This is a genomic window from Allosphingosinicella sp., assembly GCF_036387615.1.
GTDB lineage: Bacteria > Pseudomonadota > Alphaproteobacteria > Sphingomonadales > Sphingomonadaceae > Allosphingosinicella.
This window is the reverse complement of record NZ_DASVTH010000005.1, coordinates 1-54,754: the sequence shown is the minus strand read 5'-3', so window position 1 is coordinate 54,754 and position 54,754 is coordinate 1. Positions and strand designations below refer to the sequence as shown.

General features: G+C 66.5%; 58 protein-coding genes, 1 tRNA gene, 1 pseudogene and 1 riboswitch (1 of these 61 cut by a window edge). Of the genes and pseudogenes, 22 read left to right on the top strand and 38 right to left on the bottom strand.

Annotation, left to right across the window (positions count from 1 at the left end; genetic code table 11):
• The 6 genes from yidC to VF631_RS00795 form a co-directional block, all read right to left on the bottom strand.
• Nucleotides 1–435: the 5' end (the start) of a membrane protein insertase YidC gene (yidC, locus tag VF631_RS00820; RefSeq protein ID WP_431848361.1), read on the bottom strand. The gene continues 1,269 nt to the left of window position 1, outside the view; the window shows 435 of its 1,704 coding nt (coding positions 1–435); its start codon is at nt 433–435; its stop codon lies beyond the left edge, outside the window.
• Nucleotides 436–450: 15 nt separating this feature from the next.
• Nucleotides 451–663, bottom strand: a complete 213-nt coding sequence (gene yidD, locus VF631_RS00815) for a membrane protein insertion efficiency factor YidD (protein ID WP_431848360.1) — start codon at nt 661–663, stop codon at nt 451–453.
• Nucleotides 660–1,085, bottom strand: a complete 426-nt coding sequence (gene rnpA / locus VF631_RS00810) for a ribonuclease P protein component (protein ID WP_431848359.1) — start codon at nt 1,083–1,085, stop codon at nt 660–662. Before rnpA ends, yidD begins: the two co-directional genes overlap by 4 nt.
• 56 nt (nt 1,086–1,141) lie before the next feature.
• The gene (gene rpmH / locus VF631_RS00805) at nt 1,142–1,276 is read right to left on the bottom strand and encodes a 50S ribosomal protein L34 (protein ID WP_431848358.1); all 135 of its coding nucleotides are present in this window, start codon (nt 1,274–1,276) and stop codon (nt 1,142–1,144) included.
• A 124-nt stretch (nt 1,277–1,400) separates the two neighbouring features.
• Nucleotides 1,401–1,715, bottom strand: a complete 315-nt coding sequence (locus VF631_RS00800) for a hypothetical protein (RefSeq protein WP_431848357.1) — start codon at nt 1,713–1,715, stop codon at nt 1,401–1,403.
• A 48-nt stretch (nt 1,716–1,763) separates the two neighbouring features.
• Nucleotides 1,764–2,603 carry a class I SAM-dependent methyltransferase gene (locus tag VF631_RS00795; protein WP_431848356.1) on the bottom strand — a complete coding sequence of 280 codons (840 nt, stop codon included), beginning with the start codon at nt 2,601–2,603 and terminating at the stop codon, nt 1,764–1,766.
• A gap of 77 nt (nt 2,604–2,680) precedes the next feature.
• Between VF631_RS00795 and VF631_RS00790 the strand changes: the two genes are divergently transcribed.
• Entirely contained in the window at nt 2,681–2,872 is a 192-nt protein-coding gene (locus VF631_RS00790; protein ID WP_431848355.1) for a hypothetical protein, read from the top strand.
• Nucleotides 2,873–2,968: 96 nt separating this feature from the next.
• Here VF631_RS00790 and VF631_RS00785 read toward each other — a convergent pair whose 3' ends face one another.
• Nucleotides 2,969–3,220 (bottom strand): DUF2283 domain-containing protein, encoded by a 252-nt coding sequence (locus tag VF631_RS00785; protein ID WP_431848354.1) that lies wholly within the window; start codon nt 3,218–3,220, stop codon nt 2,969–2,971.
• 301 nt (nt 3,221–3,521) lie between these two features.
• On the bottom strand, nt 3,522–5,030 hold the full coding sequence (locus tag VF631_RS00780; protein ID WP_431848353.1) for a CpaF family protein: 1,509 nt from the start codon (nt 5,028–5,030) through the stop codon (nt 3,522–3,524).
• Nucleotides 5,031–5,178: 148 nt separating this feature from the next.
• On the opposite strand from VF631_RS00780, the gene VF631_RS00775 reads away from it, so the two are divergent.
• Genes VF631_RS00775 through VF631_RS00765 form a run of 3 tightly spaced genes read left to right on the top strand, consistent with a single transcriptional unit; the run spans nt 5,179 to nt 8,148 of the window.
• On the top strand, nt 5,179–6,084 hold the full coding sequence (locus tag VF631_RS00775; protein WP_431848352.1) for a DMT family transporter: 906 nt from the start codon (nt 5,179–5,181) through the stop codon (nt 6,082–6,084).
• A 42-nt stretch (nt 6,085–6,126) separates the two neighbouring features.
• Nucleotides 6,127–7,659 (top strand): ArnT family glycosyltransferase, encoded by a 1,533-nt coding sequence (locus tag VF631_RS00770; RefSeq protein ID WP_431848351.1) that lies wholly within the window; start codon nt 6,127–6,129, stop codon nt 7,657–7,659.
• A 57-nt stretch (nt 7,660–7,716) separates the two neighbouring features.
• On the top strand, nt 7,717–8,148 hold the full coding sequence (locus VF631_RS00765) for a DUF6265 family protein (protein WP_431848350.1): 432 nt from the start codon (nt 7,717–7,719) through the stop codon (nt 8,146–8,148).
• Here VF631_RS00765 and VF631_RS00760 read toward each other — a convergent pair.
• From VF631_RS00760 to VF631_RS00735, 6 genes are all read right to left on the bottom strand, one after another.
• Nucleotides 8,145–8,411 carry an ATP synthase F1 subunit epsilon gene (locus VF631_RS00760; protein ID WP_431848349.1) on the bottom strand — a complete coding sequence of 89 codons (267 nt, stop codon included), beginning with the start codon at nt 8,409–8,411 and terminating at the stop codon, nt 8,145–8,147. The two genes, VF631_RS00765 and VF631_RS00760, sit on opposite strands and share 4 nt — an antisense overlap.
• Before the next feature lie 28 nt (nt 8,412–8,439).
• The gene (locus VF631_RS00755; RefSeq protein ID WP_431848348.1) at nt 8,440–9,027 is read right to left on the bottom strand and encodes a hypothetical protein; all 588 of its coding nucleotides are present in this window, start codon (nt 9,025–9,027) and stop codon (nt 8,440–8,442) included.
• 33 nt (nt 9,028–9,060) lie between these two features.
• The gene (gene atpD, locus VF631_RS00750) at nt 9,061–10,539 is read right to left on the bottom strand and encodes a F0F1 ATP synthase subunit beta (protein WP_431848347.1); all 1,479 of its coding nucleotides are present in this window, start codon (nt 10,537–10,539) and stop codon (nt 9,061–9,063) included.
• Between the two features lie 25 nt (nt 10,540–10,564).
• A complete protein-coding gene (locus VF631_RS00745) occupies nt 10,565–11,452 on the bottom strand; it encodes a F0F1 ATP synthase subunit gamma (RefSeq protein WP_431848346.1) in 888 nt (295 codons plus the stop codon).
• 137 nt (nt 11,453–11,589) lie between these two features.
• Nucleotides 11,590–13,119, bottom strand: a complete 1,530-nt coding sequence (gene atpA, locus VF631_RS00740) for a F0F1 ATP synthase subunit alpha (protein WP_431848345.1) — start codon at nt 13,117–13,119, stop codon at nt 11,590–11,592.
• Nucleotides 13,120–13,121: 2 nt separating this feature from the next.
• Nucleotides 13,122–13,676 carry a F0F1 ATP synthase subunit delta gene (locus tag VF631_RS00735; protein WP_431848380.1) on the bottom strand — a complete coding sequence of 185 codons (555 nt, stop codon included), beginning with the start codon at nt 13,674–13,676 and terminating at the stop codon, nt 13,122–13,124.
• A 611-nt stretch (nt 13,677–14,287) separates the two neighbouring features.
• Here VF631_RS00735 and VF631_RS00730 point away from each other — a divergent pair.
• The 3 genes from VF631_RS00730 to VF631_RS00720 are packed head-to-tail and all read left to right on the top strand — an operon-like array spanning nt 14,288 to nt 16,093.
• Nucleotides 14,288–14,749 (top strand): DUF1203 domain-containing protein, encoded by a 462-nt coding sequence (locus tag VF631_RS00730; RefSeq protein ID WP_431848344.1) that lies wholly within the window; start codon nt 14,288–14,290, stop codon nt 14,747–14,749.
• A gap of 56 nt (nt 14,750–14,805) precedes the next feature.
• Complete coding sequence (ada, locus tag VF631_RS00725; RefSeq protein ID WP_431848343.1) at nt 14,806–15,882, top strand: bifunctional DNA-binding transcriptional regulator/O6-methylguanine-DNA methyltransferase Ada; 1,077 nt, start codon at nt 14,806–14,808, stop codon at nt 15,880–15,882.
• A gap of 46 nt (nt 15,883–15,928) precedes the next feature.
• Nucleotides 15,929–16,093, top strand: a complete 165-nt coding sequence (locus VF631_RS00720) for a hypothetical protein (RefSeq protein ID WP_431848342.1) — start codon at nt 15,929–15,931, stop codon at nt 16,091–16,093.
• A gap of 2 nt (nt 16,094–16,095) precedes the next feature.
• On the opposite strand, the gene VF631_RS00715 is transcribed toward VF631_RS00720, so the two are convergent.
• From VF631_RS00715 to VF631_RS00690, 6 genes are all read right to left on the bottom strand, one after another.
• Nucleotides 16,096–17,628: a tetratricopeptide repeat protein gene (locus VF631_RS00715; RefSeq protein ID WP_431848341.1), complete on the bottom strand. Its 1,533-nt coding sequence runs from the start codon at nt 17,626–17,628 to the stop codon at nt 16,096–16,098.
• 10 nt (nt 17,629–17,638) lie between these two features.
• Complete coding sequence (locus VF631_RS00710) at nt 17,639–19,201, bottom strand: hypothetical protein (RefSeq protein WP_431848340.1); 1,563 nt, start codon at nt 19,199–19,201, stop codon at nt 17,639–17,641.
• Between the two features lie 144 nt (nt 19,202–19,345).
• Entirely contained in the window at nt 19,346–20,242 is an 897-nt protein-coding gene (locus VF631_RS00705) for a TraB/GumN family protein (RefSeq protein ID WP_431848339.1), read from the bottom strand.
• A gap of 14 nt (nt 20,243–20,256) precedes the next feature.
• Complete coding sequence (locus VF631_RS00700) at nt 20,257–20,679, bottom strand: hypothetical protein (protein WP_431848338.1); 423 nt, start codon at nt 20,677–20,679, stop codon at nt 20,257–20,259.
• Nucleotides 20,672–20,878, bottom strand: a complete 207-nt coding sequence (locus VF631_RS00695; RefSeq protein ID WP_431848379.1) for a helix-turn-helix transcriptional regulator — start codon at nt 20,876–20,878, stop codon at nt 20,672–20,674. The genes VF631_RS00700 and VF631_RS00695 overlap by 8 nt, the downstream gene beginning before the upstream one ends.
• A gap of 135 nt (nt 20,879–21,013) precedes the next feature.
• Nucleotides 21,014–21,913, bottom strand: a complete 900-nt coding sequence (locus VF631_RS00690) for a TraB/GumN family protein (protein ID WP_431848337.1) — start codon at nt 21,911–21,913, stop codon at nt 21,014–21,016.
• A gap of 95 nt (nt 21,914–22,008) precedes the next feature.
• Here VF631_RS00690 and VF631_RS00685 point away from each other — a divergent pair, with 95 nt between their 5' ends.
• The 4 genes from VF631_RS00685 to ppdK are packed head-to-tail and all read left to right on the top strand — an operon-like array spanning nt 22,009 to nt 28,758.
• On the top strand, nt 22,009–22,878 hold the full coding sequence (locus tag VF631_RS00685) for a glycine--tRNA ligase subunit alpha (RefSeq protein WP_431848336.1): 870 nt from the start codon (nt 22,009–22,011) through the stop codon (nt 22,876–22,878).
• Nucleotides 22,875–23,417, top strand: coding sequence for an endonuclease domain-containing protein (locus VF631_RS00680; protein WP_431848335.1), 543 nt, complete (start codon nt 22,875–22,877; stop codon nt 23,415–23,417). Before VF631_RS00685 ends, VF631_RS00680 begins: the two co-directional genes overlap by 4 nt.
• Nucleotides 23,410–26,028, top strand: a complete 2,619-nt coding sequence (glyS, locus tag VF631_RS00675; RefSeq protein WP_431848334.1) for a glycine--tRNA ligase subunit beta — start codon at nt 23,410–23,412, stop codon at nt 26,026–26,028. The genes VF631_RS00680 and glyS overlap by 8 nt, the downstream gene beginning before the upstream one ends.
• A gap of 39 nt (nt 26,029–26,067) precedes the next feature.
• Entirely contained in the window at nt 26,068–28,758 is a 2,691-nt protein-coding gene (gene ppdK / locus VF631_RS00670; RefSeq protein WP_431848333.1) for a pyruvate, phosphate dikinase, read from the top strand.
• Here the strand turns inward: ppdK and VF631_RS00665 are convergent.
• The 8 genes from VF631_RS00665 to VF631_RS00630 form a co-directional block, all read right to left on the bottom strand.
• A complete protein-coding gene (locus VF631_RS00665) occupies nt 28,688–28,984 on the bottom strand; it encodes a hypothetical protein (RefSeq protein ID WP_431848332.1) in 297 nt (98 codons plus the stop codon). The two genes, ppdK and VF631_RS00665, sit on opposite strands and share 71 nt — an antisense overlap.
• 79 nt (nt 28,985–29,063) lie before the next feature.
• Nucleotides 29,064–30,056 (bottom strand): type II secretion system F family protein, encoded by a 993-nt coding sequence (locus tag VF631_RS00660; protein ID WP_431848331.1) that lies wholly within the window; start codon nt 30,054–30,056, stop codon nt 29,064–29,066.
• 16 nt (nt 30,057–30,072) lie between these two features.
• Nucleotides 30,073–31,047, bottom strand: a complete 975-nt coding sequence (locus VF631_RS00655; protein WP_431848330.1) for a type II secretion system F family protein — start codon at nt 31,045–31,047, stop codon at nt 30,073–30,075.
• Nucleotides 31,048–31,086: 39 nt separating this feature from the next.
• Nucleotides 31,087–32,379 (bottom strand): pilus assembly protein CpaE, encoded by a 1,293-nt coding sequence (locus VF631_RS00650; protein WP_431848329.1) that lies wholly within the window; start codon nt 32,377–32,379, stop codon nt 31,087–31,089.
• A 16-nt stretch (nt 32,380–32,395) separates the two neighbouring features.
• Nucleotides 32,396–33,013 (bottom strand): CpaD family pilus assembly protein, encoded by a 618-nt coding sequence (locus tag VF631_RS00645; protein WP_431848328.1) that lies wholly within the window; start codon nt 33,011–33,013, stop codon nt 32,396–32,398.
• 29 nt (nt 33,014–33,042) lie between these two features.
• Complete coding sequence (locus tag VF631_RS00640; RefSeq protein WP_431848327.1) at nt 33,043–34,635, bottom strand: type II and III secretion system protein family protein; 1,593 nt, start codon at nt 34,633–34,635, stop codon at nt 33,043–33,045.
• 1 nt (nt 34,636) lies between these two features.
• Nucleotides 34,637–35,704, bottom strand: a complete 1,068-nt coding sequence (gene cpaB / locus VF631_RS00635; RefSeq protein ID WP_431848326.1) for a Flp pilus assembly protein CpaB — start codon at nt 35,702–35,704, stop codon at nt 34,637–34,639.
• Between the two features lie 48 nt (nt 35,705–35,752).
• Complete coding sequence (locus tag VF631_RS00630) at nt 35,753–36,223, bottom strand: A24 family peptidase (protein WP_431848325.1); 471 nt, start codon at nt 36,221–36,223, stop codon at nt 35,753–35,755.
• Nucleotides 36,224–36,271: 48 nt separating this feature from the next.
• Between VF631_RS00630 and VF631_RS00625 the strand changes: the two genes are divergently transcribed.
• Together VF631_RS00625 and VF631_RS00620 are read left to right on the top strand one after the other, a co-directional pair.
• Nucleotides 36,272–37,207 (top strand): alpha/beta hydrolase, encoded by a 936-nt coding sequence (locus VF631_RS00625; protein WP_431848324.1) that lies wholly within the window; start codon nt 36,272–36,274, stop codon nt 37,205–37,207.
• Nucleotides 37,204–38,298: an NAD(P)/FAD-dependent oxidoreductase gene (locus VF631_RS00620; protein WP_431848323.1), complete on the top strand. Its 1,095-nt coding sequence runs from the start codon at nt 37,204–37,206 to the stop codon at nt 38,296–38,298. The genes VF631_RS00625 and VF631_RS00620 overlap by 4 nt, the downstream gene beginning before the upstream one ends.
• On the opposite strand, the gene rnhA is transcribed toward VF631_RS00620, so the two are convergent.
• Together rnhA and ispH are read right to left on the bottom strand one after the other, a co-directional pair.
• Nucleotides 38,271–38,720 (bottom strand): ribonuclease HI, encoded by a 450-nt coding sequence (gene rnhA / locus VF631_RS00615; protein WP_431848322.1) that lies wholly within the window; start codon nt 38,718–38,720, stop codon nt 38,271–38,273. The genes VF631_RS00620 and rnhA overlap by 28 nt on opposite strands.
• A gap of 12 nt (nt 38,721–38,732) precedes the next feature.
• Nucleotides 38,733–39,683 (bottom strand): 4-hydroxy-3-methylbut-2-enyl diphosphate reductase, encoded by a 951-nt coding sequence (ispH, locus tag VF631_RS00610; protein ID WP_431848321.1) that lies wholly within the window; start codon nt 39,681–39,683, stop codon nt 38,733–38,735.
• Nucleotides 39,684–39,824: 141 nt separating this feature from the next.
• On the opposite strand from ispH, the gene VF631_RS00605 reads away from it, so the two are divergent.
• The 7 genes from VF631_RS00605 (at nt 39,825) to VF631_RS00575 (ending at nt 46,471) form a co-directional block, all read left to right on the top strand.
• Nucleotides 39,825–40,463 (top strand): hypothetical protein, encoded by a 639-nt coding sequence (locus tag VF631_RS00605; protein WP_431848320.1) that lies wholly within the window; start codon nt 39,825–39,827, stop codon nt 40,461–40,463.
• A gap of 55 nt (nt 40,464–40,518) precedes the next feature.
• Nucleotides 40,519–40,619: riboswitch (glycine riboswitch) on the top strand.
• Nucleotides 40,620–40,775: 156 nt separating this feature from the next.
• A complete protein-coding gene (gcvT, locus tag VF631_RS00600) occupies nt 40,776–41,888 on the top strand; it encodes a glycine cleavage system aminomethyltransferase GcvT (protein WP_431848319.1) in 1,113 nt (370 codons plus the stop codon).
• Complete coding sequence (gene gcvH / locus VF631_RS00595; RefSeq protein ID WP_431848318.1) at nt 41,885–42,256, top strand: glycine cleavage system protein GcvH; 372 nt, start codon at nt 41,885–41,887, stop codon at nt 42,254–42,256. The genes gcvT and gcvH overlap by 4 nt, the downstream gene beginning before the upstream one ends.
• Nucleotides 42,257–42,294: 38 nt before the next feature.
• Nucleotides 42,295–43,662: an aminomethyl-transferring glycine dehydrogenase subunit GcvPA gene (gene gcvPA, locus VF631_RS00590; protein ID WP_431848317.1), complete on the top strand. Its 1,368-nt coding sequence runs from the start codon at nt 42,295–42,297 to the stop codon at nt 43,660–43,662.
• Nucleotides 43,659–45,230 carry an aminomethyl-transferring glycine dehydrogenase subunit GcvPB gene (gene gcvPB / locus VF631_RS00585; RefSeq protein WP_431848316.1) on the top strand — a complete coding sequence of 524 codons (1,572 nt, stop codon included), beginning with the start codon at nt 43,659–43,661 and terminating at the stop codon, nt 45,228–45,230. The genes gcvPA and gcvPB overlap by 4 nt, the downstream gene beginning before the upstream one ends.
• A gap of 15 nt (nt 45,231–45,245) precedes the next feature.
• Nucleotides 45,246–45,884 carry a TMEM175 family protein gene (locus VF631_RS00580; RefSeq protein WP_431848315.1) on the top strand — a complete coding sequence of 213 codons (639 nt, stop codon included), beginning with the start codon at nt 45,246–45,248 and terminating at the stop codon, nt 45,882–45,884.
• On the top strand, nt 45,881–46,471 hold the full coding sequence (locus VF631_RS00575; protein WP_431848314.1) for a DUF938 domain-containing protein: 591 nt from the start codon (nt 45,881–45,883) through the stop codon (nt 46,469–46,471). Before VF631_RS00580 ends, VF631_RS00575 begins: the two co-directional genes overlap by 4 nt.
• A gap of 19 nt (nt 46,472–46,490) precedes the next feature.
• On the opposite strand, the gene VF631_RS00570 is transcribed toward VF631_RS00575, so the two are convergent.
• The 4 genes from VF631_RS00570 to folK form a co-directional block, all read right to left on the bottom strand.
• Complete coding sequence (locus VF631_RS00570; RefSeq protein ID WP_431848313.1) at nt 46,491–46,742, bottom strand: hypothetical protein; 252 nt, start codon at nt 46,740–46,742, stop codon at nt 46,491–46,493.
• 52 nt (nt 46,743–46,794) lie between these two features.
• Entirely contained in the window at nt 46,795–47,424 is a 630-nt protein-coding gene (locus VF631_RS00565) for a phosphatase PAP2 family protein (protein ID WP_431848312.1), read from the bottom strand.
• Between the two features lie 21 nt (nt 47,425–47,445).
• Nucleotides 47,446–47,521 (bottom strand) — tRNA-Lys (locus tag VF631_RS00560).
• A 13-nt stretch (nt 47,522–47,534) separates the two neighbouring features.
• Nucleotides 47,535–48,026: a 2-amino-4-hydroxy-6-hydroxymethyldihydropteridine diphosphokinase gene (folK, locus tag VF631_RS00555; protein WP_431848311.1), complete on the bottom strand. Its 492-nt coding sequence runs from the start codon at nt 48,024–48,026 to the stop codon at nt 47,535–47,537.
• 171 nt (nt 48,027–48,197) lie between these two features.
• Between folK and VF631_RS00550 the strand changes: the two genes are divergently transcribed.
• Nucleotides 48,198–48,863: a uracil-DNA glycosylase gene (locus VF631_RS00550; protein WP_431848310.1), complete on the top strand. Its 666-nt coding sequence runs from the start codon at nt 48,198–48,200 to the stop codon at nt 48,861–48,863.
• Here the strand turns inward: VF631_RS00550 and aguB are convergent.
• Both aguB and VF631_RS00540 read right to left on the bottom strand, forming a co-directional pair.
• A complete protein-coding gene (aguB, locus tag VF631_RS00545) occupies nt 48,846–49,694 on the bottom strand; it encodes an N-carbamoylputrescine amidase (RefSeq protein WP_431848309.1) in 849 nt (282 codons plus the stop codon). The two genes, VF631_RS00550 and aguB, sit on opposite strands and share 18 nt — an antisense overlap.
• Before the next feature lie 9 nt (nt 49,695–49,703).
• A complete protein-coding gene (locus VF631_RS00540) occupies nt 49,704–50,684 on the bottom strand; it encodes an agmatine deiminase family protein (RefSeq protein WP_431848308.1) in 981 nt (326 codons plus the stop codon).
• A 96-nt stretch (nt 50,685–50,780) separates the two neighbouring features.
• On the opposite strand from VF631_RS00540, the gene VF631_RS00535 reads away from it, so the two are divergent.
• Entirely contained in the window at nt 50,781–52,742 is a 1,962-nt protein-coding gene (locus VF631_RS00535; RefSeq protein WP_431848307.1) for an alpha/beta hydrolase family protein, read from the top strand.
• 59 nt (nt 52,743–52,801) lie between these two features.
• On the opposite strand, the gene VF631_RS00530 is transcribed toward VF631_RS00535, so the two are convergent.
• Nucleotides 52,802–54,460: a M28 family peptidase gene (locus tag VF631_RS00530; protein ID WP_431848306.1), complete on the bottom strand. Its 1,659-nt coding sequence runs from the start codon at nt 54,458–54,460 to the stop codon at nt 52,802–52,804.
• A 151-nt stretch (nt 54,461–54,611) separates the two neighbouring features.
• A pseudogene (locus tag VF631_RS00525) lies at nt 54,612–54,754 on the bottom strand (30S ribosomal protein S4); the annotation flags it as partial.

The following is a 54,754-nucleotide window of genomic DNA, read 5'->3' as shown; positions in this document are numbered from 1 at the left end:
CGTCCAGACGGTGTTCGGGCCGGGCAAGGCCGCGCCTTCGCCGGTCCAGCCGAACTGCGCGAAAAAGGCCTCTGGCGCGCCCGCGGGCGAAAGCAGACGGACCGGCGGCGATCCGAACCGCATGTCCTGCGTGTGGCGGGTCAAAACCAGATCGTCGATGCGCGCGCCGCGAAGATTGATCGTGCCGCGCAGCGACGGGGTGGCGATCGGCAGTCGCGGCGCTTCGGCGAGAACCACCCGGCGGCTGCGCAGCGCGGCGGGGCTGTCTGCGGTCGGATCGGCCTGCGGCTTGGCCACCGCGACCTGCTTGCCCTCGACGATCTTGGTCGACGGATCGGCGGCGGTCGGGAAGTAGCGTTCGGACAGAAAGCTCCAGCCGATCAGGACGAACGCCGACAGGACGATCGCCAGCAGGAAATTACGGTTGTCGCTCACTTGGAATTCTTCCCCTCACGGAACCGGATCATAGCCATGCCCGCCCCAGGGATGGCATCTCAGGATACGCCGCGCGGCCAGCCAGCCGCCGCGCATCGCCCCATAGCGCCGCAGCGCCTCGATTGCATAGGCCGAGCAGGACGGCCGGTAGCGGCAACTCGGCGGCAGCAGGAGCGAAGGCCCGCGCTGCCAACCCTTCGCAACCAGGATGAGGAGCTTGGCGATCATCGTCTGGCGTCGTCACCGACCGAGTCCGATCTGTCGGGATCAAGCCCTCTCCCCAGGGGGGAGAGGGTTGGGTGAGGGGGCTCTGAGTCGGAGAGAGCGCTCGAATGCCGAGCCCCCTCACCCCGACCCTCTCCCCGCCGGGGAGAGGGAGAATCCGAGCGCATCACCTTTAACAGTGCCTTCTGCAGCTCTCCGCGCAGCAGCCCAAAGTCCCGCTCCACTCCGCCCGCGCGGCCAATCAGGACGTGGTCCGCGCCCGGCAGTCCTCCATCCGGCATAAGCTCCCGCGCGAGCGCGCGGAAGCGGCGCTTCATCCGGTTGCGGACCACGGCCCCGCCGATCTTCTTGGTGACGGTGAAGCCGACGCGGATCGCAGGGTCGCCATCGGCACGATCGCGCACCAGCAGGACGAAGCCGGGCATGGCCGCGCGCCGGCCGCTATTGGCCGCGACGAAATCCGCGCGGCGGGTAAGCGTAGTTAGGCCGACAGGACCTTGCGGCCCCGCGCCCGGCGAGCCGCCAGGATCTTGCGGCCGCCCACCGTCGCCTTGCGGGCGCGGAAACCGTGGCGCCGCTTGCGCACGAGATTGCTCGGCTGGAAGGTGCGCTTCATCGCTCATCCTCGAAATCTGAAATGAAAAGGGCCGCTGATTGGGACCCCACGAAAGTAGTACTTTCGAGGGAACCCGCATGAAGCGGCCTGTTGGGGGCGCGAATACCGACGACGGGCGTCGAAGTCAATCACAAGCGAGCGCCTCGTTTCGGTGACGGCGCAGCTCCTGCCGGCGCTGGTAGCTCGGGCGACGCAGCGCCCAATCCCCCCATTCCCCCGCTTTGGGCCAGCGCCGGCCGAGACGAGCGTAAAGCCGCTTGCCCCAGCGGCTGTAGCGCAGCACCAGCGCCGCGCCGGCCGCGAACGTGACCATCCCGCCCGGCCCCGGCAGCACACCAAGGAACGGCGTGATCAGCAGCAACAGGCAGCCGAGGCCACAAAGCAGCGAGCGCACCGCCGGCACGCGCCCCAGGGCAACCCATTGATCGCGAACCGACATGAAGCGCGATGTGGGCAGACCGTGTTACGCCCGCAAGACGCGCGGCCGCTAGCGGCGCGGCTTGACGAACTTCAGCGTCATCCGGTCGGACTCGCCGATCGCCGCATATTTGGCGCGGTCCTGGTCCTTGAGGCGATAGGTGGGCGGCAGCGTCCAGACCCCCTGCGGCCAATCGGCCGTGTCCTTGGGATTGGCGTTGATCTCGGACGCGGAGACGAAGCGGAACCCCGCGCCCTCGGCGAGGCGCCGCACCGTAGACGTCTTGAGGTACCCGCTGCTCTTCTCGCGCGCGGTGTCGGCGCGCTCCGGCAGGCGGTGATCGACAATGCCAAGCGTGCCGCCCGGCTTCAGCATGGCATAGGCCTGGGAGAAAGCCTGTTCCGCAAAGGGCTGATCGCCCATCATCCAGTTGTGGACGTTGCGGAAGGTGAGCACCACGTCTGCGCTGCCCGGCGGGACCGGCGTGCCGCCCTGCGCGAGCACCGGGAAGGTCGCGACCTTCACCTTGCCATAGATGTCCGGCTTGGCCGCGATGAACTTCTGGAAGTTCTCGATGCCGCGGGCGGGCGGGGCGGCGTAATAGGTGCCGCGACTGGCAAGGTACGGCGCCAGGATCTCCGTGTACCAGCCGCCGCCCGGCCACAGCTCGACCACGGTGTCGGTCGGCCTCACGCCGAAGAAGGCGAGCGTCGGGCCGGGATTGCGATAACGGTCGCGCGCCAGGTTCGCCGGCGTCCGGTTCGGTGCCTTGAGCGCGGCGGCGAGCTGTGCCGGCACGGCGGGCCCGCGCGCGGCCGCCGCCGGCTTGCCGCGCTGGGCGATCAGCGGGGCGGCTCCCGCGGCGAGGAGCCCGAGGCTCAATGCGGTCAACAGGATGGGCTTGCGCATGACTGGCTCCTCTTGCGAATGGCGTGCCGCTTCATGGAGGGGGCCGGGCGGCCCGGCAAGGGCGAGGCGACGAACGGATGACGGCACAAACGGCCTGGTGGACGCTGGCGGCGCTGGGTGCGGCGCTGGGCGTCGTCTCGGCTCTCGCCGACTGGAAACGCACCCGCCGCCGCAACCTCGACCGCCCCGGCTGGGTGCCGTGGACGGGCCTGCAACTGCTTGGCGTTCTGGTGACGGTCGTCGCGGCCGCGCTGGCTCTGAAGGGCTAATTCGTCATGCCGGACTCGATCCGGCATCCACCCGCCTGATTCGGACTCCTCACCCGGAGGAGGTGGACCCCGGATCAAGGCCGGGGTCACGGGAGGCTAGGCGGCTTTCAACTCCATCAGCGGCACGCCGATCGTCTCGAGTGTCGTCAGGTCGAGCTTGCTCGCGCCGTCGATGTCCAGGCCGACGATCCGCCCTTGCGCATCGGAGTCGGCATTCACTCCCGGGGCGATCTCCCGGGTCTCGCTGCCAGGCGCGGCTTTCAGCTCGATATAGAGACTGTCCGTTTCCGCGTAATAATGCAGCTTCATCGTTCCTCCAGGCCGAAGTTGTAGCGCGTTGCGCAGCATCGGGAAGCAATGATCGCGGGCTTCACGAGAAGAGATGGGGTGAAGCGACTTGTCTGGTTCGAGATGCACGGAGACGTGGAGGCGCCGATCCGGCGCGAAAGCAGCTCAAGAATTGGCGACGCGAGTGGAAGCTCGCGCTGGTAGAGCAGGGGGAAGCCGTCGTGGCGAGACCTGGCCGAGGAGCTTGGGTTCGAGCCGCTGGTGCCCAGGAACGTGGACCCCCGATCAAGTCCGGGGTGACGGTCCCCCCAATCAAAGGGTGGCAATGAAATCCCGGAGCAAGTCCGGCGCGACGCTTCCCCTAGAGGCACGCCTCCAGATAGGGCTGGTCGAACCCGAACTGCTTGGCCTTTTCCAGCGTGTAAGGCCGAAGCCCCATGCTGCGATATTCGCCGATGATCTTGCCGTCGGCGCTTTCGTCCAGATATTCGAACTTGAACAGCTCCTGCGTGACGATCACGTCGCCTTCCATGCCGATGACCTCGGTGATGTTGGTGGTGCGGCGCGTGCCGTCGCGCAGGCGCTTGACCTGGACGATGAGGTCCACCGAGTCCGCGATCTGGCGGGAAATCGCCTCCTTCGGGACCTTGATGTCGCTCATCATCACCATGTTCTCCATACGCGCCAGGCATTCGCGCGGGGAGTTGCTGTGGAGCGTACACATCGATCCGTCGTGGCCGGTGTTCATGGCGGCGAGCATGTCGAAACACTCGGCGCCGCGGATTTCGCCCAGGATGATGCGGTCCGGGCGCATACGCAGCGCGTTGACGACGAGATCGCGAATGGTGATCGCGCCCTGGCCTTCGAGGTTGGGCGGGCGGGTCTCGAGCGGGAGCCAGTGCGGCTGCTGAAGCCGAAGCTCGGCCGCGTCCTCGATCGTGATGACGCGCTCGCCGGGGTCGATCAGCTTGGACAGCGCGTTCAGCATCGTCGTCTTGCCCGAGCCGGTGCCGCCCGAGATGACGATGTTGAAGCGCGCTGCGCCCGCGATCTTGAGGCAGGTCGCCATCTTGTCCGACATCGAGCCGAAGCCCTTCATCATGTCGAGCGTGATCGGTTTTTCGGAGAATTTACGAATCGAGATGGCGGTGCCGCGAAGCGAGAGCGGCGGCACGATCACGTTGACGCGGCTGCCGTCCGCGAGGCGGGCGTCGGCGAGCGGCGTGGTCTGGTCGACGCGGCGGCCGACCTTGTTGCAGATACGCTGCGCGATCTGGAACAGATGCTCCTCATCCCGGAACTGGATGCTGGCGAGCTGGAGCTTGCCTTTCTTTTCGATGAAGGTCTGGTTCGGGCCGTTGACCATGATGTCGTTGACGTCGGGATCGTTGAGCAGCTCCTCCAACGGTCCGAGCCCGAGCAGTTCGTCGACCAGCACCTTTTCGAGCGCGAACTGCTCGCGGCGATTGAGGTTGATCTTGAGCTCGCCCAGCACTTCGCCGATGATCGGGCGGAATTCCTCGGCCAGCTCTTCCTTGGAGAGCGTGGCCGCGGCCTCCGGATCGACCCGCTCGAGCAGGCGGGGGAGGACCTGCTCCTTGATCCGGTGGATGCTCGCCTCGAAACCTTCGTTGCGGCCGTGGCCCTCGGTCGCGGGCGCATTGATGCGATCGGTGAGCCGGCTCATCGCGTCGCCGGGCGCGGGCTCGACGCTGCCCATCTCGTCCGGCAGAGCTTCGAGCGGCGGGAATTGATCGCCGCCGTCGACGCCTCCGATCGAGGGGCCGCCCTTCATCGGGCGGGCGACGCCGAAGGAGGGGCGCGCGCCTGATGTCGCGGTGGCGCCGGGGCGCCTTCCAAATGCACTCATCTCGTCCGCTAGCCTCTTCTTATGTGGTTCCCCGCGTCGCAATCGGGGTGAATAAGGAGGAAACTTTGACAATTGGCTAAGAGCGCTTGCCCGGCGCGGTTGCCTCATCGGCTCGTTCCCGCAAAGGCGGGGGCGACGGGAAAGGCGAATGCACGGAAGAACCATCGGCCAGGCGCTCGGGCTGGCGCTCCTCGGCTTCACCATCCTGTCATTCGGCGATGCTGTGGTGAAGACGATGGCGGGGCAATGGCCGGCGCCGGCGGTGTCCGCGCTGCGATATACGTTCGGAGCGATCGGGCTCGGCGTCGCTGTCGCGCTGGCGCATGGCCGGGCGGGCTTCGTGCTGCCGCGGCCATGGCTGCAGTTCGGGCGGGGCGCGGCCGTCGGGCTGGCGACGATCTGCTTCTTCCTGGGCGTGATGGCGATGCCGCTGGCCGATGCGACCGCGATCCAGTTCACCAGCCCCATCCTGACCGCGATGCTGTCCGGCCTGGTGCTGCGCGAGCCGGTGCCGCGGGCGGCTTTGCTCGCCACCCTGCTCGCCTTTGCCGGAGTGCTGGTGGTGCTTCGGCCCAACGTGGCGTCGCTCGGCGCGGCTGCTTTCTACCCGCTCGGCGCCGCGTTCGGCATGGCCTGGCTGATTATCTTCAACCGCAAGTCGGCAGGCGACGCGCCGGTGCTGGTCATGCAGTTCGTGCTGGCGCTGTTCGCCGCGCCGTTGCTCGTGGCAGCGGCGGCGCTGCTGAGCGGGGTCGCAGGGCAGGGGTTCCGCATCGGCCTTCCCAGCGCTGAGGTGGTCGCGAAATGCGCGCTGGTCGCCTTCACCGCGTCGACCGGGCACCTGCTCATCTACGCCGCGACCGTGCGCGCGAGCGCCGCCCTGGTCTCGCCGATGACCTATGTGCAGCTGATCGCCGCCACCGCGCTCGGCTGGGCCTGGTTCGGCGACGCGCCCGACTTCGCCACCTATGCGGGCGCGGCCCTGATCATCGCGGGCGGGCTGTGGCTGTGGCAATCGCAGCGTCCGCGCGAAGCGCCCGCACCGCCCGATTGAGGCTTAGCACGGCGTTTACCATGACGCGCTAGACCCTGCGCCATGACCTTTTCGGCTCTTCCGACCTCCCGCCTGTCCCTGCTACGATCCAGGTGGGTCGGCGCGATCCCGGCCGCGCATCCCGTCGCGCTCTCCTGCCTCGCTTTTCTGTTCGTGATAAGCCCGGCCTTGTTCAAGCACCCGGCCGAGACGGGCGACCCGGTCGAATATCTGCACGCCGCGCGCTGCGTCGCCGAGCGCTGGTTCTGCGCACCGCACGACCATTGGAGCGCGCGCTGGCCGATCTTCGCGCCGACCGGACTGCTGCTGCGGCTGTGGGGCGAAAGCCGGGTGACGATCGGCATGCTGCCGCTGCTCCACGGGTTCGCCGCGGTCGGCCTGTTCACCGCGATCCTGAGCCGCGCGTTCGGCAAGCCGGCGGCGTTGATCGGCGGATTGCTGTTCGCGGCGACGCCGCTGATCAGCGAGCTGGCGATGCAGCTGAACGCCGACATCGTCGAGCTTTCCTTTCTGCTCGCGGGGGTGTTCGCGGTGGCCTGTTCGGATCGGGGGCGGCGGGCGGGGACTTTGGTGCTGGCCGGCGCCCTGTTCGCGCTCGCGGTCGAGACGCGGCTGACGGCGGCGGTCGCGGGCCTGCTGATCGCGTGCGGCTTGCTCGCCTGGCGCTGGCCTGTTCGCGCTTTTCTGCTGATCGGCGCGGGCGGCCTGCTCGTGCTCGGCGCCAGCATGGCGGCGCACTGGATCGGAACCGGCGATCCGCTGACGCTGTACCGGTTGTCGCTCGCCCACACCAAGGTGCCGACCACCGAGCTGCCGGACTGGGTAGATACGAGCGGCAGCCCCTTCTTCAACCTCGATCTGATCCGAAACTGGAGCCGGGCGGTGTCCGTGCACTGGACGGTGGATCCGGCGATCAACCTGCTGGCGAGCCCCAAGGTTGGGCTAAGCCTCGGCGCAGCGTTGCTGGCCCTGCTGCTCGGCCGCGGCGCGCTGTCGAACGGATCGGCGGAGATGCGCGCCGTCGGGACGTTGATCGTCGGCTCGCTGGCCTTCCTGATCATCGCCGCGTTCGCGCTTTCCATTCACCCGACGCCGCGCATGTTCCTGCCGCTGCTCGCCGCGGCCGTCGCTATGACGGCGATCCTGGTCAGCACCGCGCGCGCCGACCTGCGCCCGCTGATTCTGTTCGGGCTCGTGCCGCTGCTGCTCGCGCAGAGCTTCGTCCTGCGCTCGCTTACCTACGATCCAATCGATGTCGAGCGGATGGCGCAGAGCTGGGTCGTGGCCGAGCGCGAGCCGGTGGCGACCGATTGGCTGACGCGTCGCCATCTGGGGCTGGCGCCGGCGGTGCGCGCCTTGCCGGAGGATGTCGCCGCCGCGCCGCTGCAATTGCTGCTCGCGCCCGGCGCCTGCGAGGTCTCGCCCAAGCGCCGGCCGGGCTGGACGGTTCGCCGGGCGGCTCTGCTTCGGCGTTCCCATTCCGGCATCGGCCGCATGCTCCAGCGCGCCGGGATCGGGGCGCAACGCGAGCAGTGGAGCTTGTGCCTTTACCGGAATGCGCTCGCGCAGACATGAGCCTGCATGTTCGGATGCGGGGAGGCAAGCCGCGCCGGGATGTGCTAGGTTGGCCCCATGCTCGCGTTCATAACCAGTCTGGCGCTGGCGGCCGCACCTGCAGCGCGCGTCGAGAATTTATCCTGGCTCAGCGGAACCTGGCTCATGCGGGTCGGCCAGCAATGGACGGAGGAACGCTGGGCGCCGGCTCGAGGCGGGATGATGCTCGGCACCGCGCTTAGCGGGCGCGGCGGCATGGCGGGCAGCTTCGAATATATGCGGATTGCCGCCGGGCAGGATGGCGCGCTCACCTTGTGGGCCTCGCCGGACGGCAAGGAAGCCGTGCCGTTCACACTTGTCTCGGTGCGCGGCGCCGAGGCCATCTTCGAGAACCCGGCGCACGATTTTCCGACGCGCATTGTTTATCGCCGGAAAGGAAGGATTCTCGAGACAGAAGTCTCCAAACGGGGCAACTCGAGCGTGCGGACTTGGTTCGAGCGACAGCGCTAGGCCGGAACGTCGGCCCGTTCCGCGAGCACCGTCAGCCCTCGGTCGTTGACCTCCGCGAACCCACCCTCGATCGCGATCCGCTCCGGTGTGTCGGTCATGCCGGCGCGGTAGATGGCAAGTTCGCCGTTGCGGATCGTCGACATGAAGGGCGCATGCCCCTCCAGCACGCCGAAATCACCCTCCGCGCCGGGGACGACCACCATATGCACCTCCTCGGAGCGGACGAGGCGTTCGGGGGTGACGAGTTCGAAGTGCAGGGGCATTTTGGTCTATCCAGTTTCGGGCAAATTTCTAAAAGGTTGTGTAACTGATGTCGATGCCCAGCCGTACGCGCGGATCGGAGTCGGGATTGTCCCGGAGCACTGCCAAGACCCTCTTGCCGCTTTCGTCAGTCCTCTGAAATCCGGCATAGGGCAAGCGATCAGGTTTCTTCGCGGCCATATGTGCCCAGCCCCAATCCTGGCGCTCGAACGCCGCCCGGAGATCCCCCACCGGGGGAATGACGGAGTCATTCATCAGCATCACCGCGCAGGCGGGCAGGCCTTCCCCGAAGGCGATCATGAACTGGCCGAACTCGGTTTCCTTCTGCGCGGCGACGAACCCCGGCACAACTCTACCGAACACTTGCCGGCTGATGTGGCTGGAAACCAGCTTGTAGCCGTGCTCGGTCAGAAAGTTTTCGAGACCGGCTGCAGTCGCTTGGCTTTGCTTGGTCACCTGGGGGAAGCACACGTCGCTGGCGAGGAGCGCGAGTTCCTCGGACGTGCTTGTCGCAACGACATCCACCTTGGACGGAGCCGATTTCTTGCTCGCTTCCGACGAAGCTGATTGTGCGCCCGGCCCCGATGGAGCCGGATCGGAACACGAGCTTGCGGCCAAGATGAGCAGACAACAGAGTCCACGCATCAAGGCTTACGCCTCGGCCGCCAGCTTCTGAGCCTTGGCGACCGCTTCGTCGATGCCGCCGACCATGTAGAAGGCGCTCTCCGGCAGGTGATCATATTCGCCGTCGACCACCGCCTTGAAGCTGCGCACCGTATCCTCGACCTGAACGAACTTGCCCGGGATGCCGGTGAAAACCTCGGCGACGTGGAACGGCTGCGACAGGAAGCGCTGGATCTTGCGGGCGCGGCTGACGACCAGTTTATCCTCTTCCGACAGCTCGTCCATGCCGAGGATGGCGATGATGTCCTGCAGCGACTTGTACTTCTGCAGCACCTCCTGGACGCGGCGGGCGGTGTCGTAATGCTCCTGCCCGACGATGCGGGCGGTGAGCACGCGGCTGGTCGAATCGAGCGGATCGACCGCCGGATATATTCCCAGCTCCGAAATCGCGCGGTTCAGCGTCGTGGTCGCGTCCAAGTGGGCGAAGGAGGTGGCCGGCGCCGGATCGGTGAGATCGTCCGCGGGCACGTAGATCGCCTGCACCGATGTGATCGAGCCCTTGTTGGTCGAGGTGATCCGCTCCTGCAGCGCGCCCATGTCCGTCGACAGGGTCGGCTGGTAGCCCACGGCGGAAGGAATTCGTCCGAGCAGCGCCGACACTTCCGAGCCCGCCTGGGTGAAGCGGAAGATGTTGTCGACGAAGAAGAGCACGTCCTGGCCCTCCTGGTCGCGGAAATATTCGGCCATGGTGAGGCCCGACAGCGCGACGCGCGCGCGGGCGCCCGGCGGCTCGTTCATCTGGCCGAACACGAGCGCGACCTTGGAGCCCTCCGACGTCGCGTTGCCGTCGGCATCCTTGGCGATCACGCCCGCGTCGAGGAACTCGTGATAAAGGTCATTGCCTTCGCGGGTGCGCTCGCCGACGCCGGCGAACACCGACACGCCGCCGTGGCCCTTGGCGATGTTGTTGATGAGCTCCTGGATCAACACCGTCTTGCCGACGCCGGCGCCGCCGAACAGGCCGATCTTGCCGCCTCTCGCGTAGGGCGCGAGCAGGTCGATGACCTTGATGCCGGTCACCAGGATCGCGCTCTCGGTCGACTGGTCGACGAACAAAGGCGCCTCGGCATGGATCGCCGCAGTGTCGGTGTGGCCGACCGGCCCGCGCTCGTCGATCGGCTCGCCGATGACGTTCATGATCCGCCCGAGCGTCTTCGGCCCGACCGGCACGCGGATCTGCGAGCCGGTGTCCATCACCGCCTGGCCGCGGGTGAGGCCGTCCGTCGAATCCATCGCGATCGTGCGAACCGTGTTCTCGCCGAGATGCTGCGCGACCTCGAGCACGAGGCGGTTTCCGTTGTTGTTCGTCTCCAGCGCGGAGAGGATCTCCGGCAGGTTGCCGTCGAACGACACGTCGACGACCGCGCCGATCACCTGCGCGATACGGCCGACATTGTTGGTGGTGGCGGGGGCGGAGGTCCGCTCCAGGGTCTGGGGCTCGAGCATGTGCGTGTCCTTGCGTTCTAAGTTCTTACAGCGCTTCGGCGCCGGAGATGATTTCAACCAGCTCGGTCGTGATCGCGGCCTGGCGGGTGCGGTTATATTCGATCGAGAGGCGCTGGATCATGTCGCCGGCGTTGCGGGTGGCATTGTCCATTGCGGTCATGCGCGAACCTTGCTCGGACGCGGCGTTCTCCTGAAGAGCGCGGAACACCTGGACGGCGACGTTGCGGGGCAGCAGGGCGGCCAGGATCTCTTCCTCGTCCGGCTCATACTCAACGGCGGCGTCCGGACCGGATGTTGCCGAAGGTGCGGCCGAGGCGGAAAGCTCGACCGGGATGATCTGCTGCTGCGTCGGCTCCTGCACCAGGGCGGACTGGAAACGGGCGTAGAAGAGGTGGACGACGTCGATGCCGTCGGTGGTGTAGCGATCGACGATGTCCGCCGCGATCGCCTGCGCATCCGCGAAGCTCACCTGCTTGATCGCGCCGGTGTCATACTGGTGGACGATCTGCTTGGGGTAGAGGCGCTGGATGACGGCGCGGCCCTTGCGGCCGACCAGGTAGAAATAGACGGTCTTGCCCTGGGCGGTGAGCTGGTCGGCGGCCTTGCGGGCCGCGCGGACGATGTTGGAGTTGAACCCGCCGGCGAGGCCGCGGTCCGAGGTGCAGACGACGAGCAGGTGCGTGTCCTGCTTGCCCGTGCCCGCGAGCAGCTTCGGGCTTTGCGGCCCGATTACGACCTTGCCCGCGAGGCTGCCCATCACCGCCTGAAGGCGCGTGGCATAAGGACGCCCGGCCTCCGCCGCCTGCTGCGCGCGGCGCAGCTTGGCGGCGGCCACCATCTTCATCGCCTTGGTGATCTTCTGGGTCGATTTGACCGAGGCGATCCGCCCTTTGAGTGCCTTGAGAGAGGCCATTGCTGCTTTCCTTCTCCCTCTCCCCTTCAGGGGAGAGGGTCGGGGAGAGGGGGTGTGAGCCCGCTCCGTCTGTTAGTTCTCAGGAGAGGACTGCCCCTCTCCCAACCCTCTCCCCTGAAGGAGAGAGGGCTTTTCAGTTACGCAAACGTCTTTGCGAAGTCGCCGACGACGGTCTTCAGCTGACCCGAAGTCTCGTCGTCCAGCGCCTTGGTGTCGCGGATGCGCGCCAGCACCTGCCCATGATCGCTCCGCATATGGCTGAGCAAAGCACTCTCGAACCGCGTCACCGCGTTCACCGGCACCGTGTCGAGAAACCCGTTCACGCCCGCGAAGATCGAGACGACCTGCTCCTCGACCGGCATCGGCGAGAATTGCGGCTGCTTGAGCAGCTCAGTCAGCCGCGCGCCGCGGTTGAGCAGGCGCTGGGTTGAGGCGTCGAGGTCCGAGCCGAACTGGGCGAAGGCTGCCATCTCGCGATATTGAGCGAGCTCGAGCTTGATCGAGCCTGCGACCTTCTTCATCGCCTTGGTCTGCGCGGCCGATCCGACGCGGCTGACCGAAAGGCCCACGTTGATGGCCGGGCGGATGCCCTGGTAGAACAACTCGGTCTCGAGGAAGATCTGGCCATCGGTGATCGAGATGACGTTGGTGGGGATGTAGGCCGAGACGTCGCCCGCCTGCGTTTCGATGATCGGCAGCGCCGTCAGCGAGCCCGAGCCCTCCGCCTCGTTCAGCTTGGCGGCGCGCTCCAGGAGCCTCGAGTGGAGATAGAAAACGTCGCCAGGATAGGCCTCGCGGCCCGGCGGCCGGCGCAGCAGCAGCGACATCTGCCGGTAGGCGACCGCCTGCTTGGACAGATCGTCATAGACGATCACGGCGTGCATGCCGTTGTCGCGGAAATACTCGCCCATCGTGCAGCCGGTGTATGGCGCCAGGAACTGCAGCGGCGCCGGCTCGGACGCGGTGGCGGCGACGACGATCGAATATTCCATCGCGCCATTCTCTTCGAGCGCGCGGACGATCTGGGCCACCGTCGAGCGCTTCTGCCCGATCGCGACGTAGATGCAGTAGAGCTTCTCGCTCTCGTTGGTGCCCTTGTGAGCTTCGCGCTGGTTGATGAACGTGTCGATCGCCACCGCCGACTTGCCGGTCTGACGATCGCCGATGATCAGCTCGCGCTGGCCGCGGCCGACGGGGACCAGCGCGTCCAATGCCTTGAGGCCGGTCTGCACCGGCTCGTGCACGGACTTGCGCGGGATGATGCCGGGGGCCTTGACCTCGACCCGGCGGCGCTCGGTGCTGGCGATCGGGCCCTTGCCGTCGATCGGGTTACCGAGGCCGTCGACCACGCGGCCGAGCAGCCCGCGGCCAACCGGCACGTCGACGATGGTGCCGGTGCGGCTGACCGTGTCGCCTTCGCGAATGGCGCTGTCATTACCGAAGATCACCGCGCCGACATTGTCGGCCTCGAGGTTCAGGGCCATGCCCTGGATGCCGTTCGGGAAGGCGATCATCTCGCCGGCCTGGACATTGTCCAGGCCGTGGATGCGGGCGATTCCGTCGCCGACCGACAGCACGGTGCCGACTTCGCTGACCTGTGCTTCATTGCCGAAGCTGGCGATCTGGTCGCGGATGACCTTGGAGATTTCTGCGGCGCGGATGTCCATGATTAGCCCTTCATCGCGATTGCGAGATTGTTCAATTTGGTGCGGATGGAGCCGTCGATCATCTGGCTGCCGATCTTGACGACAAGCCCGCCCAGGATGGCGGGATCGACGGTGAGATCGACCGCGACGTCGCGGCCGAGACGGGAACGCAGGTTCTGGCGCAGCGCCTGGACCTGGCCGTCGTCGAGCGGGTGGGCGGAGGTGACCTCAGCCGTGGTCTCGCCGCGGTGATTGGCGGCAAGCATGTTGAAGGCGCGGATCACCGGCCCGAGCTGCCCGAGCCGCCGGTTCTGCGCGAGCACGCCGAGAAAGTTGGCGGTGAGCGGATCGAGCCGCATCGCCTGCGATGTCGCGCCGATCGCGCCCACGGCCTGCTCGCGGGTCACGAGCGGGCTGGTGGTCAGCTCGCGAAGCTCAGGCGATTCGGCCAGGCCGCGGCGCAAGGAGGCGAGGCTCGCGCCGACCGCTTCCAGCATCTTGTTGTCGCGGGCGAGCTCGAACAAGGCGGTCGCGTAGCGCCCTGCCAGACCTGTCGCTATGCCGCCGGAACCGTCCACGCGCGCTCGTGCCTCCAAGTGGGTTTACCCATGCGGAAAGGGGGCGCAAGTGAAGCGCCCCCGCTGGGTTGGCGGGCACATAGCGGGGCCGGGCGGTGGATGCAAGGCGGCGGTAAAATCCTCTTCATGCTCACAAGTCCTGCCATTCGGCGTCGTCGGTCATGGGCAAGCACGCGGACCGTGGATGACGCACCCTGCAATCAGTCCTAAATGAGCAAGGAAGAAAAAGGTGATGGGCACGTAGATCACGCTGATCACGATCTTCAGCACAGGCCTATACGGCAGCAGCCAGAAGCCCAGCGAGCCTAACCCAGCGACAATCCACAAGGGACAACCCGCTGACGCCAAGCGCACCCCCAAGGTTGTAAGGCAGGACCACCAACACGAGCGTAGCCAAAAGCGGGAACGCCAACGCGCTGAACCAAGCCCACCCCTTGCGGCTTGAGAGTGTCATGCTGCTGTCTCGATCCTTTGCAGATATCTAGGCCCCGGCTCATCATGTCGGCTGACGTGAGCGTCCGCAATAACTGGGCAGCGAACGTTGCTTTGAGAGCAAGGATCGAGACGCGGCGCCTTGCCGGCCGCGCGATGAAGGGGTCGGAGGAATCGCGATGGCTTACAGGATCGTCGGATTGGCACGGGAGGAGTTCGAGCCGCTGTTCGGGCTTAGAGATGATGAGCTTGCGGAGCGCAATGCGCGGCGGGTGCGGGCGGAAGGAGGTGCACCTTGCAGGATCAGCCTGAAGGAAGCGGATGCAGGCGAGAGTCTGCTCCTGGTCAACTATGTGAGCCATGACGTGCCGACCCCGTTCCGCACCGCTTATGCTATTTATGTGCGCGAGGCGGCGGGAGAGCCGCCATGCTATAGGGACGAGGTGCCGGCCATGCTCGACAGGCGAATGCTGGGGCTGCGCGGGTTCAACGCGGAAGGGATGCTGAAGGGCGCGCTGCTCGCCATGCCGGGCGAGGCGGATGCGCGCATCTGGGAGCTGTTGGAGCAGCCGGAGATCGCGAGCATCCATGCCCACAATGCGGCCCATGGCTGCTTCCTTGCGCGGGTGGAGAGGGACTGATGGGGAGCGAAGCACTTCGTCATGCCGGACTTGATCCGGCATCCGCCTTCCTTTCGATGCCAGAAGAAGGTGGACCCCGGATCAAGTCCGGAGTGACGGATCAGATCGACGAGGACTGGGCCTGGGCTCGGGCGAGCGCTCGGGACCGGGCGGCGGATGGGCTGTTCGTGGTGGGGGTGCTGACCACCGGCATTTATTGCCGGCCGTCCTGCGCGGCGCGGCATCCACGCCGAGAGAATGTGCGCTTCTTCCCGTCGGGCGCGCAAGCGGCTGCGACGGGGCTGCGGGCGTGCCTGAGGTGCAAGCCGGACGAGGTCAGCCGGGAGGCGAGCGCGCTGCAACTTGTATACCGGATGCTGGAGGCGGCCGAGGAGCCGCCCTCGCTCGCCGAATTGGCCGAGGCTGCGGGTTATTCGCCGCATCACTTCCATCGCCTGTTCAAGCGCGCGACCGGCGTCACTCCGGCGGAATATGCGCGGGCCAGGCGCGCAAAGAGCATGGCGCGAAGCCTGGACGAGGAGGGCAGGGTGACTGACGCAATCTACGAGGCCGGCTATTCGGGCCCAGGCCGCTTCTATGCCGACGCCAAGGCGCGGCTCGGCATGACGCCGACGGCGTGGCGCGACGGCGGCCGCGGCGAGACGATCCGCTGGGCCACCGCGGAGACTTCGCTAGGCACGATGCTGCTCGCGGCGACCGAGCGCGGCATTTGCCGCCTCTCGTTCGACGAGGGCGAGGCGGAGCTTCGTGCGCGCTTTCCGCACGCGACGATCGAGCCGGGCGGAGCGGCCATGGCCGACCTGGTGGCGCGCACGGCCGCTGCCGTGAATGCGCCGGAACGCCCGCACGACCTGCCCCTCGACGTGCGCGGCACCGCGTTCCAGCAGGCGGTGTGGCGCGAGCTTTCCCGCATTCCGCCGGGCCAGTCGCTGAGCTACGCCGCGCTCGCCGCACGCGCCGGCAAGCCCGGCGCCGCGCGGGCGGCGGGAACCGCCTGCGGCTCCAACCAGATCGCCGTCCTCATCCCCTGCCACCGCGCCCGGCGCGGCGACGGCACGCCCGGCGGCTTCGCCTACGGCCTGGAGCGCAAGGCGGCGTTGCTCGATCGCGAAGGCTGGTCGCCGGAACAATAAGGCGGCGCGGTGCATATCCGGCTCCACACAATCAATGGAGAGCCGGATGGACCAGGAAGACCGGGGCAAATCGAAACTGATACCGGGCCTGGCGGTCGCGGCGGTGATCGTCGTCGGCGTGGTCGGTCTTGCCCGGGGCTGCTCCTACGCGTCGGACGAGCCGAATTACGAGAATAGCGCCAACGGCACCCGCAACGCGCCGGACGCATGACCCTATTCGCCGGCGCCCCCTTTGGCGTCCGCGTCAGCCTCCAGGACCTTCATCGCGGCTTTGCCACCGCCACGCTCTAGTGTTTTCAGAAGAGCCGCCGCCAACTTGCCCAGCTCCCCGGCGTGCGGATCGAACGCGATCGGCGCAAGGGTGAAGCGTGCTTCCTCCGCCCTGCCTGCGATCAGATGTTCTCGCGCAACCTGCATGCGCAGGCCCCGGTCCTGCGGCGCGAGATCATGCGCTTTCAGCAGGCCCGTGACCGCATTCGCCGTGGGCTTGGAGCCCTGCTGCCCGAACGAATTGTAGAAGAGGAAAAGCGGCTCCGCATGCTCCGGGTCGAGCTTGTTGGCTTTGAGGAACCAGCTTCGAACCTCTTTCCAGGCCGCCGGGTTGTCGCTCTTGGCCGCCATCAGCTTTCCGGCCAGCGCGCGGCCCTTATAGAGCAGGGCATCGATATGCTGCGGGTCTGCCGCGAGCGCGCGGTCGGCGGCTACTTCGGCCGCCACGTAGTTGCCAGCGTCATACTCGGCTTCCGCCAAGGTCGCCTGCGCCGACGCGTCGTTCGGGAAAGGCGCCGCTGCCTTGCGGATGCGGGTGACGAGTTCCGCTGCCTGTTCGCGGTTCACGCCCCGATCCGATCGGATGCGCAACTCCATCAGCGCGTCCTCGGCCCGGCTGAGATCACGGACGGTGATCGCGCCGATCTTGATCTCCTCGGGCGCGAACTGGATGTAGGGGAGCCGCGACCGCGCCTTGTACTTGTTCAGCTCGGCATCGAGGGTATTGAGGTCACCGAACACGCGGCGCGCGGCGGTGAGGCTGTCCGCGCCGGCGTTGATTGCCTTGAGGTAGGCGGCGAGCTGGCCTTTCCGCGCCTTGTCGAAGGTCAGAAAATGGGTGAGCAGCCAGGCGCGGCTGTAGAAGGCCTCCATCAGCCGCGGTTCCCGGTCGCTCGTGTCGCCGGTCAACAGCTTCTCGGCGGAGATGGGGAACAGGGCCAGCCCGTATGCGCGATGCAAGGCGGGTAGGCCGAAGCCGAGCGAGCCATCCTTCTTGAACTCGGTGGTCGCGTTGAATTCGGCAAAGCCCTCGATGTACCAGGCGGGATAAGCCGCGGTCGCATGCTCCGACAGCATGAAATGATGCGTGATTTCGTGGAGCAGGACGGTTTGCGCGTCCATGTCGAACTGGCCGTTGCCGCCGGTGGAGCGCGGCACGATCGCAATCGTGCCGCTCGCGCGCGGGATGTAGAAGCCCGCCAGGTTGCTGCCGCCCTTGCCGGCCATGCGCTGGACGGTGCCCACGCTCGGCACGACGTAGATGGTGAGGCGGTTGGACGGCCCGATCGGCGCATCGGCCATTCCGCGCATCATGCGCATCGCCGCATCGAACTTCTCGAGCCGGGCCGCGAATGCGCGAAGGCTCTCCGCGCTCTCTTCCGAATAGATGACGAAATGCGGCGTGCTCGCGTGCCGCCAGGCGGCCTGCGCTCCGGTCGGTAGCAGCAACATCAACAGCAGCAGAAACATGCGCATCGCCATCCTCCTACCGGCCAGCCCGATCGGACCGGGCGCCGGTGGCCTGCTTCTTGGCTTCCTCGGCCAGGCGCTCCCACTCCTTCAGCGCGACTTCGGCGCCGCCCTCGCCGATCTTGGCGATCACCGCCGCGGCAAGCTGACTCTGCTTTCCGCCGTGCGGAGCGTAGGCGATCGGCGCCAGCGCCGCGCGCGCCTGGTCGGCCTTGCGCTGAGTGAGATAGACCCGCCCGACCGTGAGGCGGAGGCCGTCGTCCTGGGGTGCGAGATCGTGGGCGCGCACCAGCCCGGCTACGGCGCCCTTGGTCGGAGCAGCGCCCTGTTCCGCAAAGCTTTCGTAGAAGAGCATCAAGGGTTCGGGATCGTCGGGATCGGCCCGGTTCGCCGCGACCAGCCAGCGCCGCACGTCGCTCCAGGTCGCGGCGTCGGTTTTCTTCGCCGCGATCGCCCGCGCCATGCGGGTGCGGCCTTTGTAGATCAACGCGTCGACGTGCTTCGGACTGACCGCGAGCGCGCGGTCGGCGGCGGTCTCCGCCTCGTTCAGATTTCCGGCGTCGAACTCGGCCTCGGCCAGGGCGGCCTGGACGAACGGGTCATTGGGATAGGGCTGCGCGGCGAGGCGCGCGTCCGGCACGAGCGCTTTGGCGCGGGCCGGCGTCACCCCGACCTTGGACACCATCTTGACGTTCATGATGGCCGCCTCGGCGGAATTCAGCGGGCGCACGGCGATCGGTCCGACTTTGATCGCGACCGGCTCCACTCGGGTATAGGGCAGTCGGCGCTGGCGGATGTAGGCGGTCAGCTCCCTGTTGAGCTGCTTCAGGTCGCCGAATGCGCCTCGCCCGGCCTCCACGCTGGTCTTGCCGCCATTGAGCGCGGCCACATAGGCGCCGAGCTGACCGGCGCGGCTCTTCTGCATCTTCAGATAGTGGGTGAGCAGCCACCCTCGGCCGTACAGCGAGTCCGTCTGGACGTCGGAAAGCGTTCGCGGATCGCGCGTGAGCAGGTCCTCGACCGGCAGCGCATCCCAGCTGAACATGGTCTCGGCGCGGTAAAGCGGAGGAGCTCCAAAGCCGACCGCGCCATCTTTCTCGAACCGAGCGGTGGCGTTGAACTCCGCGAAGCCTTCGGTCAGCCAGGCCGGAAAGGCTTCGGCGAAATTCTGCAGCATGAAATGATGGGCATATTCGTGAAGCAGGACCGTTTCGGCCTGCAGGTCGGTGCGGCCTCCTTCGCCCGTGCGGCGGGGCGTGACCGCGATCGGGCCCTGGGCATGGGCGACATAGAATCCAGCCACCGTGTTGCTCGATCCGGGCAGAAGCTTCTGCACGGCCGCGATGCCCGGCACCACGAAGATCGTCACGCGATTGGCGCGGCCGAGCGGGGTGTCCGGAACGCGGTGCATGACGCGCATCGCGGAGTCGTAGCGCTCCAGCTTCTCGGCAAAGGCGCGAAGGGTCGCGGGGTCTTCTTCAGAATAGATGAGGAAGTGCGATGTGCTCGCCTCGTGCCACGCCGCCTGGGCGCCGGCCGGCAGCAGCAGAAGCAACACACAATATAGAAAGAATCGCATGGGCCATCCCTGTTCCACCAGCGCCTCCGCAGCGTAGGGCCGCCGCGGGGGATCAGTCAAACACGGGATGCGTGCTAAGCCTTTGCGGGAGCATGAAACACTCGGGATCGGACGGACCCCGAATGTTTCACACTCTCAGGGCGCTCAGCGCACCCGCTTCGCCCTCAGCCCCTTGGTCTTGAGCATCGACTGCACTGAGTCGCGGCCCGCAAGGTGTCCCGCGCCGACCGCGACGAAGACTGTTCCGGGCTGGTCCATGCGCTTGTCGATCCACTCGGCCCAGGTGGCGTTTCGATCGGTCAGCACCATCTTGTAGAATTCGGGCATCTGCTCGGCGCTCTGGTTGAGCAGCTTGCCGAGGCCCTCCGCGTCGCCCTTGTTCCAGTGGCCCACCATCGCAGTCAGCAGTGGCTTGAACTGCGCCATCTGGTCCAGCGTCTGGCCGAGCTGCTTGACCTGCAGCGCTTCGGGCACTTTGTCGAACAGGCTGAACTGAAACTCGGCACCCTCCAGTTCGCCGACCTTCTTGCCGGCGGCGCGCGCGCTCTTCAGGATCTGCTTGTCGGCGCCGAACTCCGGGTTCAGGCCCGCCTTCATCGCCGCCAGCGCGCCGATCGTCAGGTTCAGCATCCACGGCTCCATCGGCGAGCCGAGCACGGCCGACGCGGGCAAACCCAGCTCGGGGCCGACCTTCTCGAGCTTCGCCTTGACGTCGGGCGTCAGCTTGGAGCCGAGCGATTTGCCGGCCGGATCCATGCCGTGCTTCATCATGATCGGCTGCAACTCGGCCGGATTGTCCGGCAGGATCGCCTCCAGATACACTTCGCCGCTCTTGTCGAACGCGGCTTTGACCTCGTCGTTGAACCAGTCGCTTTTCCCGTCGAGCCCGTGAACGGTGCCGAACAGGTAGACGGTCGTGTCCTTGTCCTTGACCACCCACAAAGCGGGATCGACGTCGGGCAGGGCGGGCGTGGGCGCAGCGAGCGCCGACGTGGCGAGGCCCAGCGCAAGGCAGGCGGCGGTGCAAAGCAGCTTCTTCATGACAACAGTTCCTCTCAAGATTTGAAGCGATAGTAGATGAAGCCGAGGATGAACCCGGCGTAGAAGATGCCGAACAGCGCGCCGTGCATCGGCTCGGGCAGGAACCCGCCCTTCCACAGGAAGAACCAGGCCGGATAGCTGAAGAAATAAAGCGAAGCGGCGAACGCGATCGTCTTGTAGATCAACAGACGCTGGTGCTCGTCGTACGAGCGTTGCGCCAGAAGACCACCAATCACTGCCGTTCCGATCAGGAGTAATGTCATTCCGATCGAGAGCCAGGCGGGCCAATCGGTGCTCTCGTCGAACAGGGAGTCGACGTCCGTATAGCCGATGAAGAAGCCCGGCACGAAGCCGATCGCGCCGCAAATCCCGAAGATGAGCGCGAGCCGCTTCCACCGCGCGCGCTCCGCGGTCTCGCCAACTCCGCGCTCAGCCACGCTCATTCTCCCCATCATCGAAAATCTCCTCGATCGCCATGTCGAACAGGCGGGCGAGCTTGAAGGCGAGGGGGAGCGATGGATCGTATTTCCCCGTCTCGATCGCATTGACCGCCTGGCGCGACACGCCGAGCCGGCCGCCAAGCTCCGCCTGGCTCCAGTCGCGTTCCGCCCGCAGCACTTTCAATCGGTTTCGCAATTCATCCCCGGCCGTCATCTTCCCCGCCAGCTTTGTCACTGTCGCAAGACACTATGTCAAGCGACCCTGACTAGATGCCGCCGATTCGCGGCCATGTCAAGCAACGCTGACAGATTGTAAGGGTAGGCAGACGAACTACTGCACCCGCGCCACGCGCACGCCCTTGCCGGCGAGCATTTTCTGCACCGAATCCTTGCCTGCCAGATGCCCGGCGCCGACCGCGACCAGCACCGTGCCGGTCTGCTCGAGCCGCCGCTTCACCCACTCCGCCCAGGCGGCGTTGCGGCGCGTCATCAGCACCTGGCGAAGCTCCGGCGAAAAGCTCGTCTCGGCATCGAACGTCTCGGCGATCGCGTCCGTGTCGCCGGCCGCCCAGGCCTTCACCATAGCGTCGAACTCGGCTCGCCCATCGGCTGCGCTCTCGATCACGCCGACCAGAAAGGCGCGCTGTGCTTCTTCCGAAAGGCCGTCGAAATAGCGCATCTGGATGTCGAGCGTCTCCAGCCCGCTCACCGGCTTGCCCGCCGCCTGGTAGCCCGCCTCCAGCTTGCGCTCGACGCCCTGCTCGGCCTTGAGGCCGAGCTGCTGGAACGAGACGGACAAGAGGCTCAGCGCCGCCGCCCAGGTCTCCAACCGGTCCAGCGTCGCCGCCGGCAGTTCGGTCTGCTTGATCATCGCCGCCAGCGCCGTGCGCTTGTCGGGCGGCACACGCTCCGCCAGCGGCGGCAGTCCGGGCGAGAAGGCGACCTTCGCCATCGCCTGGCCCGCGACCGCCGGATCGTCGCCGAGCACCGCCTCGGTGACCAGCGCCTCCGACGCCGACATCGCCTGCCGGAATGCGGGCGTCTGCCATTCAAGACCCTCGGGCAGCATGTGGATGGTGCCGAACAGGTAGATGGTCGTGTCCGCGTCCGCGACCTTCCACAAGGCAGGCCGGGGACCCGCGGCGGGCTGGGTCGGCTGCGGCGCCGTCGTGCAGGCGCTCGCCAGCACGCCCAGGCCCGGCGCCAGCCACCGCTTCAAGCCCTGCCACATCCTCTCACTCTCCACTCGGCGCCGGGGCGACGCCTTGACTTGGGCCGCGCTTCCGCCAAAGCGAGCGCCGTCTCCAGCACTCCCGAAGGCTCCACTTGGGCTCCGCACCCTTAAGTTTCCAGAAACTCATCCTCACGCTCCACGATTATTGGAGCGATCAGGGCTGCGTCATCCTCCAGCCCTATGACATGGAGATGGGGGCGGGGACCTTCCACACCGCCACTACCCTGCGCGCGCTCGGCCCCGATCCGTGGAACGCCGCCTTCGTCCAGCCCTGCCGCCGCCCGACCGACGGCCGCTATGGCGAGAACCCCAACCGGCTCGGCCATTATTACCAGTACCAGGTGATCCTGAAGCCGAGCCCGCCCGATCTTCAGCAGCTCTATCTCGGCAGCCTCGCCGCGATCGGCATCGACTTCACCACCCACGACATCCGCTTCGTCGAGGACGATTGGGAATCGCCGACGCTCGGCGCCTGGGGCCTCGGCTGGGAAGTCTGGTGCGACGGCATGGAGGTGACGCAGTTCACCTACTTCCAGCAGATGGGCGGCTTCGACTGCAAGCCGGTCGCGGGCGAGCTCACCTACGGGCTCGAGCGCCTCGCCATGTACGTCCAGAACAAGGACAGCGTGTACGATCTCGACTTCAACGATCGCGGCGTAACGTATGGCGACGTTTTCCTCGAAAACGAGCGCCAGATGTCCGCCTGGCATTTCGAGATCGCCGACACCGACACCCTGTTCGATGGCTTCCGCAAGGCCGCCGCCGAGTGCGAGAACGCGCTGAGCGCGGCCCTGCCGATCCCGGCATACGAACAGGCGATCAAGGCCAGCCACATCTTCAACACCCTGCAAGCCCGCGGCGTCATCTCAGTCGCCGAACGCCAGGCCTACATAGGCCGCGTCCGCGACCTCGCCAAAGGCGCCTGCCACGCCTGGATGGACAAGCACGGGTGGCAGCCATGATCCTCCCCGGGACGGGGAGGGGGACCGCTCGCGAAGCGAGTGGTGGAGGGGGCTCGGCGCCCACGCTCCGCCGTCCCGAGATTTACGAAGCCCGTCACGCGCGACGCCAGATGAGCCTGCCGGAAGTGCTGCTGTGGCAACGTCTGAAGGGGGCGCCGCAGGGCCTCTCGTTCCGCAAGCAACATCCGATCGGCAGCTACCGCGCCGACTTCTACTACGCATCGGCCAAGCTGGTCATCGAGATCGACGGGATTTCCCATGATATGGGCGACCGGCCCGCGCGGGATGAGGTGCGGACGCAAGCTTTGGAAGCGAAGGGCTTTCGCGTTCTCCGCATCCTCGCCACCGACGTCCTTCGAGACCCCGACGGAGTCGCCGAGTCCATAGTCGCTTTCGCCCGATCCTCCCCGGGAGGGGGAGGGGGACCGGCGAAGCCGGTGGAGGGGGTTCACAGCCCCGCAGAGCGCATGGAGAGCCCCCTCCACCATCCTGCGGATGGTCCCCCTCCCCGCGAGCGGGGAGGATCTTGCGATGCCTGATTTCCTTCTCGAACTGCGCTCGGAGGAAATCCCCGCGCGCATGCAGGCCAAGGCGGAGGCGGACCTCGCTCGCCTGTTCGCCGAGCAGCTCGGCGCGGCCGGTCTCTACAGCCAGGGAATCCAGACCTACGCCACGCCGCGCCGGCTCGCCCTCATCGCGCGCGGCCTCCTCGAACAGACTCCAGCCGTGCGCGAGGAAACCAAGGGCCCGCGCAGTTCCGCCCCGCCGCAGGCGCTCGAAGGTTTCCTCCGCAAGACGGGGCTCACTCGCGACCAGCTCGAGGAACGCGACGGCATCTATTTCGCGGTCGTCGAGAAACCCGGCCGCGCCACCGCCGACGTGCTCGCCGCGGCAATCCCGGCGATTATCCGCGGCTTTCCCTGGCCCAAGTCGATGCGCTGGGGGGACGCCTCCGTCGAGACCACCTCGCTCCGCTGGGTCCGCCCGCTGCAAGGCATCGTCGCTCTGCTCGGCGAGGACATCGTGCCCGTGGAGATCGCCGGCGTGACCTCCGGCGCGGCCACGGTCGGCCACCGCTTCCACCATCCCGGCATCATCACCATCGGCAGCGCAAACGATTACGTCGAGAAGCTCCAGGCCTGCCACGTCATCGTCGATCCCGCCGAGCGCCGCCGCATCATCGCCGAAGGCGCCGCGGCCGCCGCATCCGCGGCCGGCCTGACCCTCGTCGTGGATGAAGGCCTGCTCGACGAGAATGCCGGCCTCACCGAATGGCCGGTGCCATTGCTGGGGAGCTTCGACCCCGCCTTCCTCCAGGTGCCGCCCGAGGTGATCCAGCTCACCATGCGCACCAACCAGAAATATTTCGCGGTCACCGGCGCGGGCGAGGCGCTCGCCCCCAACTTCATCTGCACCGCCAACATCGAAGCCGCCGACGGCGGCGAGGCGATCGTGCGCGGCAACCAGAAGGTCCTCGCCGCGCGGCTTTCCGACGCCAAGTTCTTCTGGGAACAGGACCTCAAGGTCCCGCTCGAGAGCCAGGCGGAGAAGCTCGGCCAGATCGTCTTCCACGAAAAGCTCGGCCCCGTCGCCGACAAGGTCGAGCGCGTCGCCAAGCTGGCCCGCTGGCTGGTTGAGGAGGGGATCGTAAGATCCTCCCCGGGACGGGGAGGGGGACCGGCGCAGCCGGTGGAGGGGGGCCCGAGCCCCGCAGAGCGCACGGAGAACCCCCTCCACCATCAGCCTTCGGCCGATGGTCTCCCTCCCCGTCCCGGGGAGGATCACGATCTCGCCGCCCTCGCCGAACGCGCCGCGCGGTTAGCCAAGGCCGATCTCGTCACCTCGATGGTCGGCGAGTTTCCCGAGCTCCAGGGCATCATCGGCGGCCACCTCGCCCGCGCCCAGGGCGAAAACCCGGCGATCGCCGACGCGATCCGCGACCATTACAAGCCGGTCGGCCAGGGCGACGAGGTGCCGACCGCAGCGGTGACGCTCGCGGTTGGCCTGGCGGATAAGTTGGATACGCTCGTTAGCTTCTTTGCTATTGGACAAAAGCCGAGCGGCAGTAGGGATCCGTTCGCCCTTCGCCGCGCAGCCCTTGGCATCATTCGAGTCTGTTTGCAGAACGAACTCAGGATATCGCTTGCTGATGCGATCAGAGAAGCTCGCTGGCGACTAGTGGAAAGCTTGGGTAAAGCTAAGATGCTCGTCCACTTCCCAGATGACGCGAAGTGGACAGAAACCTACCCAGCGCTACCTCCCGAGATGCTTTATCGAGCTGGCGGCGACATAGCTGTTCTCGACTGGAATGACGATTTCGAAACCAGCCTGATCGTGGATGGAACAGCTTGCTCCGCGTTCAGCCGAGACTTTCTATCCGAAACACAGCCTCAGCATCTTACGTTAGCCAGCTTGGCAGACGTGGTAGGCAGTTGTGTCCTCTATTTTACGGATAGGATTGAAGAGGCTGAACGGAAATCAGGCGTCCGAGCTGATCTGATTAGGGCAGTGGTTCCCAAAGAATACCTGGTAGTTGATCTCATGTCGGCGCTTCTTGCTGATAAAGAACCTAGGGCGCGAGGTCCCGGAGTGGAGAGATTCCGGCGACGGAATTGGCGCTCCCCAGACGACCCGGTCGAGATACTCGCCCGCGTCCGCGCGCTCCAGGCCGTCGTTGAGACGCGGGAAGGCGCCGATCTCCTCGCCGGCTACAAGCGCGCGGCGAACATCCTCAAGAAGGAGGGCTATTCCCCCTCTCCCCAGCGGGGAGAGGGTCGGGGTGAGGGCGAGCGAGCGTTCAGCGAGCGTCCCGTCTCCGAGCAGATGCCTCCGACTCAGAACCCCCTCACCCAACCCTCTCCCCCCATGGGAGAGGGCTTTTCGCTGTCCTACACGCCCGAACCCGAGGAAGCTCAGCTCATCGCCGCGCTCGATTCGGCCGAGCCGCGGGCCCGTGCCGCGGTCGAGGCGGAGGATTTCGAGGGGGCGATGGCCGCGCTCGCCTCGCTCCGCGGGCCCGTGGACGCGTTCTTCGACAAGGTGACCGTCAATGATCCCGATCCCGCCAAGCGCAGCGCCCGGCTCGACCTCCTCGCCCGCATGCGCGACGCGGTCCATGCGGTGGCCGATTTCTCGCGCATCGAAGGCTGATCTTTTCCGGCCCTGAGGAAGCTGAACTTTAGGAACCTTATGAACTTTTCGCCCGACCCTCTCGCCGCCAACCGCTATGTCTACTGCTTCGGCGGCGGCGTTTCCGATGGCGGGAACGGCGACAAGACCCTGCTGGGCGGCAAGGGCGCGAACCTCGCCGAGATGTCGTCGATCGGGCTGCCCGTGCCGCCGGGCTTCACCATCTCGACCGCCATGTGCGCCCGCTACTACCAGGAAGGCGAAAGCTTCCCGGACAGCCTGCGCGCCGAAGTCGCGGAAGGCATCGCGCATATCGAGGGGATCACAGGCAAATGCTTCGGGGACGCCGCCGATCCTTTGCTCGTCTCCGTCCGCTCCGGCGCGCGCGTGTCGATGCCCGGCATGATGGATACGGTGCTGAACCTCGGCCTAAACGATCAAACCGTGCGCGGTCTGGCCGCTGTCAGCGGCGATCCGCGCTTCGCCTGGGACAGCTATCGGCGCTTCATCCAGATGTATTCGGACGTCGTGCTCGGCCTGGATCATGGCGCGTTCGAGGAAGCGCTGGAGATCGCCAAGGAGGACAGGGGCGTCCATCTCGACACCGACCTCGACGCCCGGGACCTCGAAGGCCTGGTCCGCCGCTACAACGAGCTGGTCGAGGAATTATGGGGCAAGCCCTTTCCGCAGGACGTGCACGAGCAATTGTGGGGCGCGGTCGGCGCGGTGTTCGGCTCCTGGCAGTCGGACCGGGCCAAGACCTACCGCCGTCTCAACAACATCCCTGGGGATTGGGGCACGGCCGTCAACGTCCAGGCGATGGTATTCGGCAATATGGGCGAGACCAGCGCCACCGGGGTCGCTTTCACCCGCGACCCCGCGACCGGAGAACGCGCCTATTACGGCGAATATCTGATCAACGCGCAGGGTGAGGATGTCGTCGCCGGTATCCGCACGCCCCAATATCTGACGCTCGCCGCACGGGAGCGGGCAGGGGCGAAGGCGGCGTCGATGGAAGAATCGATGCCCGAGGTCTACGCCGAACTCGCCCGCGTCTTCGACCTGCTCGAAACCCACTATCGCGACATGCAGGACATCGAGTTCACGGTCGAGCGCGGCCGCCTGTTCATGCTCCAGACCCGGTCCGGCAAGCGCACGTCCAAGGCGGCGCTCAAGATCGCGGTCGACATGGCAGGCGAGGGCCTGATCAGCCAGGAGGACGCCGTGCTCCGGATCGACCCGTCGGGGCTGGACCAGTTGCTCCACCCGACCCTCGATCCGTCCGCCCCGCGCCAGGTGATCGCCAAGGGTTTGCCGGCCTCGCCCGGAGCGGCGTGCGGCGTCGCCGTGTTCGATGCCGAGACCGCGGAGCGGTATGCCGCGCTCGGAGAGAAGGTCATCCTGGTCCGCACCGAGACTTCACCCGAGGATATCGGTGGGATGCACGCGGCGCGCGGGATCCTGACCGCGCGCGGCGGGATGACGAGCCATGCCGCCGTGGTGGCGCGCGGCATGGGACGGCCGTGCGTCTCGGGGGCAGGCGCGGTGCAGATCGACCTCAAGGCGCGATGCCTGCGGGTCGGCGGCGTCGAGGTGAAGGAGGACGACGTCATCACCATCGACGGTTCCACCGGCGAAGTGATGCTCGGCTCGGTGCCCACGATCCAGCCCGAGCTGGTCGGAGACTTCGGGACTTTGATGGTCTGGGCCGACAAGGTCCGGCGCCTGCGCGTCCGCACCAACGCCGAGACCCCCAACGACTGTCGCACCGCGCGCGAGTTCGGGGCGGAAGGCATCGGCCTGTGCCGTACCGAGCACATGTTCTTCGATGCCGCGCGGATCACCGCCGTTCGCCAGATGATCCTGGCCGACAGCGAGAAAGGCCGCCGCGCCGCGCTCGCCAAACTGCTGCCCGAGCAGCGCGGCGATTTCGAGCAGATTTTCCGGATCATGGCGGGCCTGCCCGTCACCATCCGCCTGCTCGATCCGCCGCTCCACGAATTTCTGCCGCAGAGCGAGGAGGATTTCGCCGAGGTGGCGCGCGCCGCCGGGTCCACGGTCGACATCCTTCGGCGCCGCGCGTCCGATCTGCACGAATTCAATCCGATGCTCGGCCATCGCGGTTGCCGGCTCGGGATCACCTATCCCGAAATCTACGAGATGCAGGCCCAGGCGATCTTCGAAGCGGCGGTTGCGGTGGCTGCGGAAAGCGGGGCCGCGCCGATCCCCGAAGTGATGGTCCCGCTGGTCGGCACCCGCGCCGAGCTCGCCATCATCAAGCAGCTGATCGACCGCACCGCGAAGGCTGTGTTCGACAGGGCAGGGGCACGTGTCGACTACCATGTCGGCACCATGATCGAATTGCCCCGCGCGGCCCTGATGGCGGGCAGCATCGCCCAGGACGCGGAGTTCTTCAGCTTCGGCACCAACGACCTGACCCAGACAACGCTTGGCGTCAGCCGCGACGATGCCGGCCACTTCCTGTCCGCCTATGTGGAGAAGGGCATCTACGCCCGCGATCCGTTCGTCAGCCTCGACGTGGAAGGGGTCGGCGAACTGATCCGCCTGGCCGTGGAACGGGGCAGGGGCACGCGGCCGGACATCAAGCTCGGCATCTGCGGCGAACATGGCGGAGATCCCGCCTCGATCGCCTTTTGCGAGGCGACCGGCCTCGATTACGTCAGTGCTTCGCCCTACCGAATCCCCATCGCGAGGCTCGCGGCTGCACAGGCTGCGCTTCGCTCGCGCTGAGGTGATCGTGGTGGACGGAAGTTCCGGCCGGGCGGTCCACCGGTAATGCGCTGGCATGCTGCTTCTCGAGGCGGCGATGCTCGACCTCCAGCGCCTCGCGACGACGCACTTCCTCGCGGTAGCGGCGCTTCCACTTGCCGCCGGCGAGCAGGTACATGCCGAGCACCAGGCCCAAGGCGAAGACCAGGGCGAGGATGATATACTGATCGGGCGCGAACGGGGTCACGGGGCGCACTCCTGCCAAGGATGTTACGCCGGGAGAATGAGCGAGACGGGCGGCCGGTTCCGCCGCCCGTCTCGTCGGGTCAGCTCATCAGGTTGTCCTGGATCGAGCAGGCCGCGGGCCCGAGGATCACGATGAACAGCACCGGCAGGATGAACAGGATCAGCGGCACCGTCATGATCGCCGGCAGCCGCGCGGCCTTTTCCTCGGCCCGCATCATCCGCTCGTTGCGGAACTCGGCGGAAAGGACGCGCAACGCGCTGGCCAGCGGGGTGCCGTATTTCTCGGTCTGGATCATGGTCGTGACGACGCCGCGGATCGCTTCCAGGTCGATGCGCATGGCGAGGTTCTCGAACGCCGAGCGCCGGTCCGTGAGGAAGCCCAGCTCAATCGAGGTCAGCGCGAATTCGTCGCCGAGCTCCGGATAGGCCTTGCCGAGTTCCTTCGAAACGCGGCTGAACGCGGCGTCGACGGTAAGGCCGGCCTCGGCGCAGATCACCAGCAGGTCGAGCGCGTCGGGCAGCCCCTTGCGGATCGCATTGGTGCGCTTCTGGACCTTGTTCTTGAGGAAGACGTCCGGCGCCTTGTACGATCCGATCAGCGATCCCGCGACAATGCCGTAGCGCTTCAGCGACGAATAATCGGAGAACCAATCGAGCAGGTAAACGCCGACGATCATCGTCGTACCGATCACCAGCGGCAGAATGAAGCGCGCGAAGATGACGACGAAGGCCAGGTCCTTGGACCGAAAGCCCGCCTGCATCAGCTTGATTTGCGCCTTTTCGACCTGCTCGTCCTGCAGCATCTTGAGCGAGCTCAGGATGTTGCGGAAGCGATCGGCCGCTTCGCTGGTGTTGGTGATGCGCTTGCGGCGCTTGGACGTCGAGACGACGATGCCGGCCTTGAGCTGCTCGCGCCGCTCGTTGAGCGCCTTGACGCGCTTGGCCATCGGGTCGCGCACCGTGGTGGCCGCGTAAATGGCGAGCAGCACGGCGAACGTCGCCATACCGGCCAGGGCGGTGGCCACCATGAGGACGTCGATGCCGAGGATCTTGGGTCCGCTTACCGGGGTCATATTCTGTGCGCTCCGCTCAGATCTCGAAGTTGATCATCTTGGCCATGATGGCGGCGCCGATGCTCATCCAGACCATGCCGCCAATACCGGCGATGATGAGGCGCTGATCGGTAAAGAAGTCGCCCATGTATCCAGGGTTGATCGAGTAAACGAGGCCGAACACGATGAAGGGCAGGGATCCGATGATGTATGCGGACGCCTTGGATTCGGACGACATGGCCTTGATCTTGAGCTTCATCTGTGCGCGCTTGCGAAGCACGTCGGCCAGGTTGGAGAGGGTTTCGGCCAGGTTGCCGCCGGTCTCGCGCTGGATCGCCAGCGAGATCACGAAGAACTGGAATTCGGGCGTGCCGAGCCGATCGGCGGTCTCCTGAAGCGAGACTTCCATCGTCCGGCCGATCTTCATCTTGTCGGAAACGGCGCCGAACTCCTCCGAGATGGGACCCTGAATTTCCGTTCCGACGATCCCGATAGTCTCGGAAATCGGCAGGCCCGAGCGCAGCCCGCGGACCATCAGCTCGATCGCGTCCGGAAAGCGGACGTTGAACTTCTTCACCCGCCGCTTGATCAGGAAGCCGATCACCAGGTGCGGAAGGCCGATTCCGGCGAACAGGCCGACGAACAGCCCGAGCAGGAGCGGCATGCCCTGTACCATCAAGAGCATTGCAACGGTGATCCCCAGAACCAGGGAGGCGGTCAGATACTGGGCCAGGCTCCAGTTCCTTCCCGTTCGCTCGATCCGCAGACGGAGGAGAGCCGGGTTGGGAATGAAGCGCTGGGCGAAGCCGTCCATCTTGGTGGCGCGGCTGGCCAGAATGCGCTTCATCTGCGCCTGAGCGGCGACCTCGCTCGACTTGCTGTGCCGCTCGCGCAGTGATTCGAGCCGGCGGGCGCCGGCGCGAGCGGGCGAGGGGCCGGCAACCGCGCTGTACATCACGTACAGCGTGCCGAGCATCCCAGCTAAAACGAGCACCATCGGCAAAGTCGGCATGATCTACCCTTCGTCGCGCCCCAAGCGGGGCATTCCCGCTCAGGCCTTTGCGGTTGCAGGCTTCTTGGCGAGCATGGACTTCAAATCGAACTTGCCCAGCTTGCCCATCAAGGAGGCGTTGGCTCGGCCCGAGACCGCCTTGTCCTCCGCTCCGTCCACGGTCGAGATCGTCATCTCCACGATCTGGCCGAGCGGCTGCGTGATCTTGGCGCCTGCCACTTTGGCGAGCGGCTGGCCGAGCTTGGCGGCCTGCGCGGCGGCCTTGAGGTCGAGCGGGATCACCACGTCCACCTTGCGCTCGATCGACTTCTCAAACTCGGTGCGGCTGATTTCCTGCGCCGCTCCCGCAGCCGCCTTGTTGGCGACCACGATCACCCGCGATTGCGGCGCGTTCGCCTTGAGCCAAGAAAGGATCCGGATCGCGTCGCGCGTGGCGGCCAGCGTGAACTCGACCACGACCACGCAGACATGCGTGTCATGAACCAGGTGCGGGTGTTGGACCAGCATCTGCCGCGGCAGATCGAGCACCGTCGTCTCGAACGCCGCCCGCATCTCCTCCTGGAGCTGGTGGAAGGCGGAACCGTCCGTCAACAAAGGCTGGTTGATCGGCGCTTCGGCCGACAACACGCTGAGCTTGTCGTTGGCGCGGACCATGGCGCGTTCGATGAACAGGCCGTCGATGCGGCTCGGATTTTCGATCGCGTCGGTGAGACCGCGGCCCGGCTCGAGATCGAGCGCAAGCGCGGCCGTCCCGAAATGGATATCGAGATCGAGCAGGGAGGTCGACCGGTTCGCCTTGTCGCCCATCAGCCAGGCGAGCGAGGCTGCGATGGTGGAGCCGCCAACGCCGCCGCGGACGCCGATCACGGCAGCCATGACATGCGGGCGCTCGACCGACGCGTCGTTCACGCGCGGGCCGGAAATGGTCGTCTGCGCCTGGGCGAAAGCGTCACGGACCTGATCGGCCGAGAACGGCTTCAACAGGTAATCCTGAATGCCCGAGGCGACGAGGTCGCGGTAGAGCCGCACGTCGTTGACCTGACCGGCGGCGATCACCACGGTCCCGGGCTCGCAGACCTCGGCCAGCGCGTTGATGTCGTTGAGCGGATCGCCGGATTCCGACAGATCCACGAACAGGATGTTCGGGCTTGCCGAGACCGACAGGGACTGGACCGCGTTGCGCAAGCCTCCCTTGTTGACCTTCTCCGGGGCCCAGCCATGCTCGACGGCGATCGGGCGAAGGATTTCGGCAGTCGCCTCGTCGCAGACATAGGCGCTGAAGGAGTCGCGCAGCGAGGCTCCCCCGCGTGCCGCATTGAATGGAGCGTTCATGTTTTTCTGCCCTCGCTTACTTGGCGCCGGTAGGTTGGCGGTCCCGATATCCGCGGACGGGTTTGGTACCGGTCACGAAATCGCGGTCGCCACGGCTGGTCTGTCCGCGAACCAGATCGTTGGGATCAGCGATCATGCCCGCCAGGTTGCTGTTGGTGGCGCAGCCGAAATTGGTGGACGTCTGTTCGGGCGCGCCGACCAGCGGATCCTCCCAGATCGGGCAGCCGGGAACCGAAGCGGAAGCGCGCGTGACGATCACGCGAACTGCGCCCGGCGCGACAGGACCGGCGGTGACCGGCGCGCCATCGCTGAGAAGCAGCCCGAAATTGCCAACAACGCTGGCGACATCGTCGCGAGCGGCGCCGTAATAGCCGGCGTCCTGGACATAGACCCTGTCGCCGTAGCGAAGGTCCAGTCCTTCGAACCAATCGGCGAGGCGGCCCTGCTCCGAAGCGGGGAGTCCGGCGCCGGCGGAGGACAGGTCGAACACATAGTTCGTCGTCTGCACGACCGGCTGGTTGACCGAGTAGATGGACGGGTTGCTGACCGGCGTCAGGCGATTGGTCTCTGGGCCGCATGCTGCGGTGCCGAGAGCCAAGGCCGTCAGCGCGGCGGAGAAGGGAAGGCGGTTCATGGACAAGTCCTTTTCAGTCTCGCTGACGATCAGAAGGTGAAGCCTGGCGTCGCAGATGACACGGGTGGGGTTGCCGCGCGCGCAGCCTGCTGCCGCGCCGGTGCAGGGCGTGCCGGCAAGGCAGCGGCACTGCCGACGGCGCCAACGCCAGGAGCGACGGTCTGCGCCGGAAGCTTCACGGGCTCCGGACGCCGCTCGCCAGTGCGGCTGTCTTTGCGTTTATCGAGGACGATCCCTTCGAAGTCGCCGGCCTGACGGAAGCCGTCTGTCGGAAGCGCGATCTCGTTGGCGTTGACCGGCTTCACCAGATACGGCGTCACCACGATGACCAGCTCGGTCTCGTCCTTGCGGAATGCTTTCGACCGGAACAGCGAGCCGAGGATCGGCAGATCACCCAGGAACGGGGCTTTCTCAACGCCGTTCGCGTTGTTGTTGCGGATGAGGCCGCTCAGCATCATGCTTTGGCCAGATCCGAGCTCCACGGTGGTCTCCGTCCGACGCGTGGAGATGCCCGGAATGTTGAAGCCGTTGAGCGTTATGCCGTTGGCTGGCGACAGTTCGGACACTTCGGGGCGGACCCGCATCGAGATGCGGCCACCTTCGAGGACAACTGGCGTGAACGCGAGTTGGACGCCGAACTGCTTGAACTCGATCGACGTGCCGTTGATGCCGTTCGCGATCGGGATCGGAAATTCACCGCCGGCCAGGAAACTGGCGGTCTCACCGGACAGGGCCGTCAATGTCGGCTCGGCCAAAGTGGTCGCTAGATTGGAGTTCTCCGCGAGCTGAATGGTCGACAGGATATCGAGGCCGAGCAGGGATCCCGCTAACCCGAACGAGTTACTCCCGCCGTGAGCAAAGTTGAAGCTGGGCCGAGTAAGCGGGTTACCGTCTGGTCTGATTCTAGGTAGGCGGGTGACCGGGTCGAGGATCGGAATGTCCGTGATGGTGCCGGGGTTGCCCCTGCCGACGCCGAACAGAAAACCGCTACCCTCTCCGCCGCTTTCGCGAGCGAGGAGGTTCACGCCGATGTTGCGGACCAGGTTACGGCTAACCTCCGCGATCTTGACCTTGAGCATGACCTGCAGCGGCGTCGCCGTCTTGAGGCGGCTCAGCACCTGCGTGCCTTGGCCGACGAAGCCCTGGACGAGGCGATTGGCTTCTTCCACGTCCGCGGGCTGCGCCACGGTGCCGGTGAGCAGCACCATGCCGTTCATCGGCGTCGCCTGGATGCGCGCTTCCGGCATCGCCAGCTTCAGCATGTCTGAGATTGAGCCGATATTGGTGCCGACCCGGACGGTGGCCGAGTAGATCACCTTGCCGGCCTTGTTGGTGGCGTGCACGGTGGTCTCGCCCGGCGCCTTGCCGAAGATGTAGACCTGGTCGGTCGATCGGACCTGGACATCGGCAATGCCGTCATTGGCGACGAACAGGTCGCTCATCGTGCCGTTCAGCTGGACCAGGCGGCCGGTGCCTACGGAGAGCGCCAGTTCGTTCGAAGGCTTGCCCTGGGCAAAGCCTTCAGCGGCGGCCGGGGCCGGCGCGGCGGCGAGGCCGGCGGCGAGCAGGGCGGCGGCAGCGGTGCCAACGGCCATGCGCAGGGTGAAGTTGCTCTTTTTCATGTTACTTGGCTCCCACCGGGACGATGGTGACAGTGTTGCCGCGGGATACGCGAACGGTCGGGCCGGTTGGACGCGTCACCTGGACGGTGGTCTCAGCCGGGGCGGGGCGCGCGGTGCCGGAAGCGGCGGCGATTGCGCCGATCATGCTGCCCATCGCCTTGATCTCGGTTTCCCGGGCGTCGGGCTTGGGGCCGGCACGGCGCGGCACGCTGCTGCGCTGGAACCGGGAAACGTCCGCGCCCACCGAGAAGGTGCCGCCGTTATCCGACGGCTTGGCCGCGATCTCGAGCAGCATGCGGCGTTCTGCGACGGGATCGTTGGGCACGTTGACCTCACCGCTGGCGACCGCGCGCTCCAGTTCCGCCGTAGTGTCGGCGATCGAGCGCAGGGCGAGGGTCAGGCTGCCGACCATCTGCGCGACCTGGATCTTCTCGGCGATCCGGGGCGTCGCTTCGAGCGTCACGGTGGCCGAACTCTGGACGACAGGCTTGCCGTCCTCGCCAATGGTGTTGGTACGCTGATCGACAGCAAGGACGCGAAGATTGCGAAGAATGGTCTCGGCAGCCCGGAGAGGCTGGCCTTCACCGCCCGCCACTTCCTGGGTCAGGATCACATCGACACGATCACCCGGGAAGACGAAGCCGGCGACGCCGCTGATCGTGGACACCGCGACGGTGACGGCGCGCATGCCCGGGCCAAGCGCCGCGGCAAGGAAGCCGCGCTCGCCGGGCCGGATCATCGAGCCCTGCGTAACCGGCTGGCCGGCCGAAATCTCGTTACGGACGACGGTTCCGAGCAGATCGGCCGCGTTCGCGCCGGGCTGGCCCTTCAGGTAGTAGGCCTTCTCGACCAGCTCCTTCGGCCAGGGCTGGAAGCGGATCGACTCCGCGTCGATGATGGTGCCGACCGGCAGCGAGCGGGTCGCGACTAGCACTTCCGGCCCCAACGGGACCGGCGCGGCGGCCGCTTCCGGAGCGCTCGCCCCGACAAACATGTTCTTGGCCATCACCGCGGTCACTGCCGCGATGATCAGCGCGCCGACCAACAGCACGATCTTTCTAACATCCATGACGCGTATCGCCTCCTGTCGGGCGCAAATTGATCCCGATCACTGTCATCATCCAAATTGGTAAAAGAACCGTTCGCCAATCAGCCACATTCCGGCGAAGGCGATCGCGACGCCGTAGGGCACCTCGATCCGACCCTCTGATTTCGCAGCCCTGTGTCGCACCAGCATCGCCAGGGTCAGCACACCGCCCGCGAGCGACATGATCACGACCAGCTTGACCAGCGAGGCGAGCGGCAGCCACAGCGCGATCGCGGCCAGCAGCTTGACATCGCCGCCGCCCATCATCCCGAGCTGGAAAAGCAATGCGAACAAGAGGAAAACCCCGGCCGCAAGCGCCAACTGAACCCCGATATCCGGCCACAGCGCGTATCCGCTCAAGGCCCAGAAAGGCAGCGCCAGCAGCGCGATGGCGAGGTTCAGCTTGTTCGGAATTCGGCGCGAACGAAGGTCCCCGGTCGCCGCGAGCAGAAGCATCGCGGCGAGCATGGCGACAGGAACGTTTGCGCTGATCCCCCACATGGAAACAGCTACTAGACTTGGTTACTTTCCAAACCGTAACCAGCCCGGATGAAAGTTAAGGCGTTCGATCGGCGCAGCCGGCCGGAGGGGGCGGTCTTCTCGGAATGGCGCGCGGCGGACGGGTGGGCGCTCCGCCGCATGGATTGGCCGCAGCCTGACGGAGCAGTGCCCCGGGGCAGCCTGCTGTTCGCGGGCGGGCGGGGCGATTTCATCGAGAAGTATCTTGAGCCGATCGCTCATTGGCACGAGCGTGGCTGGAACGTGGTGTCCTTCGACTGGCGCGGACAGGGCCATAGCCGCGGGAGCATCGTCGGCGGGAACTTCACGGATTTCGATCCGCTGGTCTCCGACCTGGACGCGATCGTTCGTGAGGTGGTCGAAGCGGGGCCAGGGCCGCACGTTGCGATCGGCCATTCGATGGGTGGGCACCTGTTGCTGAGGGCGCTGGCGGAGCGCCGGCCCCCGCTCGAAGCCGCGGTGCTGGTGGCGCCGATGCTTGCCGTCAACAGCTTCCCCACGCCGGCGATCACCGCGCGCTGGGTTGCAAGCATCTTCGCGGCGGTCGGTGGTCGGGACGTGGCGCTCTGGCCGGAAAGTGCTGGTACAAACTCCCTCTTGCTTCGACAGGCGAACCTCACGTCATGCCAGGAGCGCTATGCCGACGAAATCTGGTGGAAAAACCGTGAACCGGGCTTTCATCTCGGTGCGCCAAGCTGGGGCTGGCTGGACGCGGCATTCCGATCGACGGCCCGGCATGACCAGGAGGTGTTGAAGCGGGTGACCACGCCTGTGCTGCTGGTGGGAACCGAACGCGACCGATTGGTCAGCCCCAAGGCAATTCGCGCCGCCGCGACGGTGCTCCCCACGGCTGAGCTGCGCATGTTCGATGAGGCCGCGCACGAGTTGCTGCGCGAGACGGACGCCGTACGGCTCCAGACGCTCGCCTGGATCGACGACTTTCTCGACCGGCACGCGCCCGCGTGAAGGTGCAGATCGCCATTGTCGGTGCCGGCATGGCTGGGGCAAGCCTTGCCGCGGCCTTGGCCCCGCACGCCTCCGTCCTGCTGCTCGAAGCCGAAGCGCGACCCGGCTATCACGCGACCGGGCGTTCAGCGGCGTTCTGGTCGGAAAGCTATGGCGGCCCCTTCGTTCAGCCGCTGACCACGGCCTCGCGGCCGTTCCTGGCGGAAAGCGGTTTCCTGAAGCCGCGCGGCTGCATTCACCTGGCTGACGAGGAGGGCAGGCAAGTCCTCTCCGCCATGGAGGAGGAGTTTGCCGGCTCGGGCCTGGAGCTGCGCAGGCTCGATCGCGGAGAATTGGAGCAGCGCTTTCCAAGGCTGCGGCCGAGCTGGAAGGCCGGGCTCAGTGAGCCAAGCTGCGCCGATATCGATGTCGCCAGCCTTCATGCCGAGTACCTGAAGAAAGCGCGAACGGCCGGCGCCAGGCTGGTTACCGACGCCGAGCTGATCGAGGCCCGTCGAACGGACGGCGGTTGGCAGCTGTCGGCCAAGCCTGGCCTGTTCACTGCGGATATCCTGGTGAACGCCGCAGGCGCCTGGGCCGATCAGGTCGCGCTCAGGGCGGGAATGACGCCGCTCGGCATTCGTCCCTACCGGCGTACGGTCGCGCAGCTCCGGGTCGATCCGCCGGCCCCGGCCGATATGCCGCTCGTCATAGACGCGCTTGGCCGTTTCTATTTCAAGCCAGAGGCTGGCGGCCGGATTTGGCTCAGCCCGCACGACGAGACGGCTTGCGAGCCCTGCGACACCGCGCCCGAGGAGCTGGACGTGGCGCTTGCCATCGATCGGCTCGGTCAGGTGGTCGACTGGCGAGTTGTCCGGGTGGAGCACAGCTGGGCCGGCCTGCGCAGCTTCGCGCCGGACAGATTACCCGTGTACGGGTTCGCGAGCGGCAGAAGCGACTTCTTCTGGTGCGTTGGCCAGGGCGGGTTCGGCATCCAGACCGCGCCTGCCGCCGCTGCGCTCGCCGCTGCGCTCCTGCTCGGCGTCACGCCGGGGCCGCCCGCGGCGGGGATCGATCCCTCGCTTTACAGCGCCGGCCGCTTTACGAATTGAACCGCCGCCGCGCAAGCGAGCTTGTCGGCGCGCTCATTCTCCGGGTGCCCGGCGTGGCCCTTCACCCAACGCCAGTCGATGCGGTGCGGGCGTGTGGCCTCGATCAGCGCCTGCCAGAGTTCGCCATTCTTGACCGGCTTCTTGTCGGCCGTCTTCCAGCCGTTGCGTTGCCAGCCATGCACCCACTTGGTGATGCCGTCCCGAACATAATTGCTGTCGGTGGTCAGCGTGACGCGGCACGGCCGGGTGAGCGCCTCGAGCGCGCGGATCGCGGCGAGCAGCTCCATGCGATTGTTGGTGGTGAGCGCTTCGCCCCCGGACAGTTCCTTCTCATGCGAGCCCGCGCGGATCACCGCGCCCCAGCCGCCCGGGCCGGGATTGCCCTTGCAAGCGCCGTCCGTCCAAATCTCGACTTCGGTCATTCGGGCGAGAGGTCAGGCAGCGGCCAGAGCACGCGGAAGCTTGAAAACCATCCGCTCCTCGGGTCCTTCCGCCTCTTCCTCGCGTACCTCGAAGTGAGAGCTCAGAAACTCGACGACCTCGCGCACCAGGACTTCGGGCGCAGAGGCGCCTGCCGTGATGCCGAGGGTGCGGACACCGGCGAGCCAGGCGAGGTCGATCTCGCTTGCCCGTCCTACCAGCGCCGCGCGCACTCCCTCGCGCTCGGCGACCTCGACCAGCCGGACCGAGTTGGAGCTGTTTGGAGCGCCGATCACGAGCAGCGCGTCGCAGGCTTTCGCGATCGCCTTGACCGCGGCCTGCCGGTTGGAGGTCGCGTAGCAGATGTCCTCGCCGCGCGGACCCTTGATCAGCGGGAAGCGCCGCTCGAGCACAGCGATGATCTCGGCCGTGTCGTCGACGGAAAGGGTCGTCTGAGTAAGATAGGCGAGGTTGTCCGGGTCGGCGGGCGCGATCCGCTCGGCATCCTCGGCGCTTTCGATGAGGGTCATTCGACCCTCTGGAACCTGCCCGAATGTGCCAACTACCTCCGGGTGCCGGGCGTGTCCGATGAACAGGATATGGCGACCATTCTCCACCAGCCGTTCAGCTTGCCGATGCACCTTGGAGACGAGCGGGCACGTGGCGTCGAGATAGTCGAGCCCTCGTGTCTCAGCCGCGGCCGGAACCGATTTGGGCACACCATGGGCCGAGAAAACAACCGGGACGCCGTCCGGAACTTGGTCGAGCTCCGAGACGAACACTGCGCCTTTGGCCCGCAAGCTATCGACGACGAACTTATTGTGGACGATCTCGTGGCGCACGTAGACGGGCGCGCCGTAACGCTGGAGTGCCAGCTCTACGATATGGATTGCACGATCGACACCCGCGCAAAAGCCGCGCGGGGCTGCAATCAGCAAGGTGAGTGGCGGCTTTGGGGGAAGCATGGGGCCTATCTAAGGCTCGGGGGCAGCGCCGTCCAGCCGAGCGGTGCGGCGCCGTTCCTTGCTTGCGGGGAGGGGAGGCGGTTCCTATGATCCCGCCGCTTCGCCCCGGCCTTCCAGGCCCGGCTCTTTTGGGGATCGTTCGTGTTCAAAGCTCAAGCGGCGCTGGCCGCCTCCTTTCTTCTTTTCCTGTCGGGCTGCGCTGGCGATGGCGACCTGCTGCCGACCGGCATCCGCGCGACCCGCTCGGCTTGCCCCAGCGTGGCCATCCCCGCAGCGACCGGCGATATCACCCTGTTCAACCCTCCAGCCAGCCGGGACGCGCGCGCCCTCGACGTGGTCGCGACAATCACCAACCTGCGCTCCAGCTGCGACGAGAGCGGGACCAATATCGTGACCCAGGCAAGCTTCGATGTTCAGGGACTGCGGCGGGATGCCACCGGGGAGCGCACAGTTGTGCTCGAATATTTCGCCACGGTGGTTCAGGGCGGCACCAATGTCGTCTCCAAGCGACTCGGGCGGGTCGCGCTGCGCTTCCAGAACGGCCAGCTTCGGGCCAGCACGCGCGGCGCGGCAAGCGGGCTGGTGCTGCGCTCGGCCGCCACTTTGCCGGAGGACATCCGGCGCCAGATCACCCGCGAACGCAAGGCGGGAGATGCTGACGCGGCGCTCGATCCGCTCGCGGATCCGACCGTCCGGGCAGCAGTGCAGCGGGCCAGCTTCGAATTTCTGGTCGGCTTCCAGCTCACTCCCGAACAGCTCGCCTACAACGCCACGCGCTAGGTTGACTCAAGGGCCTCGCGTGGTCACAGCCGCCGTGTCGCCGGGTCAAAAGCTTGGGTGACGCGCGGGAGAGCGTGGCGGGTCCTTCGGGGTTCGTCGCCGCCGAAGGAGCAACCGCCCCGGAATCTCTCAGGCACCGAGGACCGCGCGCCACAAGACACTCTGGAAAGCGTCCATCGCCAGCGCGCGGTGTGCCACCGAAGGGGTAAGCCTGGTCGCTCTGGCCAGGTCAAAGCTCTCAGGTTTCAGTGACAGAGGGGGACGGATTGGAAGCGGGTTTCGGCCCGGCCTGCTGTCGCCTCGGAGACTGGAATGAGCGAGCCCGAAAACACCCTCCCGCTGGACCAGTGGCACCGTGGCCGCGGCGCCCGGATGGTGCCGTTCGCCGGCTACCAGATGCCGATCCAATATGATGGCATCATCGCCGAGCATCGCTGGACCCGGGAGTCGGCAGGGCTGTTCGACGTCAGCCATATGGGACAGATCCTGCTGACGGGCACCGGGCTGGACGCGGCGCTGGAAGCCCTGCTGCCGGCCGACCTGTCGATCCTGAAGGACGGGCGGTTGCGTTATTCGCTGCTGCTCAACGAGCATGGCGGGATCATCGACGACCTGATGGTCACGCGCCGTGCCGATCATTTCTACATGGTCGTGAACGGCGCGACCAAGCTCGGCGACATCGCGCATATCCAGGAGCGGCTGCCGGACTCGGTCACTCTGACGCACATGACGGAGCAGGCCCTACTCGCATTGCAAGGTCCTCGCGCAGTCGAGGCGTTGTCGCGTCTGGCGCCGGGTGTGGAGCAGCTCAGCTTCATGACCGGTGGCGGCTTCGCACTGAACGGTGGCGACGCCTGGATCAGCCGTTCCGGCTACACAGGTGAGGACGGTTTCGAGATCTCAGTGCCCGCGGCGCAGGTCGCCGAGGTCGCCGAAGCGCTGGCCTCGCAGCCGGAGGTGAAGCCAATCGGCCTTGGCGCGCGGGATTCGCTTCGGCTCGAAGCGGGGCTGCCGCTTTACGGCCATGACCTGGACGAGCAGACCACGCCGATCGAGGCGGATCTCGGCTTCGCCATCTCCAAGCGCCGCCGCGCCGAAGGCGGCTTCCCGGGCGCGCCCCGTATCCAGATGGAGCTCGAAGGCGGCACGATCACGCGCCGGGTCGGCCTGATGATCGAGGGACGCCAACCGGTTCGCGAAGGCGCGATGGTGGTGGATGCAGAGGGCAACGACGTCGGGCGGGTGACCAGTGGCGGCTTTTCGCCGACCCTGGAGGCACCGATTGCGATGGCCTACGTTCCAATTGCGATGGCTGAGCCCGGAACTGCCGTGACCTTGTCGCAGCGCGCCAGGCTTTTCCAGGCGAAGGTCGCACCGACGCCCTTCGTGCCCCACCGCTATCAACGCAAGGGAGCTGCCCAGTGAGCCTCTACTTCACCAAAGAACATGAATGGATCAGCGTAGAGGGCGACACCGCCACCGTGGGCATCACCGACTTCGCGCAGGCGCAGCTCGGCGATGTCGTGTTTGTGGAAGTGCCGCAGCCGGGCGCCACCCTCCAGAAGGGCAAGGAAGCCGCCGTGGTCGAGTCGGTCAAGGCCGCTTCGGACGTATACGCTCCGGTGAGCGGCGAAGTGACCGAAGGCAATGCCGCGCTCGGAGCCGATCCCTCGCTGGTCAACAGCGCGGCCCAAGGGGAGGGCTGGTTCTTCAAGCTGACCCTGTCCGACACGTCCGAACTTGAAGGCCTGATGGACCGCGAAGCCTATCAGGCCTTCTGCGACAGCCAGTGAGCGGCACGGGCGATCACCTCCTCGGTTAGGAATACAACATGCGTTATCTCCCCCTTTCCGAGGTCGATCGGCATGACATGCTTCGAGCGGTCGGCGCGAACTCTGTCGACGAGCTCTTTTCGGACGTTCCCGAAGCGGCGCGGCTGTCCGGCACGATCGAGGGTCTCGCCGATCACGCCAGCGAACTTGCCGTCGAGCGGCAGCTCGGCGCGCTCGCCCGCAAGAATCTGGTCGCCGGCGAGGTGCCATTCTTCCTGGGTTGCGGCGCTTACAGGCACCACATCCCTGCCAGCGTCGATCACCTGATCCAGCGCGGCGAGTTCCTGACCAGCTACACGCCCTACCAGCCCGAAATCGCGCAAGGCACGCTGCAGGCTTTGTTCGAGTTCCAGACCCAGGTCGCTCGCCTGTACGGCTGCGATGTCGCCAACGCGTCGATGTACGACGGCTCGACCGCTTGCTGGGAGGCGATCGCGATGGCGCGGCGGGTCACGCGGCGCGGCACGGCGATCCTCTCGGCGGGGCTTCATCCGCACTATGTTGCGGTTGCCCAGACGATGGCGCGGTTCACCGGCGACACGCTTGATGTGGCGCTGCCGGAACTGACCGACGGTTCCCCCGGCGACGACATGCAGCGGTTGCTGGACGGGATCGACCGGGACACCAGCGCGGTCGTGGTCCAGTATCCAAACATTCTGGGCCATGTCGCGGACGTCGCCGAGCTTGCCGAGCGGGCGCATGCGGCGGGCGCGCTGCTCATCGCGGTCGTCACGGAGCCGGTCGCGCTCGGGCTGATCCGGAGCCCGGGCGAGATGGGCGCCGACATCGTCGTCGGCGAGGGCCAGGCGCTCGGGGTCGGGCTCAATTTCGGCGGCCCCTATGTCGGCCTGTTCGCCTGCCAGGAAAAGTTCGTCCGTCAGATGCCGGGCCGACTGTGCGGCGAGACGGTGGACGCGGACGGCGCCCGCGGCTTCGTGCTGACCCTGTCGACGCGCGAGCAGCATATCCGCCGCGAAAAAGCGACCTCGAACATCTGCACGAACAGCGGCCTGTGCGCGCTCGCCTTCACCATCCACATGACTTTGCTTGGCGAGAAGGGGCTTCGCGAGCTGGCCGAGCTCAATCACGCGAAAGCTGTCGCCGCGGCCGATCGGCTTGCCCGAGTGCCTGGCGTCGAACTGGTGAGCGGAGCCTTCTTCAACGAGTTCACGCTTCGCCTGCCCAAGGAAGCCCGGCCAGTCATCCGCGCGATGGCCGAGCGCGGGGTGCTCGGCGGAGTTTCGCTCGGTCGGCTCTACCCGGGGGCGGAGACGCTTCAGAACGGGCTTGTGGTGGCGGTCACCGAAACCGTCACAGACGAAGATGTCGAAGCGCTCGCAGGCGCGCTCGAGGAGGCGTTGGCATGAACATGAACCCAAGCGGATGGCGACCCGATCTGGGCGCCGCAACGACTGAGGGTTCCGCGCCCGCCACCTTCACCGGCAACCGCGCGCTCATGCTCGAAGAGCCGCTCATCTTCGAGTTGGGCGACACGCAAAGCACTGGCGTCGACGGGCCGGAGGGGCCCAAGGTGGCGAGCCGCCTCGGCGGGCTGGAACGCAACCGGCCGATCGGGCTGCCCGGCTTGTCCGAGCCGCAGACGGTGCGTCATTACACGCGCCTCAGCCGCCAGAATTATGCCATCGACCTCGGGCTGTTCCCGCTCGGCAGCTGCACGATGAAGCACAATCCGCGGCTGAACGAGAAGGTGGCGCGGATGCCCGGGTTTGCGGACATCCACCCGCTCCAGCCGGTCGACACAGTCCAGGGCGCGCTCGGGCTGATCGAGTTGCTGGGCGAATGGCTGGTTAAGCTCACCGGCATGCACTCGGTCGCGATGAGCCCCAAGGCGGGCGCGCATGGCGAGTTGTGCGGGCTGCTCGCGATCCGCTCGGCGCTGGAGGCGCGCGGTGACGCCCGTGAGGTGATCCTGGTGCCTGAGAGCGCCCACGGCACCAATCCGGCGACGGCAGCCTTCGCCGGCTACCGCGTCGAGAACATACCCGCCAACGAACGCGGCCGCGTCGATCTCGACGCGCTGAAGAGCCGGCTCGGGCCGGACGTTGCCGGCGTGATGATCACCAACCCGAACACCTGCGGCCTGTTTGAACCGGACATGACCGCTATCTCGGAAGCGGTCCACGCGGCCGGCGGGCTCGTCTATTGTGACGGCGCCAACTTCAACGCCATCGTGGGCCGGGTGCGGCCGGGCGATCTCGGCATCGACGCGATGCACATCAATCTGCACAAGACCTTCTCGACCCCGCATGGCGGCGGCGGGCCGGGATCAGGTCCGGTGGTCTTCTCGGAGGCTTTGACCGCGTTCGCGCCTTTGCCATTCGTCGAGCGGCAGGGCGACCGCTTCTGTCTTGTGGAGGAGGAGACCTCGGGCGAGCATCACGAGAGCAGCTTTGGCCGGATGACTGCCTTTCATGGCCAGATGGGCATGTTCACCCGCGCCATGGCCTACATCCTGAGCCACGGCGCAGATGGTCTGCGGCAGGTCTCCGGCGATGCCGTGCTGAACGCCAATTATGTACTTCGTCAGTTGGAGGACGTGCTCGATGCTCCCTTCGGGGCGAGCGGGCCTTGCATGCATGAGGCCCTGTTCAGCGACCGCGGCTTTGGCGGGGGGCTCAGCACGCTCGATCTCGCCAAAGGCCTGATCGACGAGGGCTTCCACCCGATGACCATGTATTTCCCGCTGGTCGTGCATGGCGCGATGCTGATCGAGCCGACGGAAACCGAGAGCAAGGCGGCGCTGGATCAGTTCATCGGGGCGATGCGCTCGATCGCGGAGCGCGCAAAGGCGGGCGACCAGTCGCTGAAGGGCGCGCCCCATAACGCGCCGCGCCGCCGCCTCGACGAGACGCTGGCGGCAAGAAAGCCGGTTTTGGTTTATCGGGAGCCGATCCAGGCCGAAGCGGCGGAGTGATCCAAGGGGGCAGACGTGACGCAACGGTACGACAATTTCACCGATGCCGCCTTCGCCTTTGCCGTCACGCTGCTGGTGATCGGCGGCACGGGAGCGCCCTCCAACTTCGGGCAGTTGGTTCGCGCGCTCGGCGACATCCCCGCCTTCGCAATCGGCTTTTCGATCATCGTGCTGTTCTGGCTCGGCCATGTTCGTTGGCGACGATTGCGCGGCGAAGGCGACATTCGCTCAATCTGGCTTACTTTGCTGCTCGTTTTCCTGGTTCTGATCTATGTTCAGCCGCTACGCGCGATGGCGGCCGCGGCGGGCATCTTCTTCACTGGGCAGGGAAGCGGCTTCCGCGGCGATTTAGCGGGAATGTTCGCGGTCTACGGCACCGGCTTCGTCGCAATGTCCTTTACGATGGCCGCGCTCTTCTCCGAGGCGTTGCGCGATCCTGACCTGGACAGAGCGGGCCGGGCAAGCGCGCTCGGGGAGCGGGCCGTCTGGCTTATCCTGGCAGTCACCGGGCTGATCTCGATCCTGATATCGACCACGCCCTATGGAGTGTGGGCGGCGATGGTCTACGCGACCCTGCCGATCAGCATCGGCCTGTTCAGCGCCCGCCACGACTGGACTGGCGAGCGGACTACGGCAACCCCGGTGGTCGAGTGAAGCGCAACGCTCCCGCTACCGAACGGAACCGCGACCCGATCGCGGCGGTGCTGCGCGAAGCGCTGCCGGCGCGGGGGCTCGTTCTGGAGGTCGCAAGCGGGACCGGGCAGCATGCGGCCTATTTCGCCCGGCTGTTCCCGGCGCTCGACTGGCAGCCGAGCGATCCTGACCCGGTTGCGCTGACCTCTATAGAGGCCTGGGCTGCCGACTCCAGCTTGCCCAACTTGCGCGAACCGATCGAGCTCGACGCGGCGGGAACATGGCCGATCGAGCGTGCCGAGGCCGTTTTGTGCATCAACATGGTCCATATCAGCTCATGGGCGGCGACGCTGGGTCTGCTGGCCGGCGCCGCCCGGCTGCTACCGCAAGGTGGGCCGCTAATCCTCTACGGACCTTATCGCGGAAGCGGCGTGGACACGGCAGAGAGCAACGAGGCGTTCGACCGCTCGCTCAAGGCTCGCAACCCGGCGTGGGGATTGCGAGACCTTGGCGAAGTGACCGCCGCTGCTGAAGCGCGAGGCCTCTTGCTTGAACGACTGGTCGAAATGCCGGCCAACAATCTGTCGCTGGTTTTCAGGGCAACCTGATTGCCGGCTGTTGACGAGTTCAGGTGGAGTTGCCCTGGTTGAACCTCGGCAGATTCGCCTGCTCCGGCTTGTCGCTGTCGCGGACGCGAGTGACGCTGCCGTCGCCGACTTCCTGCTTGAGCTCGTCGCGAGTGCCGATGTCCCGGCTGATATTGTGACCGGCCGAGCCGCCCTGCGAAGGCGCGCCCTCCATCGAATCGATCAGTTCGCTGTCATCGTGGCGCTTGGCGGTCTCGGCCCGCTCCTGGCCGCGGTTGTTCTCGTCGTGCATGAACTGGCTCCTTCGGGTGGAAGAATGAAGGAGGCGGGAGCCTGTTCCGCGGCTAGCGGACGGTTTCGGCCGCTTCGGCTTCCGGACGCGCGCTGGCGAGCCGGATGCAAAGCGCGACCCAGAACAAGGCAAAGGCCCAACCCCCGATTACGTCGCTCGGCCAGTGAACGCCCAGAACGAGGCGGCTGAGGCCGACCAGTAGCGCGAGGGTCAAGCCGATCACCACCGCCATGGTTCGGCGCCGCTGGACCACCGGGACGAGCAAGGCGATGGCGAGAAAGGTGATCATCGAGTTGGCGGCGTGGGCGCTTGGAAAGCCGAGCGATTCGGCCGGGGCGAGAAAGCCGGACGCGGGAGGACGCGGCGCGGCGATCAGCAGCTTCTGGAGTTCCACCAGCAATCGCCCGCCAAACAGGATGAACAGGAGCAGCGCGGCCCGCCGGCGGCGCTTGAAAGCCAGGGTGATGAAAGCGGCGAGGCCCGCCACCGTCAGGAAGATCCAGCCGCCGAGTTCGGTGAAGAGACGGGCGTTGCGGGCGAGGACCGGGCTCTCGCCGGCACGGAACCAGGCAAGCACCGCCGGGTCCCAGCCGCCTGCCGAGCCATTGGTCAGGAGCGCGAACAGCCACGCCAGAATGGCTGCGCTCGAGGCGATGGCGAAGCGGGCGCGGGCGAGTCTCATGTGGGGAGCAGCCGGTCGAATTGGTGGGCCCGCCGGGACTCGAACCCGGAACCTCTCGATTAAAAGTCGCTTGCTCTACCGATTGAGCTACGGGCCCGTGAGGCTGCCACCTAGGTGCCGGGGGAGCGAGGGTCAACCGGGCGGGGATGCGCCTGCCGGCTGAGCAGCTGGCGGACGGTCAGGCTCGTGACGGGGTCTCGCCAGAGCGGGGCCACCTCGGCGAGCGGCTCCAGCACGAAGCGGCGCTTTCGAAAGGCGGAATGCGGCACCTCGATCGCGCTGTCGCGCCAGCGTCCGCCCGACCAGAGGATGATGTCCAGGTCGAGTATGCGCGGACCCCAGCGCCGGCCCGGGCGCCGGCCGAACTCCGCTTCCACCGCCTTGAGCCGGGCAAGCAGGGCAGGGGGCGGCAGCTCGCTTCTGACGATCGCAACCGCATTGGCGAAGCTGCGCCCGGCCGGGCCGAGCGCGGGGGTGGCGCGAACCTGCGACAGCCGCTCCGACCCGATTGCCACGGCGGCGGCGCGCACGGCTGCGGCTGGCGATCCCCAGCGGCTCCGCCGGTTCGATCCGAGAGCGATGGCATAGGTTGTCCTTCCCATCAGGCTCCGACTAGGGCGGGTCACAACGAAACGAAACCGCTCATCCTGAGGAGGGACTGAGCCTGGCGAAGGCCCGTCTCGAAGGACGGGTGCCGTGCGGTCCTTCGAGACGCCGCTTCGACTTCGCTCAGCGGCTCCTCAGGATGAGCGTGGAATGGACGTCAGCGTGTCATGGTCTCTTCTCCCGTTCCCGACGTCGAGCCCCCGCGCGATTGCCCGCTCTGCCCGCGCCTGGTCGCCTTTCGGGAGGGGCTCAGGGCCGAGCATCCGGACTGGTGGAACGCGCCGGTGCCGGTGTTCGGCGATCCGGACGCGTGGCTCGGCATCGTCGGCCTTGCCCCCGGCATGCACGGCGCCAACCGGACCGGCCGCGCCTTTACGGGCGATCATGCCGGCATCCTGCTCTACGAGACCCTGCTCAGGTTCGGCCTTGCCGAGGGCCGGTACGAGCAGCGGGCGGACGACGAGTTGCGACTAAAGGGCGTCGCGATCATCAACTCGGTGCGCTGTCTGCCGCCGCAGAACAAGCCCACGCCGCAGGAAGCCGCGACTTGCCGCCGCTTCTACTCGGCTGCTCTGGAGGCGCTCCCAAAGGTCCGTATCCTCATCGCGCTCGGCGCAATCGCCCACGGCTCGGCGGTTCGGACCGCTGGGGGCATCCAGTCACGCTGCAAGTTCAGTCACCTAGCCGAGCACCGCCTCGCCGACGGCCGCATCCTCATCGATAGCTACCATTGCTCGCGCTACAATCAGAACACTGGCGTGCTTACCGCCGACATGTTCGAAGCCGTGTTCGCGCGGGCGCTGGAGCTACGCGGGTCAGAGGTCTTGAGCTAGACGCCCATATAGCTCCGGCCGACGGTCGCGGAAGAAGCCGAAAGCGGCGCGGTGGCGGCGCGCCTGAGCCAAGTCGAGGGTGGCGGTAAGGACGCCCGTCTCGGTCGCCCCAAACTCCGCCAGCATGTCGCCACGTTCGTCGCAGATGAAGCTGTGGCCGTAGAAGCGCTGGTCGCCTTCGATGCCGATCCGGTTGGCGGCGACCACCGGCACGACGTTGGATACGGCATGGCCGATCATGGCGCGGCGCCACATGCGGCTGGTGTCGAGGTCGGGATCGTGCGGCTCGGTCCCGATCGCGGTCGGGAAGAGCAGGATCTCGGCGCCTTCCAGCATCAGGGTGCGTGCCGTCTCGGGATACCATTGATCCCAGCACACGGCCGGGCCGACCGTGCCGTAGGCCGTGCGGAAGGTCTTGAAGCCGGTATTGCCGGGCCGGAAGTAGAATTTCTCCGAATAGCCGGGGCCGTCCGGAATGTGGCTTTTGCGATAGACGCCCATGATCGCGCCGGCATCGTCGATCATCGCGAGGCTGTTATAATGATGATGCCCGTCGGCTTCGAAGAAGCTGGTCGGGATGTAGACCTTGAGCTCCGCGGCGAGCGACTGCATCGCCTGCACCGCGGGATGATCGGGGGCGGGCAGGGCGCGGCCGAAATGCGCCTCGTCCTGGGTGCGGCAGAAATAATGCCCTTCGAACAACTCGGGCGGGAGGATGAGCTTGGCGCCGTCGCCCGCGGCCTCGCGCACGAGTTCGGAGACGGCGGCGATATTCTCCCCGACATCGTCGCTGAACGCGAGCTGCAGTGCGGCGACTGTGACTTGTGACATGATCTTCCTTCAGGCCGGCATCTGCTGGCTGATGCAGTGGAAGCTGCCGCCCCCGGTCAGCACGTGATCCGCCCTGATCCCGATCGCGCGCCGGTCCGGGAACAAGGCCCCAATCGCTCCCACCGCCGCATCGTCGTTCGCCGCTCCATAGACCGGTACGACCACCGCCGCATTGCCGATGTAGAAGTTCATGTAGGAAGCCGGGACGATCTCGCCATCCCGCTCCACCCGGCCGGGCGAGGGAAGAGGGACCACCTCCAGCCCGAACGCCTCGGCGCGGGCTCGTGCGTCCACATAGATGGCCGCGTTCGGGTCCTCGGGTCCGGCCGGCTCAGGGACGGCGAGGCGGCCCTCGCCGACAAAGCGGGCGAGGTTGTCGACATGCCCGTCCGTGTGGTCGTTGAGCAGCCCTTCGCCCAGCCACAGGATACGGCTTGCGCCGAGATCCTCATGGAGACGCGCCTCCACGCCATGGCGGTCGAGGCCGGGATTTCGGTTGGGATTGAGCAGGCACTGCTCGGTGGTGACGAGGAGCCCCGTTCCGTCGGCGTCGATCGCGCCGCCTTCCAATATCCAGTCGTGCCGGACCGCCTCCAGATCAGCCGTCTCGGCAAGACGAAGCCCGATCGTGTCGTCACCCTCGAGGTCGTATTTGCCGCCCCAACCGTTGAAGCGGAAGTTGGCCGCCGTGAGCAGCCCGCGCGCTTTCAGGATGATTGGACCGGTGTCGCGCAGCCAGATGTCCCCAAACATCTCCTGCACCACCCTCGCCCACGGCGCCATCGCCTGAGCAGCCCTGGCCGAAGCAGGATCGGCCGCGACTAGTCGCACCTCTTCGCCTGCGCCATCGGCATGGACCGCGCGCGCAAATGCGATCACTTCCTCCCGCGCCGGATTGAGATCGCCCTCCCACAGGTCGGCATGGCTCGGAAAACCGATCCAAATCCACCGGTGGAGCGCCCATTCAGGCGGCTGGCTTCCTCTGCTCATCGTCGACGGCCTTTGCAGGACGGGCTCTCCCGCGCAAGCTGGCGCTCGCTTGCAAACCGGGCAACAATTGGGCGCTAAGTACTTGGAGGGGGAACAATGTTTGCACGTTTTCTGGCGGGCGCCTCGGCATGGGCGTTGCTGGGCGGGATGGCCGCGCCTGCGGGTGATCCTGCGGACATATTCGGGGCGCGCGAAAGCGTCGAGCAGATCAGCTTGTCCCCCGACGGGACGAAAGTGGCTTACCTAGCCCCGCTCGCGGGCCAGGGATCGGCCGTCTACACCGTCAGCCTTGCCGGTGGCGAGCCGAAGCTTGCTGCCTCCGTCGATGGCAAGCCACAGCGGCTGGACCGTTGCTACTGGGTCTCGAACGACCGCCTCGCCTGCCGGGTGCATGCGGTGCTGAAGGTCGAAGAGGTGACGCCCGTTTCCCGGATGGTGGCGTTCGATGCCGACGGCAAGAACTTCAAGCTGCTGAGCCAGCAGGACAGTGTCGATCAGCGGTACGCCAACCTTTATGGCGGCGGGATTGTCGATCTGCTCCCGGCAGAGGACGGCGCGCTGCTTATGGATCGCTGGTTCGTGCCTGATTCATCGAGCACGAGGCTGAGCAAGAAGCAGGAGGGCTACGGCGTGGTGCGGGTCGATACCCGCACGCTCGCCACCAGAGTTGTCGAGGATCCAACTCGCCACGGCGTGGAGTATCTCTCCGACGGGACCGGCCGCGTGCGCATCATGGGCACGCAACCGCCGGCGGGTGCGACCGGCTATGCGGGCCAGAAGGTCGTCTACTTCTACCGCCCGACAGGATCAGATCGCTGGCAGCCGTTCAGCGAGTATGACGTGCTCGGTGGGACGGGGCTCAATCCCTACGCGATCGATCCCAAGCTCAACGCAGCCTATGCGCTGAAAAAAGAAGGCGGGCGCCAGGCGCTTTATCGCGTCGCACTGGACGGCTCGATGCGCCAAGAGCCAGTGTTCGCTCATCCTCAGGTCGATGTCGATGAGGTGCTGCGGATCGGCCGCACCCGCCGGCCGGTCGGCGCGGGGTTTGCGACCGAGAAGCGCGAAGCCGTGTTCTTCGATCCCGAGCTCAAGAAGCTTTCCGCCGCGCTCGCCAAGAGCCTGCCCAACCTGCCGCTGATCCGTTTCGTCGACGCCAGCGTGGACGAGAACAAGCTGTTGCTTTGGGCCGGCAGCGACACCGATCCCGGGCGCTACTTCATCTACGACAAAGCCGCACGCCAGCTGAGCGAGGTGCTAGCCGTGCGGCCGCAACTGGAAGGCGTCGCGCTTGCGCCGGTCAAGGCGGTGAGCGTCCGGGCGGCGGACGGAACGGCGATCCCGGCCTACCTCACGCTCCCGGCGAACCGGCCGAGCAAAGGCTTGCCGGCTATCGTCATGCCCCATGGGGGGCCGAGCGCGCGCGACGAGTGGGGCTTCGACTGGCTTGCCCAGTTTTTCGCCGCCAAAGGCTATGCGGTGCTGCAGCCGAACTACCGGGGCTCGTCCGGATATGGCGATGCCTGGTTCCAGAAGAACGGCTTCCAATCGTGGCAGATGGCGATCGGAGACGTCAACGATGCGGGGCGATGGCTGGTGGCGGAGGGGATCGCCGACGCGGCCAAGCTGGCCAGCGTGGGCTGGTCCTACGGCGGTTATGCAGCGCTCCAATCCGGCGTCGCCGACCCCGATCTGTTCAAGGCCGTGGTGGCGATCGCCCCGGTTACCGACCTGCCATTGCTGAAGGAGGAGTCGCGGGGCTGGGCAAACCATATGATCGCTGGGAGGTTCATCGGTTCCGGCCCGCACCTCAGCGCAGGATCCCCAGCGCAGAACGCAGCTCGCATCAAGGCGCCGGTGCTGCTCTTTCATGGCGACCTCGACCGCAATGTCGGCATCGGCCAATCCCGCCGCATGGCCGACGAGCTGCGCGATTCGGGCAAGAAGGCTGAGTTGGTGGTCTACCCTCGGCTCGATCATTACCTGGAAGACAGCGCCGCCCGCGCCGACATGCTGCGGCGGAGCGACGCATTCTTGCGGGCCTCGTTGAAGCTCTAAGAGACCGCCCCGTTTCGGCTAGGCGGGAGAGACTATCGCAATAGATCAGGGCGGTGCCGCTATCCGGTGGCACCGCTGCGCGAACGGTCGCGGATCGCGCGGAACTCGTCGCCTGGCGCCCACTTCGGCCAGGCGTCGCTTTGGGCTAGAGCACGGCCGACCGCATAGTAGACCTGCGCGTCGCGGAGAGCGCCCGACCAATCCCAGCCTGGATTGAATTCGTCGGCTGGGCCGTGATAGCGATTCTTCTCGTAATCTTCCGCGTAGGCCGCTCCGGCGGCTTTGCCGCCCTTCACCAGATCGTCGCCGCCGTCGAAGTACAGCATCGGCACGCCGTACTTGGCGAAACTGAAATGGTCGGAGCGGTAGTAGAAGCCCTTTTCCGGGGTCGGCTCGGCCGTGGCAACGCGGCCCTGAGCCGCCAGCGCCCGTTCCAGAAAGCCGTCGAGCTCGGACTTGCCTTTGCCGACCACCACCACGTTGCGGGCGGGCGGAGCGAGTTGCATGGCGTCGATGTTGACGCCTCCGACCGTCCTGGCGTGCGGGAAAACGGGATTGCTGCCGTAGTAGGCGCTGCCGAGCAGACCTGATTCCTCGGCGGTGACAGCGAGAAAAACCTGTGTTCGCGGCGTCGGCCCGGCCTTTGCGTTGGCTTGGGCTAGCGCGACCAAAGCTGCCGTCCCGGTCGCATTGTCGATCGCGCCGTTGCAGATGTCGTCACCATCCGGCGCCTTCTCGCAGCGCCCGAGATGATCCCAATGGGCGGTGTAGAGGACATATTCGTCGGCCCGGCTCGTGCCGGGCAAGATGCCGATGACATTCTTGGAGGAGTGCTTCCGGACATTCATGTCAAAGCTCACCGACGCTTTGACGCCGCCGAGCGGGACGGCCTTGAAGCCTTTCACCTTCGCTGCGGCGGCGAGGCGGGCGAAATCCTGGCCCCCGCTGGCGAACAGCGCCCTGGCCTGGTCGAGCCCGATCCAGCCCACCGCCTGGCTGTGATCCATGTGGCCGTTTGCGGCGTCCGCGACCTGCTGCGCGCCGGTCCAGCTCGACTGGACGACGTTCCAGCCATAAGCGGCGGGCTCGGTCTGGTGGACGATCAAAGCCGCGGCCGCGCCTTGGCGCGCAGCTTCCTCATATTTGTAGGTCCAGCGGCCGTAATAGGTCATGGCGCGGCCGCCGAATGGGCCCTCGAGGTTCTTCGTCTCCCAGTCGGGATCGTTGATCAGGATGACGACCGTCTTTCCCTTCACGTCGAGGCCCGCATAGTCGTTCCAGCCGCGCTCGGGCGCATTGATGCCATAGCCGACGAACACGACTTCGCTGTCCTTGAGGTCGATGCGCGGCGTCACGCGATTGGTGCCGACCACCATCTGCGGTCCGTAGGCGAGGCTCAGCGGAGCCTTGCCGCCAGTGAAGCTGAGCGGGCTCACATTCTGGGCGGTGAGCTCGACGAGCGGCACATCCTGGAACCAGCTGCCCTCATTCCCCGGTTTCAGCCCGGCCGCCTGGAACCGCTCGACCAGATAAGCGAGCGTCTTCGCCTCGCCCGGCGAGCCCGGCTCGCGCCCTTCGAATTCGTCGGAGGACAGTCGCTCCGTCACCGTCCTGAGGGTATCCAGCGAGATGACCGGGTTGGCAGATGCGCTGGCTGCTGACTCTCCCTTGTCGGCCGCGCCGCAGGCGGCGAGCATCAGAGCAATACCGAAACTCATGAATGTCCGAACGGACATAAGCCACTCTCCTCAAGGGGTGGCGTTCTGTGGCAGCAAGGTATTGGGCGTGCAAGCACCGCGCAGGAGCCTGCCGAGACGAAAAAGGCGGCCCCACAGGAGCCGCCTCTTTGCTTGACCAGGCAGGCAGAACTTAGCGCGAGTAGAACTCGACCACCAGGTTCGGCTCCATCTTCACCGGATAGGGCACTTCGTCGAGCGTCGGCACGCGGGTGAAGGTAACCTTCGCCGCGCCGTCAGGGACGACGTAATCTGGGATGTCGCGCTCGGCGAGGC

Bases quoted from the DNA above. Each gene is read 5' to 3' on its own strand.
- VF631_RS00780 (WP_431848353.1), bottom strand. From the start codon at position 5,030: ATGAGTGCATTTGGAAGGCGCCCCGGCGCCACCGCGACATCAGGCGCG.
- VF631_RS00540 (WP_431848308.1), bottom strand. From the start codon at position 50,684: ATGAGCAGAGGAAGCCAGCCGCCTGAATGGGCGCTCCACCGGTGGATT.
- aguB (WP_431848309.1), bottom strand. From the start codon at position 49,694: ATGTCACAAGTCACAGTCGCCGCACTGCAGCTCGCGTTCAGCGACGAT.
- VF631_RS00535 (WP_431848307.1), top strand. From the start codon at position 50,781: ATGTTTGCACGTTTTCTGGCGGGCGCCTCGGCATGGGCGTTGCTGGGC.
- VF631_RS00715 (WP_431848341.1), bottom strand. From the start codon at position 17,628: ATGCGCATGTTTCTGCTGCTGTTGATGTTGCTGCTACCGACCGGAGCG.
- rnhA (WP_431848322.1), bottom strand. From the start codon at position 38,720: ATGACCGAAGTCGAGATTTGGACGGACGGCGCTTGCAAGGGCAATCCC.
- ppdK (WP_431848333.1), top strand. From the start codon at position 26,068: ATGAACTTTTCGCCCGACCCTCTCGCCGCCAACCGCTATGTCTACTGC.
- VF631_RS00800 (WP_431848357.1), bottom strand. From the start codon at position 1,715: ATGTCGGTTCGCGATCAATGGGTTGCCCTGGGGCGCGTGCCGGCGGTG.
- VF631_RS00680 (WP_431848335.1), top strand. From the start codon at position 22,875: ATGATCCTCCCCGGGACGGGGAGGGGGACCGCTCGCGAAGCGAGTGGT.
- VF631_RS00645 (WP_431848328.1), bottom strand. From the start codon at position 33,013: ATGAACCGCCTTCCCTTCTCCGCCGCGCTGACGGCCTTGGCTCTCGGC.
- VF631_RS00530 (WP_431848306.1), bottom strand. From the start codon at position 54,460: ATGAGTTTCGGTATTGCTCTGATGCTCGCCGCCTGCGGCGCGGCCGAC.
- gcvPA (WP_431848317.1), top strand. From the start codon at position 42,295: ATGCGTTATCTCCCCCTTTCCGAGGTCGATCGGCATGACATGCTTCGA.
- VF631_RS00650 (WP_431848329.1), bottom strand. From the start codon at position 32,379: ATGAACGCTCCATTCAATGCGGCACGCGGGGGAGCCTCGCTGCGCGAC.
- VF631_RS00770 (WP_431848351.1), top strand. From the start codon at position 6,127: ATGACCTTTTCGGCTCTTCCGACCTCCCGCCTGTCCCTGCTACGATCC.
- VF631_RS00720 (WP_431848342.1), top strand. From the start codon at position 15,929: ATGGACCAGGAAGACCGGGGCAAATCGAAACTGATACCGGGCCTGGCG.
- ada (WP_431848343.1), top strand. From the start codon at position 14,806: ATGCCAGAAGAAGGTGGACCCCGGATCAAGTCCGGAGTGACGGATCAG.
- gcvT (WP_431848319.1), top strand. From the start codon at position 40,776: ATGAGCGAGCCCGAAAACACCCTCCCGCTGGACCAGTGGCACCGTGGC.
- VF631_RS00640 (WP_431848327.1), bottom strand. From the start codon at position 34,635: ATGAAAAAGAGCAACTTCACCCTGCGCATGGCCGTTGGCACCGCTGCC.
- rnpA (WP_431848359.1), bottom strand. From the start codon at position 1,085: ATGCCCGGCTTCGTCCTGCTGGTGCGCGATCGTGCCGATGGCGACCCT.
- gcvPB (WP_431848316.1), top strand. From the start codon at position 43,659: ATGAACATGAACCCAAGCGGATGGCGACCCGATCTGGGCGCCGCAACG.
- VF631_RS00775 (WP_431848352.1), top strand. From the start codon at position 5,179: ATGCACGGAAGAACCATCGGCCAGGCGCTCGGGCTGGCGCTCCTCGGC.
- glyS (WP_431848334.1), top strand. From the start codon at position 23,410: ATGCCTGATTTCCTTCTCGAACTGCGCTCGGAGGAAATCCCCGCGCGC.
- VF631_RS00705 (WP_431848339.1), bottom strand. From the start codon at position 20,242: ATGAAGAAGCTGCTTTGCACCGCCGCCTGCCTTGCGCTGGGCCTCGCC.
- VF631_RS00765 (WP_431848350.1), top strand. From the start codon at position 7,717: ATGCTCGCGTTCATAACCAGTCTGGCGCTGGCGGCCGCACCTGCAGCG.
- VF631_RS00660 (WP_431848331.1), bottom strand. From the start codon at position 30,056: ATGACCCCGGTAAGCGGACCCAAGATCCTCGGCATCGACGTCCTCATG.
- folK (WP_431848311.1), bottom strand. From the start codon at position 48,026: ATGGGAAGGACAACCTATGCCATCGCTCTCGGATCGAACCGGCGGAGC.
- VF631_RS00795 (WP_431848356.1), bottom strand. From the start codon at position 2,603: ATGCGCAAGCCCATCCTGTTGACCGCATTGAGCCTCGGGCTCCTCGCC.
- VF631_RS00790 (WP_431848355.1), top strand. From the start codon at position 2,681: ATGACGGCACAAACGGCCTGGTGGACGCTGGCGGCGCTGGGTGCGGCG.
- VF631_RS00550 (WP_431848310.1), top strand. From the start codon at position 48,198: ATGGTCTCTTCTCCCGTTCCCGACGTCGAGCCCCCGCGCGATTGCCCG.
- VF631_RS00690 (WP_431848337.1), bottom strand. From the start codon at position 21,913: ATGTGGCAGGGCTTGAAGCGGTGGCTGGCGCCGGGCCTGGGCGTGCTG.
- atpD (WP_431848347.1), bottom strand. From the start codon at position 10,539: ATGCTCGAGCCCCAGACCCTGGAGCGGACCTCCGCCCCCGCCACCACC.
- VF631_RS00710 (WP_431848340.1), bottom strand. From the start codon at position 19,201: ATGCGATTCTTTCTATATTGTGTGTTGCTTCTGCTGCTGCCGGCCGGC.
- VF631_RS00570 (WP_431848313.1), bottom strand. From the start codon at position 46,742: ATGCACGACGAGAACAACCGCGGCCAGGAGCGGGCCGAGACCGCCAAG.
- rpmH (WP_431848358.1), bottom strand. From the start codon at position 1,276: ATGAAGCGCACCTTCCAGCCGAGCAATCTCGTGCGCAAGCGGCGCCAC.
- atpA (WP_431848345.1), bottom strand. From the start codon at position 13,119: ATGGACATCCGCGCCGCAGAAATCTCCAAGGTCATCCGCGACCAGATC.
- VF631_RS00745 (WP_431848346.1), bottom strand. From the start codon at position 11,452: ATGGCCTCTCTCAAGGCACTCAAAGGGCGGATCGCCTCGGTCAAATCG.
- VF631_RS00630 (WP_431848325.1), bottom strand. From the start codon at position 36,223: ATGTGGGGGATCAGCGCAAACGTTCCTGTCGCCATGCTCGCCGCGATG.
- VF631_RS00565 (WP_431848312.1), bottom strand. From the start codon at position 47,424: ATGAGACTCGCCCGCGCCCGCTTCGCCATCGCCTCGAGCGCAGCCATT.
- VF631_RS00730 (WP_431848344.1), top strand. From the start codon at position 14,288: ATGGCTTACAGGATCGTCGGATTGGCACGGGAGGAGTTCGAGCCGCTG.
- VF631_RS00785 (WP_431848354.1), bottom strand. From the start codon at position 3,220: ATGCTGCGCAACGCGCTACAACTTCGGCCTGGAGGAACGATGAAGCTG.
- VF631_RS00655 (WP_431848330.1), bottom strand. From the start codon at position 31,047: ATGCCGACTTTGCCGATGGTGCTCGTTTTAGCTGGGATGCTCGGCACG.
- yidD (WP_431848360.1), bottom strand. From the start codon at position 663: ATGATCGCCAAGCTCCTCATCCTGGTTGCGAAGGGTTGGCAGCGCGGG.
- ispH (WP_431848321.1), bottom strand. From the start codon at position 39,683: ATGCTTCCCCCAAAGCCGCCACTCACCTTGCTGATTGCAGCCCCGCGC.
- VF631_RS00760 (WP_431848349.1), bottom strand. From the start codon at position 8,411: ATGCCCCTGCACTTCGAACTCGTCACCCCCGAACGCCTCGTCCGCTCC.
- VF631_RS00625 (WP_431848324.1), top strand. From the start codon at position 36,272: ATGAAAGTTAAGGCGTTCGATCGGCGCAGCCGGCCGGAGGGGGCGGTC.
- cpaB (WP_431848326.1), bottom strand. From the start codon at position 35,704: ATGGATGTTAGAAAGATCGTGCTGTTGGTCGGCGCGCTGATCATCGCG.